Origin of the sequence: Shewanella submarina (assembly GCF_042646185.1) — a bacterium.
Classification (GTDB): Bacteria; Pseudomonadota; Gammaproteobacteria; order Enterobacterales; family Shewanellaceae; genus Shewanella; species Shewanella corallii.
Genome location: NZ_JBHRTD010000017.1, coordinates 114,081 through 171,751, shown reverse-complemented (window position 1 = coordinate 171,751; position 57,671 = coordinate 114,081). Strand labels below are relative to the sequence as shown.

The window sequence follows — 57,671 nt, the reverse complement described above, 5'->3', positions numbered from 1 at the left end:
CATATTGGTAACCCTGCTCCACGAACTGAAACGCCGTGGCGGTCAGTACGGGGTGGCATCTTTGTGTATCGGCGGCGGTATGGGGACGGCAGTCCTGATCCGTAATTGCTGATAGCCAATACTATCAACCCACTTAGTTTCATCACCGGAGGAAAAACCATGTACACAGATATGTTCAAGATGTTCTCAGAGCAAGCCGAAAAGTCACTGGCACCTTACCAGAAGTTCAACGCCCTGATGGCCAAACATGTAGAGCAGATCACCGAGCTGCAGGTTAACGCTATGAAAGCCTACAGCGAACTGGGACTGGCTCAGTTTAAAGCCGCCAGCGAAGTGAAAGATGTGACCTCTCTGGCGGCTTTCAATGGCCAACAGATGGCGACACTGACCAAACTGTCCCAGCAACTGATGGATGACAGCAATAAGATCCAGAATATTGCCAAGACCTTTAAGGACGATGTGGATCAACTGACCACAGAAAACATCAAAGCCGCCACACCGGCTTAATAACATTGCCGCTCCTCACGGGGAGCGGCCTTTACCAAGGGAGGCTCAGCATGTTTTCGCACCTGTTTACGGATTACTTTAAAACCATGCAGCATTGCCAACAGGAGTGGTGGCAACAGTGGGATAACAATAACGGCCCGGTTGACTCCCCGGTTAGCCGCGCCATGCATGAAGTTAATCTGGAAGACACTCTGAATTTTTTTGAATCAGCAGCCAAACAGCCCGGAGCCCTGCTTGGGGTGCAAACCCAGTGGTGGGAGAAGCAACTGCAAATATGGCAAAGTCTGGTGCTTGCCGGCGATAACACAGACATAGTGGCACCGGAAAAAGGTGACAAACGCTTTGCCGACCCCGCCTGGCAGCAAGAAGCCTGGTTCAGCTTTATCAAACAATCATATCTGCTTTACTGCAGCACCTTCCTGCAATCTATAGACAGTATGGAAGGGCTTGATATCAAGACCAAAGAGCGCCTGAGCTTTTTCTCACGGCAAATGCTCAATGCCCTCTCCCCCAGCAATTTTGTGATGAGCAATCCTGAACTGCTGAAAATGACGTTGGAGCAGAACGGTGAAAACCTGCTTAAAGGCCTGCAACAACTTCAGGAAGATGTAGATGCCAGCGCCGATATCTTGAAAATCCGCATGACCAACAACAATGCCTTCCGGCTGGGGACAGATATAGCCAAAACCCCAGGGAAAGTAGTGTATCGCAATGAATTATATGAGCTGATCCAATACACACCCAGGACCAAAAAGGTTAATCCAACGCCTTTGCTGGTGATCCCGCCCTTTATCAACAAGTACTATATTCTCGACCTGCGCCCGGAAAACTCCATGGTTAACTGGCTGCTGGAACAGGGCCACAATGTGTTCCTTATCTCCTGGCGTAACCCGGGTGCCGCCCAGCGCAATGTGGAGCTTGGTGACTATGTCACTGAGGGTGTGGTTGATGCTGTTAAAGTGCTGGAAGAGATAACGGGTCAGTCTCAGGTGAACGCGGCCGGTTATTGCATTGGCGGCACCGTGCTGGCGATGACACTGGCTTACTATGCCGCCAAGCGGATGAAGCCCAGGATTAAAACCGCCACCTTTTTCACCACGCTGCTGGATTTCTCTCAGCCCGGCGAAGTCGGCGCCTATATCAATGACTCTGTAATCAAAGCGATAGAAACCCAGAATAATGCCAAAGGATATCTGGACGGGCGCAGCCTGAGCGTGACCTTCAGTCTGCTGAGGGAAAACAGCCTCTACTGGAACTACTACATAGACAACTATCTTAAGGGCCAAAGTCCGGTGGATTTTGACCTGCTCTACTGGAACAGCGACAGTACCAATGTGGCAGCCAATACCCACAACTTCCTGCTCAGAGAGCTTTACCTCAACAACAAGTTGATTGATAAGCGCGGCGTGAAGGTTGGCGGTGTTTACGTTGATTTGAGCAAGATAAGCGTGCCCAGTTACTTTGTCTCCACCCGTGAGGACCATATTGCCTTGTGGCAAGGCACCTATCGAGGCGCCCTCAACCTTGGCGGTAACAAAACCTTTGTTCTTGGTGAATCAGGCCATATTGCAGGCATAGTTAATCCTCCTGCGAAAAACAAATATGGTTACTGGCTCAATCCCAATCTGCCCGACAGTGCCGAGGAATGGCAATCTGACGCCGAGCGCCAGGACGGTTCCTGGTGGACTCACTGGCAGTCATGGCTGGAGCAAAACAGTCCTGAAAAGAGCATCCCTGCCCCCACAGTCGGCTCAGAGGAGTATCCGGTTTTGGCAGACGCGCCGGGAGATTATGTCAAACAGACACTGCCGATTCAGGATTAGTTTTCTGACACTAAAAACCGGGCAAATCAGCCCGGTTTTTCCATTTCCGCCAGGGTCTGGTTGACCTTTCCTGGTTGAATTTTGCTCGAGATAGACGCGTTTTAATCGCGACGCAAGGTGTGCCGCCTAGTGGGTCTAAGCAAATACCTTGCAACAAAGAGTAAAGCGCGTATAGCCGAGCCCTTCGGGCAGCGTTTGTCGTCGGTTTCTCCTGAATAAACGCTCATCTATGCAGAGCAACTACACCTCACTCGCGTTACTTTGTATAAAACAACGACAAAGTGCTGCAAAAACCATCTCCAAAGGTTAACAGACCCTAAAGATTGCGGTAGGTAAAGCTCAACTCATCCGCACGATAGGATTGCCCCTGAGTCAGCTCATACATACAGGCATCGTCGGTATAATCCATAAAGTTGGTAATAGGATCCAGCCCTGCTGCGTTTCTGCCCTTGGTGCAGGTGTCACGATTTACCGGGCAACCATAAGCAGGACTCTTTTCTGCCGGAGTATCTGCCACATAGTCACCGCTGCCACCACAGCCGCCCTGGAAGGTATGATAAAGACCCAACCAGTGGCCAACTTCGTGGGTACCTGTATCTCCTTCGTTATAAGGCACCGCTGAACCGCCCGGCAAAGATGAATAGAGTACGACAACACCATCATCAACAGGATTTGACGCATAGCTGCTGGGGAAAGTTGCCCAACCAAGCAAACCGCCACCGTCCGTTGTGTAAAAATTCAGGTCACTCGCATCCCCCTGACGCAGAGCAGATTTCATTGCGCTTTCTGCACTTGAGTTGGGAGTGGCCGAAAACCACGTATTATTGGTGGTGTAATCAGTGGAGACCAACTGAAAAGTAAAAGGAGTATTGGCATAAGCATCGTTCAGCACATTAATCTGGGCGTTAATGTCACCTGAAGACAGATTGCCATTGCCAGCCGTATCAGTAATCACATGCATATATACATCAACAACGACAGAGCCATTGGGACGGGGCTCAAATCCACCACCACCTGGCTTGCCCTTACCGGCTTTAAGGGTTTTAAAGTGCTTTTCAATCAGGTCAGCTTCCAACTTGTTTGGATGCTTGGTACCACAACGCAAAAAGCTGGCATTGGGATTGGCGTTCTCAGCACCTCGTCCATTATTGGCTTGAGTCTCCGCCGGGATAGATACCAGGCCCAGGGATAACACCATGCCTGATACGGCCAGTACATTTTTCATCATCTTACGCTCCTGTGTAATTTTAATATTTACTGTTCGGAACCTGCATTCGCTGCCGTGACAAAGACCGACTCTCCCACTCACAGTTGATGCACTGCGTATTCCACTCAGTAATGGAGACATCGACAGCGCAGCAACTCTGCGACGAATGCTGCATGATGTGGCAATCAAGCTAAACAAACCATTAAGAATTAGCAAACCCTTAAGTATGATTTAATCATTGCCCTGTACACCTAAGGTTTATTGTGAGATCCCCACTGCACTGCTAGCCTCTGGCAAAGCTGATAATGAACAGGAAGCTGTAATGAACGGATCTCTGGACCAACTCCTATCCCTGGTATCCCATGGCAATGCCTTCCTCAACGGTCAGGCATTGGATAACTATTTTCCCGACGATATGAACTTTCGCTTCTGTGAGTCAGTGCGCTTTATGGAACTGGAGCGCTGCAACAAGGACTGGAAAGAGTGGGAGCACTCTCCGGATCCCCTGCTCTGGTTCAAGAAGATGAACGAGGAAGGTGCCAGGTGTTTTCGCGCCAGATATCTGCAGGGTCAGGACGAAAACATGCCTGACCATATGAGTGTTATCTACACGGGCGGTGGCGGCCGCTGGTTGATCGAGGTGGTAAAACCCGAAGGCTCAGACTTCTGGGAAGCCAACTGGGAGACAGGCAACAGAGACGATCCCCAACAAAAAATCTGGCGGGTTAAATATGGGCGTATTCTCAAACAGGTGCACAGGCTGGAGCAGCCATTGCCGGATGAAGACCAACTGACAATCTCATTCAGGCAGGTCCTGACAGACATTAAAGCATTGGCGGACAAACATAATGAGAAGGGATTCAGCAACTGCTTTAACCAGGCGCTGAAGTGTCTGGATGGCGACCTTCCACGCCAATACAAGACCACCAAGTTGGATAAAAGCAACATGAGTAAGGTCAGCCAAAACCTGATGGCGGCAGCAAGATCTGCCTGGGTCTTTGGGGGAATGGGATCCTGGAATGATATGTATTTTGCCCATGAAGCTGAGTATGAAGCGCTCACAGGAACGCTCTACCAACATATCGTCACCGCCTTTCTTATCGGCGTTAACCCAAAATAACAGGAGGTTGCCATGGCAAATGAAAGCATCAGGCTACTGTTAATCGACGCCTTTATCCCATCACTGTTTTTCCCTTTACTGGCCGGAATATATCTGTTGATTGAACGTAAGCCATTTGCCAGGGTGGTGGTCACCCTCCTAAAAGGCTATCTGGCTTATGTGATTATCCTGCTGGCCTGTATATTTATCACCCAACTCGCTCTGGGGCCCGGAGAAGCATCAAATATGTTGATACTCACCCTGAGAGTTCTGATTATCTGGTGTGTCGGTATTTGGGTTTTCACCCGGGATCTCGCGATTAAAGAGAGGCCATCGTCATCTGAATGATCTTGGTTGGCAGGCTTATCGCGGCAGTATGCGCACTTGGCTGATTAAGTAACAGATCCCGGTCACTGCATAGTGTGCAGATAACAACATATTGAAAAATTGCTTGTATTATTCAGCGCTTACCAGTACATATAAGGCAATCCTCAACTGAGACACTAACTTGAAAAACCATTTCGGAAAACTGTCCTTTTTTGTCACCCTGCTGACAGTATTGCTGATAAGCCATGCTGCGGGTGTGCTTGGACTTCAACCGACTCAGGTTTATCAGGCAACCAGTATCAGTCAGGAAACGGCTCCCGATCTGACCCTTGAGTCTATCGTGTCCAGAGTCGCACTGCCGAGGCTTCATGCGCCAGAACCTCAGGCCCCAAAACCGGATCCTGTCCCCTGGCCGCTGCTTATCATCAGCCTGGCTCTGCTTAGCCTGGCGGCTCTGTTTCCCCTTCACCATCCCCGTCATTATTTGACTCAGTCCAGCCACCGTATTGCCGGTTGGCGAGACACCAATCTACAGTTCCGCTTTATCCATACCCGCTGATCCTCCAACTCAAATAACACCTTTTATTTGGATTTTAATTTGTTGGAGAAATATCTATGCGTTCCTTCCAGAAATCACTGGCGGCGGTTTGCCACCAGCAGTTTACTGTCCCTGATTATTCAGGTCTGACAGTCAGCCTCTCATTTACACAATGCCCCCTTTGTAAGTCTTCCGCCTCCTCACCTGACTCAGGAGGTGGTGCATGAGTCACACTCAAACAACAGGTATCAATCGCCCCAGTATCAATCGTCTCAGCAAGTGGAAATATGGCCTGTTTATCGTCATGTTCCTGGCGCTATTAATGCAGGCAATCCCCTCCTTTTACGGCGATATCCCGGCACTGGGTATTCAGGTTAAACAGGATAAATATCTGTCCCCGGAGGCGGTGACCAGATTGCTTGATACTGCCGCTGTACCTGCCAAAGAGTTGCAGTTCGAAGCTGGTGAGATGCTCGTGACCTTCGACACGATTGCCCATCAACAGCAGGCTAAAGCCTTGCTCGACACTCAACTGGCCAAAGACGCCGATATCACAGTCCAGTATTACTCTGCTGCGCCTGAGTGGTTTAAAACCCTGGGGGCCGATCCGGTCAAACTTGGGCTGGATTTGCGCGGCGGTGTGCAGATGCTGCTCTATGTAGATCTTGATGCCGTTTATCAAAGGCATACAGAGGCGACGGCGCAGGAGCTCAAAGCGTTACTCCGCGCCGAGCGTATCCGCAATGTACAGGTAAGACAGGTATCACAGGTTGAGCTTGCCATCACAGGTATGCTGGCCCCGGCTGAAGACCACTTATCTGCCACTCTGGATACCAAGGGTATGCAGTGGCAGGTCCGTAAAAGCGACAATGACTGGCGTCTGACCCTTACAGAGTCTGAGCAGCAAACTATCGCCGCTGCTGCCATGGAGCAGAATATCCAGACTCTGAGAAACCGTATCGGCGAGCTGGGCATAGTGGAAGCCAGCGTGATACGTCAGGGACGGGATCATATTCGCATTGAACTGCCCGGCGTGCACGACCCAAAACAGGCGAAAACCGTTATTGGCGCAACCGCTTCACTGGCCTTCCACAAGGCGGATATTAACGGACGCTTATTGATGACTGACACCCGGGGGAATCAAGTCTCCCTGCTCAAGAAACCGGTTATCACAGGGGAACATATCGTAGACGCACGCAGCGGCACAGATGAAATGGGCAGACCTCTGGTGTCTATTCAGCTTGATGGTCCAGGTGGCAGCAAGATGACAGACTTCAGCCGTGACAATGTGGGTCAGGCGATGGCCAGCGTATACACAGAATATCTGTTGAATGAACAGGGCAAGCTGACTCCCAGCGACAAAATCATCAACCTGGCAACCATACAATCCGTACTCCCCAACAAGTTTCAAATCACAGGCCTGGACAGCCACCAGGAAGCCAATGAGCTGGCCTTGCTGCTGCGCTCCGGGGCACTGACCGCTCCGGTACAGATAGTTGAAGAACGCGCCATTGGTCCAACTTTGGGTGAACAGAATATTCAAGCCGGAATAAGCGCACTGGCTTTGGGCATGGCAGGTATGGCGCTGTTTCTGATGGTTTGGTATCGCCGTTTTGGCTGGGTTGCCATTGCCGGTCTGGGCGCCAACCTGATTATGCAGCTGGGCCTGCTGGTATTGCTGCCCGGCGCGGTATTAACCCTGCCCGGCATTGCTGGTCTGGTACTCACTGTTGGCATGGCAGTAGATACCAATGTGCTTATCTTTGAGCGTATCCGTGACAGATTAAGAGAAGGGGCCTCATTGGCGGTCGCCATCGACTTTGGCTATCGTTCCGCCTTTACCACCATCTTTGACGCCAATATCACTACCCTGCTGTCCGCGCTGTGTCTTTATGGCATTGGCTCGGGTCCTCTGCAGGGCTTTGCAACCACTCTTATCCTCGGCCTGATCTCCAGCATGGTGTGCGGCATTTGGGGTACCCGCCTGCTTATCAACCCTATTTGGGGTCGTGATAACCGACGCGCAATCAAGATTTAAGGAGCAATTGTGATGACAGATTTTACCTTAACCCGTGTCCGTTATCTGGGCATGGCAGCATCTATAGTTATGGTGCTGCTGTCACTGGGTTTTATTGCCGCATACGGCCTGCAACTCAGCATCGATTTCACCGGGGGCCTGCTGCTGGATATCAGTATCCCCACCCTGGCTGGTGCCAGCGAACTTAACGTGCTGCTCGCGCCAGTGTTGCCCTCCATGTCACAGCTGACAGAGACAAGTAGCACAGGTCAGTGGCAACTTCTGCTGCCCGCTGGTCAGGAGATGATAAATCCTCAATTACTGATAAGTCAGATAAACGAGCAACTGATAAGCCATGGAAGTATTCACTTAAGTGATGGCGCGACTTTGCTGCAATCTACCGCCATAGGACCTCAGGTCGGCGCAGCCCTTTATGAGCAAGGTGGGCTGGCGTTATTGGCGGCCTCATTATCCATCATGTGTTATCTGGCGGTGCGGTTTGAGTGGCGTTTGTCTGTCGCAGCTATGGCCTCATTGGTACACGATGCAGTGATCACTCTGGGACTGCTGGCATTGCTGCAGGTTCGCATCGACCTGAATGTACTGGCCGGTCTGCTCGCGGTGATTGGTTATTCGTTGAATGACTCGATAGTGATTGCCGATCGCCTGCGGGACGTACTTAAGGCCAAACCTAACCTTGGGATCCACGAATGCACGGATATGGCAGTAAAGGCGACCTTCTCGCGCACACTGATCACCGCGGGCACCACTCTGTTTACCATTGGTTGCTTACTGCTGCTGGGCGGCGAAGCCTTATATGGCTTTGCTTTCACCATGTTCGTTGGCGTGCTTGCAGGAACCTGGTCATCCATCACCATAGCTTCGACCACTCAGGAATTGCTTGGGTTAACACCGGCGGACTACCAGCCCAATCAACAACTGATGGATGAGCGTCCATAACCTGTTGTCTCTGGCGGCAACAGTCCAGGCTGGAGCCGCCTTGATTAAGCGATTGTCGCAACAAGCCCGCTTACCTTGTTGACCAATAAAAAAACCAGTCAGTTTACACCGACTGGTTTTATGGTCAGATCATTGAGTTGACCGCAGAGTAATGTTTTTACAAATTATTTTGGTTCAAGGCCCAGCTGCTCAAGCACTAACTTGAAGTTTGCACGACGCTCTTTGACGTTGTGCACTTCACCTGTTGAACAGGTTAAGTCGGGACAACCGCGATTCACAATGCCTGACACATCATCAATGAAACTGGAGCCTTGCAAACCGCCATCAACGTACTTTTTCAGTTCCCTGTAGTAGTTCCAGTCAGCATATTGACCGCCTGCATTATCGTATGCCTGTACTGAGGTGACCCAGTAGAACAGACCTGCAATCCACTTGATCTCTTTGTTCTCTTCAGAGCTACAAATAAGGCCCGGGTTTGAACAGAAGTCCAGTTCAGCATACAGCGGGTTAGCCGGTGGCGCTTCAACCGTAACACCATCAATGGTTTGGCCGATCGTGTCCGGGTCAACGTGAGAACGACCTAAATAGTGGTTCAGCGTACCGAAGTTTTGACGACCTGTGGTTTGAATAACACCACGGCCCCACCAGCCACAACCTTCAACTGTGTCCTGGCTGCTGCCATCCCAAATGAACTTACCTGCTTTTTGGCCAACGTAAGTCTTACAATCGTCACGCTCCCAGACCTGCTTAGAGGTATCAACTGCGGTTGGTACGTCGTTACAGTGACCGTTGTTTGTCCAACGACCAACAGCACCATTCACTAACAGTCCACGTTCCTGCAGTACTGCATCTGGCGCAGCGAATACAGGCGCTGGCGCACCGTACCATTTCGCGTGAGTCTGGGCGCTGAGTTCCATCTTGTTGTCACGTGGACAGGAATAGGCGTGATCCAAGCCGGATTCAGGGTTAACACCGTAATCAGCGTATTTCTGTTCTAACTGGCCACAGCTGGCCGTCATTGGGTAGTCAGTCGGCGCACCATACTTAATTTCGGCCCAGTTGTTTTCATCACAGGCATTATAACGAATGGTTTCCTGCATGCTTTGTGCTAAGAAAGCGGCAATAGCGACTTTGGCATATTTGATGTTGGTGGCATCGTCAGCATTTTCATCAAGCAACCAGAACTTATTACCTGCTACACCCACGTTATGCATTGCATTCAAACCTGTCATAAAGTCTGCCCACTTATAAACCGTGGACGGAACCCATTGTGACTGTGGCGTTTCATACAAGAATGCTGTGTTGTTCATCACCTCTTCTGCATTGGCTAACTCATCATTCAATGCATCAATGCTAGTGAGTTTGCCGTTTTCTGTAGTTTCACCAACATAGTACAGAGGCATTTTGGCAGATTGGTAGCGCTCAATTTTTTGTGTCAGCGCTTCAGAATCTTGATCAAACATCAGCGCAAATACGTTGCTGTATGCCGCCTTACGGATTTGTGCTTGGCTTGACTCTGTCCCCATGAAGTAATCAGCAGCCTGCGCAGTTGGCATGTTGGCCAGCATGGCAGGTGTCTTAACATAGTCTGTGACCTGCTTTACGTACTCAAGGGCGTTGTGCCATTGGTCATCTGACAGAGCCGGCGTGCTGCCAGACTTGGTGAAGACAAGGAAATCGGCTTTGTTTGTGGCATCAAGCTTATAGAGCGCCAGCGTATCGATTAGATCTGCGCTGAATACGGAGGCTTTGTCCCACACCGACTGACGACCAGAATGTGTATCGTAAGCAAAATCACCAATACTCAATGACCAACCAAAGGTTGCCTGAGGTGCCAGGGTCGCAATGATCAGCTGGTGTGCTTGTGCCCAGCCTTTCAGATCGTCGCTTAGCTCATTGATTGCATCTATATCGATACGGTTACCGGTTGCATCTATTGCATTTAGCAAGGCTTGCTTAACCGCGATAGTGCCCAATGATGCGCCTTTATCTGAAGTCGCCTTATCCAACACATCACTGTTGATGATGATAGACACCTTACCCGCTTGTTCCGCCTGCCTCATCACTGCGACAAACGAATCCGTCAGTGCATTGATATCGGCCAAAGCATCTGTGTTGCTTGTAGTGATATCCAGGGTGGCTGGTGCATTGGTTGATGGGCTCGCCACAACAAAGGTGTTTGGCCAACCGGTCACTTCCAGACGGATGGGATCCATCGGGTTTTGCAATGACAAGAGTGGCGCAGTGCCCGGCTCTGTACCGTCACAGTTTAAGTGCAGTGCCCATGAAGCATCACTGCCCGGGACAGATTGTGTCCAGTAGATTGCCGAGTAAGCGATGTTGTTATGTACCATCACGTCACCACCGGTTGCGTGATCGCCACGGGTCCAGTCAGGGTAGACATTGAAGTCAGCACACAATCCGCCCGGTGGGATGACAGGTGGCTCGTCTTCCTTAATGGTAATGTTACGACTAACACTTGCGGTCAAGCCTTCAGCATCAGTCGCGATTGCTTTCAGGCTAATATTCCCCACCTGAGTCGGCTGCCAGTTACAGGCGAACGCCTGGTTTTGTGTGGCGTCAAATGAACAGATTTGCTGGTTGTTTGCGTTAATTACAACCGTCGTTAAGTCTTCATCAACATCGGTTGCGTTAACCGCAACGGCTACCATTTCGGTTTCGTTAAAACTTGCACCCGCGCCTGGCGACAGGAAGGCCACCACAGGAGCAGTAAACTCTTCTTCCGCCTCTACCTTGATGCCCACACTCTGACTTGCAAAGAGGCCTTGTGCATCTGTGGCAACGGCCTGAAGCGTGACTGCCCCTTCCTGAGTCGGTTGCCAATCACATACATAGGTTGCAGAGCCTGTGGCATCGAATGAGCAAATTTGACTGTTGTTTGCTTTAACAACCAGTGTGGTCAGGTCATCATCGGCATCTGTGGCATTAACGACGATAGCAAGTGTCTCTTTAACACCAACACTTTCACCATTGCCGGGGGCAATGAAGCGCACAACCGGCGCTACGAAATCCTCTTCAGTATCCGCTTCTACCGTTACCGAAACCGACTTTTGCTCAATTTTCTGATTTTTCGTATCGAACACCAATACTTCAACGCTTGCACTGCCTTCAACAGCAGGCGTCCAGCTTTGGGAATAGTGGGTTTGGCTTTGGCTAATCACTTGCTGGGACAGTTTTTGGTTATTAACCCAAAACTCGATTCTGGCAGCAAGCTCACCATCGACCTTTGCCTGGATACTGGTGGCGATATTTGCTTTCAGCACCTGACCTGCGATTGGAGTGAGAATGGATAGCTCTGTTGGTTCCGGCTCACCTGGCTCGCCTGGACACTCAGTGACATCCCAAAACCATGAGTCAGCGGCTGGTGTTTCCCAAACGCCAGGGTTGTTTTTAGCGATAAAACACTGACCATCAAATAATACGACATCTCCATTTTTAACCTGGGTCTGACCCGGAATAAATGGAATGACATCACCCGGCTCTGGCTCAGTCACTTCAGGTTTGACGGAAACCATGATGCCGGCAGACGCAGTGGCACCATCATCATCTGTAGCGACTACATGAATTTGCTGTTGGCCCTCAACAGCGGTCCAGTTAGCCGTAAAAGGCGCCTGGGTCAGCTCAGCGATTGGCTGACCGGCAACACTGATCACCACTTTAGCGACTACACCATCTTCATCGGCGGCATTGACACGAATCGCCACTTTTTCGCCCACAGCGTACTCACTGCCATTGGCCGGTGCGGTAAAACTCACACTTGGAGCCTTGTTTGGTACCTCAGGGTCGGTTGGGCCGTCGCTGCACATATCGATGCGGGACCACTCCATATAGTCACCGCTGTGAGTGGCAGGATTATTACCCTTGGTCCACCAATTCGCCTTAAAGACAACGCTGTCATTTTTAACTAAAGCACCGCCATCATAGGCAACATTTTTATCCCACGCCGGAATATCTGAGCAGTCCATCGCTGCTTGCGCTTGAAGCGCCATGGCGCAGGAAGCCGCCAGTACAGAGTATTTAAATAGTTGTCTCATTGAATTTTCAATCTCCCATGGAGCTTATAAGAGTCTTCTGAGCCCGGCTGAAATATCAGCCAAACACGCGCTTATTTGTTAGGGGCGACTGTCTTGAACAAAAAATTTAACAAAAAACGCATAAAAATGAGCTTTATGACTTTTTCCGTCAGCAGCAAAGTTCAACGCCTGCTTCCCGTTACCGCGCCGCAGTCTGTCACAGCAAAATTCGAAATCTCTAATTAAATTTCAATGAATTAGTATTGTTTGATGGACGAACACTCACTTAGTAATGAGGCATTTACATGGGTAAACACGCCGCTAAATATATCTCTATTTGTATCGCTCGCTAACCCAGCAACCCGAATAAAGATGCAAATTGAATCCATCAAATCATTCGTAGAAACAAGGCGGTAGTCGTCAGGCAGGCGTAATACCAAAGCTAAAACAGGCGGCAGTTATCAACTGATGGCAGGAATATATTGGTGGGCACGGATTGAACGGCGCAATCCACATCGAAGATCAAGTAATGAAAAGGCTTATGGGCAAGGTGTATCCTTGCTTATGCTGGATACCACTTCATCCCCAATACGGCGAGCGTTGGATAGAAGAGCGATAAGAGGGAAGTCTTCTGAAGCCACTATGCCCTCACCCATATCGTTTATTTTTGAACAAGGGCATAGCGCTTATAAGATCAGTCTTATTGGATAAGTATTATTTGCCCCACGGATTGGAAGGATCCTGGGATGGCGCACGCTTCTTCATACGGCGGGCATAACCTTCTTCACTGCTGCGCTTATGGCTTTGCTCACCGTCACCGCGAGGCTTACCGGCAAATTTGGCTGCTGGCTTTTTCATATGACTGCGTTTAGCCTCATAATCCGCCGCCGCTTTAGCCTGCATCTGCTCAATCAGTTCCAGTGTCAGTACCTGGGGCTCACGCGGTTTAACGCCGTGAGCAAAACCACGCTCTCTTGGCTTAAGGGCAAATTCATGGGCCGTGGCTTTCGGCATACGTTTATAGCGGTAGAGATAGAAGTTCTCAACCTTCTCCCTTGCCCACTCAGTTTTTTTCAAAAACTTAACGCAGCTTTCAATAGACGGTTTTTGGTTGAAGCACTGAAGCTTCAATGCCGCAAACAGGATTTTCCAATCATAAAAGCCAGCCAACTCAGTGACCATAGTCTCGAGTTTTAAGCCATGTAATGGGTTGTTTTGTTGAAGTTCAATCATGGAATTTTGGCCTGTTGTGGCGAAAAAGGGCGGGCATTCTAGCCTATTGCCTGAATTCAGGCTACAAGAGAATTAAACCCGGCCAGATAAAGTAAACCGGAGACTCGCTCCGGTTTTAAAGACTACGTACCCTGTAGCTATCAGCTATTGATAAGCTGCATCACACGTTTCTCAGACACGGGCACACTGGTACCCAGTACCTGGGCAAAGAAAGACACCCTGAGCTCTTCAATCAGCCAGCGAGCCTGCAGCAGGTGTTCTGGCACTGGTTGCATTCTTGGTACCTTGGCACGCTGAGCTTCCAGCGCTTCCTGAACCTTCTGGATAATCTGCATATGCAGACGATCGCGCACTGGGTCCACCGGCAATTTATCCAGGCGATTTTCAATCGCTTTTAAGTAACGCACCAGATCGCCCATACGCTGCCAGCCTGTCGCGGCCACAAAGCCTTTGAACACCAGCGCATCAAGCTGGGCCTGAATGTCGCTCATAGCAAAAGCGATATCAAAACTGATCTTGCCCTTGAGGCGCTTTTTAATGGCGTTATACAGGGTTAATACCTGTTCTACCTTAAGTGCAATACCTTCAGCCGTTGCATTAAGACTGGCACGAACATAATCCTTACCCTGCTCAAAGTCGGCCTCATTGCGGATATCCAGCTGTTTTTCATCAAGCAACTGCTGCACAGCGGCATCAATAATATCGTCAATCAGCCACTGCACCTGACCAAAGGGGTTAAAGTACATAGCCAGTTTGGCTTTGTTGGGCAGTGCCTGTTGCAGATGTTTTACCGGCGACGGCATATTCAAAAGCAGCAGACGGCGCAGCCCCTGACGATGAACCTTTTCCGCTTCAAATTCGTCATCAAATAATTTGATCGCAACTGAGTCTTTATTGTCCACCAGCGCAGGGAAGGCTTTAACTTCATAACTGCCTTTGCGCTGCTGATACTGCTTGGGCAGGTTGCCAAAGTTCCACTCAGTAATCGCTTCTTTCTCAATGCCTTTGTCGGCTACGTTGCGAATGGCCTTAGCCACCACACCCTGAAGCTTGTCTCTCAGTTCATTGATATCACGGCCTTCATCGACCACTTTACCCTTATCATCTTCCACCTTGAAATTCATCACCAGGTGATTATCCAACTGACTCAGGTCAAAGTCTGCGCTGCTGACTCGGGTACCTGTCATCCGCAGCAGATGCTTGCACAGAGCGTCCATCAAACTGGTATCAAAAGGCTTCATCGCCTGAACTGCCGCGCGGGCATAATCCGGCGCAGGGACAAAATTACGTCTCAAGGTTTTTGGCAGCGATTTTATCAGTGCGACACACTTCTCTTCCCGCAGGCCAGGCACCAGCCAGTCGAAACCTTCATCATCCACCTGATTCAGCAGTGCAACCGGCACATGCACTGACACGCCATCGTCTTTGGCCGAGGGCTCAAAGTGATAGCTCAGGCGCAGCTTCAAGTTGCCCTTGTGCCAATCATCCGGAAAATCCAACGCCGAGATATGATCGCCGCTACGCTTCATCAGCAGCTCTGGGTCAAAGTTCAGCAGCTCAGGATTTTTGCGCTTCTGCTCTTTCCACCAGCGCATAAACTTGGGTGCGTTGTAGATCCCCTGCGGCAGACGCTCATCATAGAAGTCCACCAGCACATCTTCATCCACCAGGATGTCGCGACGTCGGGACTTATGCTCAAGCTCCTCCACATCTTCCACCAACATGCGGTTATGACGGAAGAAAGCCTCATTGGTCTTAAGCTGACCTTCGGCAAGAGCCGCGCGAATAAAGATGGCGCGGGCTTCTACGGGATCTATGGGACCAAACTGAACCCGGCGACGGTTAACGATTGTCAGCCCATAAAGCACCTGATTTTCAAATGCCACCACACTCCCCTGCTTGGCTTCAAAGTGCGGCTCGCTGTGGTTTTTCTTCACCAGATGGGCCGCCAGTGATTCCAACCACTCAGGGTTGATTTTGGCGCAGCAACGGGCAAACAGGCGCGAGGTTTCCGTCAGCTCTGCCGCCATAATCCACTTGGGCCCCTTCTTCGCCAAAGGCGATCCGGGAAACACAAAGAACTTGCGGTTACGGGCACCCAGGTACTCATTGTTTTCCTGTTTAAAGCCGACATGGCTGAGCAGACCGGACAGCAAAGCCTGATGCAGATTGTCATACTCCGCAGGGGTATCGTTCAGCTTCCACTTTAGGTCGTGCACCGCCTGACGCAGCTGGGTATATAAATCCTGCCACTCACGCACGCGCAGATAAGCCAGGTACTCCTGCTTACAGTTCTTGCGGAACTGGCTGGCAGACAGCTCATGACGTTTGCTCTTCAGGTGATCCCAGAGCTTCACCCATGAAACGAAGTCTGAGTCTTTGTCGGCAAAGCGACTGTGAGCCTCATCCGCCGCCTGCTTTTTATCCAGCGGACGCTCCCGTGGGTCCTGAATAGACAAGCCTGAGGTGATCACCAAAGCTTCATGCAGACAGCCTTTGCCATTAGCTTCCACCACCATACGGGCCAGTCGCGGATCCACAGGGATGTGTGACAGCTGGCGGCCAAGCTGAGTCAACTGCAACTTGCCCTTGCGGTTTTCTACTGCCTGCAGTTCTTCCAGCAACAGGAATCCATCTTTGATATGACGGGAGTCCGGCGGCTGAATAAAGGGGAAGCCAGAGATATCACCCAGACCAATGGAGAGCATCTGCAGAATCACAGACGCCAGGTTGGTACGCAGAATCTCAGGATCGGTAAACTCAGGGCGATTGATAAAGTCCTGCTCGTCATACAGACGAATACAGATACCTGGTCCAACACGTCCGCATCGACCCTGACGCTGGTTGGCGCTGGCCTGAGATACAGGTTCAATAGGCAGGCGCTGCACCTTGGTGCGATAGCTGTAACGACTGATACGGGCGGTCCCCGGGTCAATCACATAGCGAATACCCGGCACTGTCAGCGAGGTTTCAGCTACGTTGGTGGACAGTACAATACGGCGGCCCGAATGACTCTGGAACACCTTGGACTGCTCACCGTAAGACAAGCGGGCGTAAAGCGGCAACACTTCGGTATTGCGGTAGTTGCGGCGATTCAGTTGCTCGGCGGTATCGCGGATTTCCCGCTCGCCATTCATAAAGATCAGGATATCGCCCGGCCCCTCGGCCATCAGCTCTTCCACCGCGCTGAAAATGCCATCAATCAGATCCAGATCGGCATCGTTTTCCTGAAGCAAAGGCCTGTAACGGGTTTCCACCGGGTAGGTACGGCCGGAGACCTCAATCACAGGCGCATCATTAAAGTGCTTGGAGAACCTGTCCACATCTATGGTGGCCGAGGTGATGATGACTTTGAGATCCGGTCGCTTGGCCAATACCTGCTTCAGATAACCCAGAATAAAGTCAATATTGAGGCTGCGTTCGTGGGCCTCATCGATAATGATGGTGTCGTATTGATCCAGGAATTTGTCAGAGGTCAGTTCTGCCAGCAAAATACCGTCTGTCATCAGCTTGATGTAAGACTCACTCTTGATGGCATCAGCAAAGCGAACTTTAAAGCCCACAGCTTCGCCCAATGGGCTTTTCAGCTCTTCGGCTACCCGACTGGCTACTGAGCGCGCAGCAAGACGTCTTGGCTGAGTATGACCAATCAGGCCCCTGGAACCCAGCCCGAGATCCAGACAGATCTTCGGCAACTGTGTGGTTTTACCCGAACCGGTTTCACCCGCAACAATCACCACCTGATTGTTGATAATGGCGCTGGCGATCTCATCCCGCTTTTGGGAAACCGGCAGATTATCCGGATATTCTATCTCAGGGCGGTTTTCGAGACGTTCCCTCACCTTTTCCAGTGCCAATTGGGCACGCTCTTCCAGCTGGGCCATGGCAGCCGTCTTCTTATCGCTGGCCGGCTCTTTATTCAGGCGGAACAGTCGACGCCGAATATAGGCAGCATCGGTTTGAAAACACTGGGCAAGAAATTCCCTGGACAGGGGATGAAGGTCCGAACTCAAAGCCAAATTCCAATACAAACTTAAAGTGTCGGGATCCTAACAACTTGCGCCCCTAATTGGTATCACTAACACCCTATTCATCCCGTAGCGCGCCTAAGTCGGTGAAATATCAATCAGTGACAAATAGCCAAACAACAAAAAGCCCGCCAATTCCTTTGGAATGGCGGGCTCTCACTATTCTTGTCTTGGACGGATCAGGTTTGGTTTTGATAACACTGCTGCATATAGAGGTTCATCGCCTTCAGCACATTACTGCGACTGATGGTGCCGATCACTTTCCCATCTTCCACCACGGGATAGATTTTGGGTTTAAGTCCCAGCATCTGCTCGGCCAGCTGCAGCATACTATCGTCCGGCGTTACCGACAGCACATCGGTACGCATAATATCTTCCACTGTCGAGGTCAAATCACAGTGATAGCTGCTTTTGAGCATCACAGATAAGCAGTCCTGCTCCGACAAAAAGCCAACCAACTTGCCTTTGCCGTCGACCACTGCCGCTCCCATATTGTGGTGGGACAATAACTTTTCCACCGCCGTTGCCATCGACATTTCGGGCTTCAGCAGTACCGCCTGTCTATCCATATAATCGCTGATTTTAATCGAATCCATTGCTACCCCCTTGGTTAACGCGAAGAGAGGCCGTTCACCTCTCCTTTCTGAGTGTAGTCAAGATCCGGAGCCTCAGGGCCAATACCTGCGAGAGTTATATGTCCTTCCAGATCATCACATTTGCGGGCTCATCATTTCGCTGAGTCGCCCGGTACATACCTTCTGTATTAAAAGGTGTCGCGATATTGCCTCTGCCATCGATAGCAATAACACCACCAGTACCACCAGCAGTAATCAGACGCTGGTTAATCACCTCATCGGCGGCCTGGATAATTGATTTATCCTGATACTTCACCCGGGCACAGATATCACCGGCCACATGGTAACGGATAAAGTATTCGCCATGACCTGTAGCCGATACCGCGCACACATTATTCTCAGCGTAGGTGCCTGCGCCTATCACAGGTGAATCACCAATACGGCCAAAGCGTTTGGCCGTCATACCGCCGGTGGAAGTGCCCGCCGCCAGGTTACCCTGCTTATCCAAAGCTACAGCTCCCACAGTACCAAACTTATACTCAAGATCCAGCGCCATCAGGCTTGCCTGATAATCTTTGGTGGCCAGTTCTTTTTCCGTCAGCTTCTGTTTGGCTTTCAAAAGTTGATTGTACCTTTGCTCTGTATCGAAATAACTCTGTGGCACCAGCTGATACCCCTGAGTCAGGGCAAACTCCTCAGCGCCATCACCGGAAAGCATCACATGGGCTGACTTATCCATGACATCAATCGCCAGATCGATAGGGTTCTTGATATGGCGGACACCCGCGACAGCCCCCGCATTCATGGTGTTACCATCCATCACAGAGGCATCCAGCTCATGACCGCCATCAAAGGTATAGACAGCGCCCTTGCCGGCATTAAACAGTGGGCTGTCTTCCAATACGTTAATCGCCACCTTAACGGCTTCGAGACTATCCCCTCCTTTGGCCAGTACTGCGTGCCCCTTGTTAACAGCTTCCTTTAGCTTGTCCTGATACGCCTTTATCTGCTCATCGGTCAGGTTGGCTTTGGAAATGGTGCCGGCGCCGCCATGAATAGCAATGCCAAAGGGTTTATCCTGAGCGACTGCAGAGGCTGACAATGTCAGCAGTGCCGATACTAAGAGGGCTATCTTATTCATTATTGTTTTTCCTTGATGTTCCCGGAAAGTTAACAGTCGGGAGCCAATATGAACACAAAGCTTGCACAGCATGAATCCTGACGTGACAAAGACTTCTTTGTAGTCATTTATTCCTTTGATTGCAATCACCTGCTTGCCTCCACCCCACAATGCGGTGACAATTGGTGGCAACTTATCAATTAAGCTCAGTTGGACCCCGCCACCCAGATGTTGATGCTTCCTTTCCGGCCCATTGTTTTTTTGCTGCTCCTGGTCATGATTGCACCAATGACGGCCGAAGCGAAAACCAAGAAAAAGCCCTGGCTAACCGTTGAAGTTACCGGCGTAGACGAGGGTTTGTCCCGCAATATTTATGCGCATCTCGGCAGCCTGCCTGAAAATGATGCTCAGCGCCGTGCCTTTCTGTTTACCGTGCAGGACAACGTTAATGCCGCCCTTGAATCTATGGGCTACTACCACGGTACATTGGAGCAGGAGCTGCAGAGACATGATAAAGGTCCCTGGGTTCTTGATTTGAAAATCACCCCTGGACCGGCAGTGCATCTTCTGTGGGTGGATATTCAGGTAGACGGCAAGTTTCGTAACTCCCCCGCCTTCGAACAATGGCTGACCAAAGTCAAAATCAGGCCAGGTGACGTCCTCAATCAGGGCAGCTACGAAGAGGTGAAATCTCAGTTATTGGCCCTGGCTTTATCAAAGGGCTATTTCAACGCCAGATATGTGACCTCAAGGATCACTGTCAACCGGGATGTCAACACGGCAACCATTACCCTGCATCTGAATTCGGGTCCCCGCTATCGTTTTGGAGAGGTCAAATTCGAAGGCACAGATCTGCAGCCGGATATGCTGCAGCAATTGATCCCCTTTAAACCTTATTCCGCCTATTCAACCCAGAAAGTGGGCAACCTTAACCGGGAGTTGCTGGATACCGGCTACTTTTCCAATATTAAGGTGATCCCTCAGATTGAACAGGCCAGTCATACTCAGGTGCCCATCAGTGTGCAACTGACTCCAAAGCCAGCCAATACCATTGATCTGGGTATAGGTGTTGAGATTGGTAACACCTCAGAGAATAAGCCTGAACCCAAGGCCAGTGTCACCTGGCGCACGCCCAAAATTAACTCCTATGGTCATAGCCAGGAGACCACCATTGAATGGTCCCGGGACTCTCTGGCTCAGGACAGTTACCGTTTTCAAAGTACCTACACCATTCCCCTGACTCATCCCCTTGATGACAGGTTACAGATTAAACTTGGCCTGCTGAAAGACAGATACGGTGTGGTGCAGGTTTACGACCCGGACGCCCGGGAGTTCGATACCACAGGACAGCTTGAATCTACCAAAGGCTTTGTTGAAGTACTTCGTCAGCAAAGACTGAAAGGAAATTGGCTGCTGGGATATTCGGTTCAGGGACTGCAGGAGAGCTATAAGCAGTCGGGTCAGGAGTATGACCCAAGGTATGTACTGTTCGGTGCCGGTATTCAAAAGACCAAACGTGGTGACAACACACTGGACCCCAAGTCCGGCTATCGCTCCACTTACAGTATTCAGTACGCCGATCCCAGTCTGGGCTCTGAAATTCGCCTCACCAAAATGCAGGCCAGCTACCTTTGGGTTGATACCTTCTTCAGCAAGCACAGACTGGTAGCCAGATTGGATCTGGGCATCAACCTGGTACCGGATGAGGACCTGGCCAGAGTGCCTCCCTCTCTGCGCTATTTTGCCGGTGGTGATAACAGTATACGCGGCTATGGCTATCAGGAATTGGGACCCACAATAGACACAGAAACTCCTGAAGGCACACTCAGAGAAGTGATTGGTGGCCGTTATCTGGCGGTTGGCAGCCTTGAGTATCAATACTACCTGACCCCAAGCTGGCGACTGGCAGCCTTTGTCGACGCAGGTAACGCCTTCGATAAAAATGAGTTCAAACCTGTCGTGGCTGTAGGCCCGGGTATTCACTGGATCTCTCCGGTAGGTCCTATCAAATTGGATGTAGGTTTTGGCCTGAATAAAACCGCTACCCTGGATCGCAGTTGGCGCATTCACCTGACGATGGGGAGTGTGCTGTAATGACAGAGGATCAGATGTCCGTTCCACCAGCACCACAACAGCAGCCAACCCCCTCAGTTTCAACCAAAAGGCGGGGACTCCTTGGCCGTATCATCAAAAATGTGCTGAGATTTATCATCTATCTGCCACTGCTGTTGCTGGTCACCTTTGCCCTGCTGATTGGCACCTCTTTTGGCAGTCGAATGGCAGTGATGCTGGCAGACAGCCTGGTACCCAATCTTGATCTTGAGTATCAAAGCGGCAGGTTGAATAAAGATATCACCCTGAGTCATGCCCATTGGTCGATGGATGGTGTCAGTGTCGATGCCAATGACCTGCATCTGGCCTGGCGTCCAGCATGTCTGCTGAACAAGCAGATTTGCGTAAATAATCTGGAAACCTCCTCAGTTAAAGTCGTGGTCACTACCTCGGCCTTCAGCGCAGATCCTGCGCCTGATACCCAGCTCGATGGCGAACCTGAAGATATAGCCAGAAGTGATACCCCAGTGCAGCTGCCCTTCAGTATCAGCCTGACCGACAGTGACCTCAAAGGCATTCAGGTCTCAGTTGATCAAATGCAGTTCAATGCAGACCGACTTTCGGCATCTGCCGATTGGCCAACTTCCGGCATCAGGGTTCATAAGCTGGAAAGTGAAGGATTGCTGGTCGATATTCCCCTGGGCAAAGGTGACTATCAATCTGAAGCCACAGACAAGTCCAATGACCAATGGGCTCTGGCCAATCTGCCAAAGGTCTACAACCCTGTACCTGTCATAGTGGAAGAGCTGCAGCTGACAAACAGCCTGTTAAAACTGGGGGAGCGTAAAGACCATTTTGCCCAGCTGTCTTTGACCGGGGAGTATCTTGGTACCCGAATTCGACTGCAGCAGCTGGAAGCAGACCATGATATGGGTTCAGTCAGCGTCAGTGGTAATATCACGCTGGATAAGCATTATCCAATGGATATCAATGCCAAAGCTCAACTCAATCAAGACTCACTGCTGTCCGGGCTGGGCAATCAAAGCCTGGCTCTTGATGCCAAAGGCGACTTTACCCGGCTTGTGGTGACAGGCTCAGGTAAAGGAGATACTGACTTTACCCTCAATCTAACCACAGATCTGGCTGATGCCACCCTGCCCTATACCCTGGCACTGTCAGCGAAAGCATTGAGATGGCCACTGAATAACCCAGAGTATCGTGCCAACAGGCTTAATCTGCACACCAAAGGAACCATCAAGCATCAGTCAGCCGTACTCTCCGGTGATATCACCACTCCCTTTTACCCACAAACTCAGTTTGCTGCCGAGTTAAATCATGGTGAGGGAGAGCTGAAACTGCCTCACCTGCAACTGGTGTCCGGAGACACCACCCTCCACCTGGCCGGCGACCTTGGATACCGCTCTGGTGAAAATATTGAGCTTAACTGGCAAGTCAGCCTGGATGGAAACCAGCTTAATCCGGGCCTGGTCACTCTGCCCAATGGTACCGCGCTCCCTAAAGGCAGAATTAAGGCTGAGCTGACCAGCACCGGTCAGTTGAAAGGTGATAACTGGCAGGTCAGCTTGCCTGCGCTGTCTCTGTATGGGTTATTGGACGGCTACCCGCTGGATCTTACCGGCAGCCTTTCTCTGGATAATAAGCTGCATTTTGCAGCCGATAACCTTCAACTTAAGGCTCTGGGAGCCAGCCTGATTGCCAGGGGCAGCACCGGCGAGCAATGGGATCTCACAGGTCATCTGGATGTGCCCAGTCTCTCTCCCTGGATGAAAGATGCCAAAGGCAGTATTAAGGCAGACCTCAGAGTCACAGGTAAAGAGGACGCTCCGCGCCTTGCACTGGATGGCCAGCTCGCCAATATCCGGCTCCAACAACTTGAAATTGATCAACTGGGGATCAATGCCTGGGTCGATCTTATGGGTCAACATGCCTATAACCTGGCGGTTGGCGGTGAAGCGCTGAGCTTTGAAGAAAATGACCTGAAAACCCTCACGCTTTGGAGTCAGGGTGATTTAAATAAGCAAAAGCTGTCATTGACCACCCAGGGGGAAGTCAGATTGGATACCCGGGTAGACAGTGAATACAACCAGGATACAGGTGATATCAAAGGCGAGATAAGCCAGTTGGATATCGCCAGTGTCATTGGTCAATGGCGTCTTGATAAACCACTGCATATGGATTGGAACTTAAAGGACAATCAGGGCAGAGTCAGTGACTTCTGTTTGATGGGCGCTGACGGCCGCCTGTGTCTGGATAAAGAGGTTCCTCTCGCGGATAAGGGTGAAGCGGGCATATCTTTCGAGGGAGATCCCGGTGCCATTATCGCGCCATTGATGCCAGCTCAAATCAAATGGCACGGACCGGTTGCCCTCAACTCACAAATGAAATGGCAACCGGGTAAGCGACCATCAGCCAATCTGTTGTTGCAGCTGAAGCCGGGGTCAGTGACTGTCACCCGTAAAGAGCAGGCGCCAGCCACCATTAATTACAATGGCGGTGAAGTCGCGGGGCTGCTGAATGAGGATCAACTGACCCTGAACACAGATATAGATGCGGGTTCGCTGGCTTCCCTGTCGAGCCGACTTCAGGTGAGTGTCGCCAGTGACAGAAAGCTCAGCGGTAATATTGCTATTGAGCATCTGCAATTGGCCGGTCTGCAGGCTTTTGTACCACAAATCGAAACCCTGGCTGGCAAGCTGAGCAGCCAGATGCAGTTATCCGGCACTCTAGGCAAACCCCAGGTCGAGGGGCAACTGGCATTGGAGCAAGGTTCATTGTCTGCCGCAGCCAACCCTACCTTGCTCGAAAACATTGCGGTGACCATGACATTCGCCGGTCAGCAAGCCCAACTCGACGGCAGCTGGACCATGGGTAAAGGTAAAGGCGAACTGGGCGGCAAGTTGGATTGGCAACAGGGTAAAGCCAGTGGTGATATCAGTATCAAGGGTGATCGACTCGAAGTGATCGCACCGCCGGTGGCCATTGTGCAGATCAGTCCGGACCTGACCATCAGCCTCTCCCCAAAAGGCACTCATGTCGCCGGAACAATCAATGTTCCTGACGGTGATATCAAAATAGTGCAGATGGCGGCGGGTGGCGTGCCTCTGTCGCCTGACGTGGTGTTTCAGGACTCCATCTCAGCAGAGGCCGCCAAAGCCAAGCCCTACCCCGTGAGTGTTGAGCTGAATGTGAAAGTGGATGATAAGGTCAATATCAGTGGTATGGGTCTGAGTGGTAATCTTGCCGGTACCCTGACGCTGCAGCAACAACCTTCAAGACCACCTCTGCTGTTTGGCGAGATACAGGTGCTGAATGGCAGCTACCGCTTCCTGGGGCAACGCCTTCAGATAAGTACAGGTGAGCTGCAGTTTGTTGGCCCGGCCGGAGAGCCCAACCTGAATATCGAAGCGGTCAGAGTCGTCAAAGATGAATCCGGTGATGTTACCGCCGGTATTCGCATTACAGGAACACCGGCACGGCCCCAGGTAAACCTGTTTTCCAATCCGGCGATGGAGCAGGCAGAGATCCTGTCTTACATCATCAAAGGCAGTGGCTTCAATAACAAGGAACAGAACGACGCCTTGATGATGAGCGCGGCACTGACACTGAGCACCCAGCTGGCAGATGGTGCCATAGGTAATATCGGCAATGCCGCCACCAGCCTCGCAGAGAAGATAGGTATCTCTGATATTCAGTTGGATGCCAATGATGATGGCAAGGTCGCGATCAGTGGCTACATAGGCGACCGTTTGATGGTCAAATATGGTATTGGCGTATTCAACCCGGGTTATGAGTTAACCGTGCGCTACTACCTGCTTACCCGGCTATATCTGGAAGCAGTATCAGGCACCCTGGATCAATCCCTAGACCTCTATTACAGCTTTGACCTGAACTGATAGCCAAAAGCCCTGCTCTGTTGCAGGGCTTTTTATTTCGATGCCACAGTCATCCCGCCATCGAGACCTGTCAGTCAATTAAACTCACAGGATAGTTATTGCTATCAACAAAAACAAAAAAGGCGCCATAAAGGCGCCTTTTCCGTGAAATTCGTATTAAGCGTATACGAAATCAACGTGTTCGATCATAGGCTTGAACACGTGACGCTGCATAGCTTGAGCGCGAACTTTAACTTCTTTACCGTCCAGAACGATGGTCAGGTCAGAAGTGTAGAAATCATCGTTGGTCTGGATGTTGATGATATCTTTGTGCGCGAAAACGATAGATACAGCTTCTTTGCCAGCACCGTAGATGATAGCTGGAACTTTACCCTCACGACGCAGGCGGCGGCTCGAACCTTTCCCCAAGTCAGTACGGGTTTGTGCTTCGATAGTGTAAGACATTGTGTTTCTCACTTAATTCAATAGTAAATACGTGCCGGTATTTTCGACCAATACCGACCCAGTTAAAGCGCGCGGATATTAGCACAGGAATACAGGGCCCTACAAGCAAAACCTATTCTTACCAGTAACGTACCGGGCCACAATCTACATGGATAAAGTCACTTCCCGGATAAAAGCCAACGCCACCGGCTTTCAGGGATTTGGCTGCATCCCGCAAGTCTGCCAGCTTGACGCCCGGCATACGCAAATCCACAGCCATTCCCTTCATATGGTAACTCTTCTTGGCAACCCCACCGCTTTTCGATGCCAGCATGGCATTGGTGTGGGGAGAGCGATAACCGGAGATGATTTCGATTTCGCCGGTTTTACCCAGCTTTTGCTGCAAGTCGAACAAAATATCAAACACCCGCAGATCCATGGGTGCAACGATGTTTTGTCTGTGGTCTCTCAGGACATAGTTGAAACCGTCCAATGCGGCTTGCTGATAGCTGCCGTCATGCCAAAAGTCACCCTCAAACCTGTCACCTGTGTGCAGATTTACCATATCGAGAAACCGACTGCCTTTGGTTGAGCGGCTGGCGTAAGCTTGCCCCGGAATAACGGAACATAAGGCGGCACTTCCCAATAACTTAAGCGCCATTCTTCTGGAAGGACAAACTGACTGCAAACAACACCCCGAATAATTTTTAACCACATCTGGCGCACAAATTATCGATTACGGCGTCTTTTCGCAAGTTAATTGCACTAAATCATCTAAAACAGGCGGAATATATCTCTAAATGATGAGGTTTACCTGGATGCCGACAGGCCTCCACTGCGGGTTTGGTGTTTGCGGTAAATATCACTGCGAAACTGGGCATTATCAGGCCCCTGCATCCAGGCGGTCCAATAAACCAGGTGTATGGGCAAGACATCATTTAACGCAAACCACTGGGTTTCGTAATTGGGATCGTTGACCTTGCTCACCCAGGTCTGCTTATCCATCACCAGATTGGCTGCGACCCAATTGGCCAGAGCATCGACTCTTTCAACCCTTATGCAGCCGGAAGACAAAGCTCGGTCTGCCTGTTCAAACAGGTGCTTGTCCGGGGTGTCATGAAGGTAAACACTGTAGTCGTTGGCAAAATGGAATTTATAGCGTCCAAGAGCGTTGTCTTCCCCCGGCCGCTGCACCAGACGGTAAGGAAACCCTCCTTCAGCCTTCTGCTGCCACTCCTCTGCAGACAGCTGCTGAAGATTACCCTGGAAGTCGTAAACTTCAAATCCCTTGGTGTCGATATAGCTACCGTCTTGACGGATTTTAGGCCTGAGATCCCGATAGGCTAATCTGCGGGGAACCCTCCAGCTTGGGTTCAGCACCAGATTACTGATCTGACTGTTCATTACAGGTGTCTGCCGATAACGGCTGCCCACAATGACTCTGGAGTGCAGTCGCAGCAAGCCCTTATCCACCAACTTCATTTCATAGGCAGGAATATTCACCAGCAGGTATCTGTCGCCAATCGCCGCAAGATAGCGGGTGCGCTCAACAAAGTTCCTGGCCAGCAATGTTGCGCGCTCTGCTGGACTCATATTCAACCAATGCAGTGTACGAGGTCCAACGACCCCGTCCATCTCCAGCCCATGCCTTTGCTGAAACTTCTTAACAGCCAATTCAAGGGCAAGATCGTACTGGCTTCCCCCCTGCCAACTTTGGCCAAGATCCCCAAGCTGCTTAAGTCGTTCGGCCAAAGCAACCACGCCACGGTGGTTATCTCCGGGACGCAACCAAAAATCTCCGGAAAGCCGTACCCAGTTCTGATTCTCTTCAAGCCAGCCAAGATATTGAATTCTATTGGTGATCCAGAGGTAATCTCTGGCTTTGGGTTCAATGGCCAACACCCGCTCTAACCGGCTGTTAAGACCACTGTGAAGCTGATGAGCCAATCCCTGATTTTGCCAAAACAGAGCGACGTCCATCAGCATGTCATCCAGATGCGCCAGTTGTTTAGATTCTTCAGACTTAATAAAGAGCTGGTAATAGGCAGCAAACCTCTGGCTGTCATCAGCCAATGCCACCAGATGCAGGTGGCGCTCAAAGTACTCCAATGCCTGCGAGTCAACGGCTTTGGCGGGAGAGACTGTCAGAAATGTCATCAGAGTGAGGATCATAAGTCTCATACTTGTACCCCATTGAAGTTGGTCATCCGGACACTGCCCTGGTCGGCATACAAACATTCAAGATGGCTTAATTATGGCAGAAGGCCAGAGTGGTCACCAAATCGCCAGGTAAAACTTCCTGAATTTTGTGTTTTGGATGAAAACCTGACCACAGCGGGGGATTATTGCGCACTCAAGCTGACACCAGTGTGAATGTTCAGCTTGAGCTGATATAACCTTGCCTTTTCTCAAATATGAAGCGGCAATGAACAAGAAACAGCTGACTCAGGCTATGGCCAAAAAGCTAGCGCTTTCAGAAGCAACAACCAAACCTGTGCTGGATGAGATTTTGCAGCAACTGCATCGTGCCCTGGCTGAAGGCGAGAAGGTATATCTGCCCCAGTTTGGAACATTTGAACTCAGATACTATCTGCCCAAGACTGGCCGCAATCCGCGTACCGGCGAAACCATAGAGATCGAGGGTTATAATCAACCCAGTTTTAAGCCTTCTCCGGCATTGAAAGACGCAGTAAACCCATAAAAAATGCGGCCGTTGGCCGCATATCCTGTCACTGCTCAAGTCTATGTCACAGCTGAACTGCACAATGTCTCTTCAGCCACACTGGGACCAGAGATAGTAGAACCAAATACATTGAGTCAACAAAAAAGCGCCCGAGGGCGCTTTTGATTAAGCATCTGCAGCTTACAGAGACTGAAGCATCTCAAGCACGATAGCGACTGAGTTATGAGCCGTAGCTTGCTTGGCCTCTTCGTACGACAGGTGAGCGCTGCCATCGGCTTTATCTGAGATAGTCCGGATCACCACTAGAGGCACCTTGTACATATCAGCAACCTGAGCAACGGCGGCCCCTTCCATCTCCACCGCCATGGCATCAAACTCCTGCTGCATTTCGGCAACTTTGGCCTTGTCGGCAATAAATTGATCTCCAGTGACCACAGTCCCGATATGTGCTTTATCAGCACCGACAACCTTACGGGCAGCGTCGATAGCCAACGCTTGCAGTGCTTTGTCTGTTTTAAATGCTCTGTCGTCATAACCATCCAACAAACCTTTTGGTGCGCCAAATACCGTCAGGTCGACATCGTGTTGGATCAGATCGCTGGACACCACCACATCAGCCACATTCAGTTCAGAACTGGCTGCACCGGCAATACCGGTGAATATGATTTTCTCGACGTTAAATTGGGTGATCAGAGTATGAGTGGTAACAGCAGCATTAACCTTTCCCACACCGGAACGGGCAACAACGACCTCTTTGCCATTAATTGTCCCTGTGTAATAGGTGTTTGCGGCCAATTGATGAGTCTTACGATTTTCAATCTTCGGCAACAAACCTTCAATCTCAACATCCATCGCACCCAGCAAGGCAATTGGCTTGGCGTTGGCAGTAAAGCCCAGCAGGCTAACAAGGCTGGTCAGCAGGATCAGTAATTTTTGCATGTTATTTCTCGGTAGGGATAAGTACAGTCCGGATAAGACGCGCAAATCATACTGATTATTGAATTAAGCTCCAGAGAAATTCAACGGCGCTAACGCCTTTCGGCCGTTTGCTCACCAAATATGACTAACAGCTCATGTCCTGAATTCAATGACGTGATCTACTTCTGGGTTAAGGCGAGAAGATAAATTGAAAGGCGAAACCGCAGGCAAAATAAACTTTATGGACAATACAAGCTGCTTGGTCAGTCCTGTCCAGTCGATGTTGTAATTCGAATATTTTACAGGAGAGAAGTGGAGGCGCGACCCGGAGTCGAACCGAGATCGACGGATTTGCAATCCGCAGCATAGCCATTCTGCCATCGCGCCACTTTGATCGGTGAGGAACACCTGAAGATTGGAGCGACATATCGGGTTCGAACCGATGACCTATACCTTGGCAAGGTATCGCTCTACCAACTGAGCTAATGTCGCTTTACATTTTTTAAGACTTCACTTGTGCTGCCTGAACTAAAGGGTATCGTCCTCTCATTCTTGCAACTGAGCTAATGTCGCATATATCAAGTTTGCTTCACTTTCTCATTAGGGAGGAAGTGGAGGCGCGACCCGGAGTCGAACCGAGATCGACGGATTTGCAATCCGCAGCATAGCCATTCTGCCATCGCGCCTTGGAGCGACATATCGGGTTCGAACCGATGACCTATACCTTGGCAAGGTATCGCTCTACCAACTGAGCTAATGTCGCATATTTGTTTTTAATGACTTCACCGAAATTGCCTGAAATCAAGGTATCGTCCTTTCATTCATCCAACTAAGCTAATGTCCAATTTTTAACACATCACTCTTAGAGAGTGGAGGCGCGACCCGGAGTCGAACCGAGATCGACGGATTTGCAATCCGCAGCATAGCCATTCTGCCATCGCGCCTTGGAGCGACATATCGGGTTCGAACCGATGACCTATACCTTGGCAAGGTATCGCTCTACCAACTGAGCTAATGTCGCATTTTTGTTTTTAATGACTTCACCGAAATTGCCTGAAATCAAGGTATCGTCCTTTCATTCATCCAACTGAGCTAATGTCGCATCTCAATTTTTAAGGACTTCACCGTAATTGCCTGAACTTCAGGGTATCGTCCTTTCATTCTTGCAACTGAGCTAATGTCGCATCTTACTTCTTAAAGCCTTTTGCCAAACGATTAAAGCTTGAACAAAGACCAGCTCACCGCCTTATCGCCGGGAACGGGGCATACTTTAGCGGATTTGAGCCAAGGGTCAACAGAAAACTTTAACCCTTTTATTCATATGATTAAATAAAGATCGCTACGGTCATTTCGCTGTCAGGATTTAACACTGAAAACCGATAAATTAAACACTGGCATTACAGATTTAAGCCTTGTTATCTCGCCACTTGCTGTTGCAGGGGCTGAAAGCTATCGTCAAGCCTGCAACCTCGTTAGGTTGCCGGAGCCGCTCTTTTCCCAAAAACAAAAATCCCTGAAGTCATACTTCAGGGATCTGTTGGCTTGCTTTAAATATTTCGGGTTCTGACACTCTGGATATCAGTGCTCTTCAGCAGTCAAATCCTTCCAGGCACTCATGATATAACTGAGCATGGACCAGAACGTGAGAATGGCAGCGATATAAAGCAGTACAAATGCCAACCCAACCATCCATTCATTGGGTTTCCACAACAAACCGATAATCGCCAACATCTGGGCCGCAGTCTTGTATTTACCTATCCAGGAAACTGCTACTACGCCACGTTTCCCCATCTCGGCCATCCATTCACGCAGCGCAGAGATAACTATCTCGCGGCCAATCATAAACAGCGCAGGTAAAGTCAACCAAACAGTGTCGTAGTCCTGAACCAAAAGAACCAGAGCAGCAGCAACCATCACCTTATCAGCTACCGGGTCAAGAAAGGCCCCGAATCGAGTGGATTGCTCCAACTTTCTCGCCAGGTAACCATCCAACGCATCTGTAATTGCTGCCAGCCAGAAAACGAATGCAGTAGCGAACGGTGCCCACTCATAGGGCAAAAAGAAAAAGGCAACAAAAACCGGAAGTAAAACAACCCTGAACAGCGTAAGGGCGATGGGTACATTAAAAGGCATGCTGGAACCAATTTATCAAAAGCAGCGCCAATCTTGCCTTAATTTTGTTACCCCCGCAACGCATCGTGAATCGTTTGTGCCATTTCTATGCTAATTCCGGGTACTTTCGCCAATTCCGCCACGCTGGCTCCCTTAACCTCTTGCATTCCCCCCAAAAATTGCAAAAGTGCCTTGCGTCTTTTGGGCCCGACTCCCGGAATAGATTCCAGCGTCGACGTGTTACGAGTTTTCTGTCGTTTGTTTCTGTGTCCTGTAATGGCAAATCTATGTGATTCATCGCGAATATGCTGGATTAAATGCAGCGCCAGGGAATCATCTTCCAAAGCAAACTCATCTTCGCTGTCGCCCCAGATCAGGGTTTCCAGACCAGGTTTACGACTTTCACCTTTAGCCACACCGATAAGCTGGGGAGCTTTTTCAATATCAGCAAACTTCTCGTCAACAATCTCCTGAGCCATACGCAGCTGGCCCAAGCCACCATCGATAAACAACAGATCGGGAATTTTTGAGTCGGCCGTCACTTTGTCAAAACGGCGCGCAATCGCCTGTTTCATCGCGGCGTAATCGTCACCCGGGGTAATCCCCTTGATATTGTATCTGCGGTATTCAGCCTTATCCGGCCCTTCTCTATTGAAGACGACGCAAGATGCGACTGTGCTCTCTCCCATGGTATGACTGATGTCGAAACATTCCATCCGTGATACCGGGCCACTCAACTCCAGCGATTCTTCAAGTGCAACAAATCTTTGCTCAACAGTATTCTTGTGAGACAAGTGGCTGGCAACAGCATTGGTGGCATTGGTCACGGCCAGCTTTAAATACTTCGCCCGCTCTCCCCTGACGCTGGTTTTAATCTCGACTTTGCGTCCAAGCGCCTGGTTAATCGCCGACTCGAGTTCGGTAACCCCTACAAAGCCATGGCTGATAATCACCTCTTTGGGAATAGTGCGTTGCACCTGAACATTGAGATAGAACTGCAACATAAAGGAGTGCAGGATCTCTTCCAATTCAGTTTGAGCCGGAATTTTTGGGTAGTAGCTTCGAGAGCCAAAGATTTTACCGTCACGAATAAACAGCAAATGGAAGCAAGCCATGCCCGAGGCATAGTGCACACCGATAACATCTAGATCATCAGTATTGCCTGACACCTCACTCTGCTCAGCAACACGTCTAAGCGCCATGATTTGATCCCTGAACCCAGCTGCTTTCTCATACTCCATATCCTGAGCAGCCTGCTCCATCTGCCCGACCAGAGATGACATCACCTGCTTGTCTTTTCCCCGCAGGAACAAAGACGCCAGCTTAACCTGCTGCTGATACTCTTCATCTGAGATTTTGCCGACGCAGGGCCCGCTGCATCGACCAATCTGATACTGCAAACAGGGACGGGAACGGGATTTATAGTACACATCCGTACATTGACGGATAGGAAACAACTTCTGCATCAGGTGCAGACTTTCCCTGACCGCGCCACCATTGGGGTATGGACCGAAGTACTGGCCTTTGTCCCGCTTGGCCCCTCTGTGATAGGCAAGCCGGGGATGACGGTGATCACTCAATAAGATAAAGGGGTATGACTTGTCGTCCCGCAGCAACACATTGTATTTAGGCATGTATTGCTTGATGTAGTCATTTTCCAGAATGAGCGCATCAGTCTCACTGTGTGTCAGGGTGACATCAATATGAGCGATATGAGACACCAATGCCTGGGTTTTGACATTGGGCAGATTCTTGCGGAAATAGGATGAAAGCCGCTTCTTAAGATCTTTGGCCTTGCCTACATAGATAACCACAGAGGATGCATCGTACATTCGATACACCCCTGGCTTACCGGGAACCGTTTTAAGGAAATCGGAAGGATTGAATTGTGTCGGCATAACTCCCCGACTAATCGATTAAAATTGACCTGTGTCCAACATCTTATATCGAATAGCCAAGCGGGTCAGCTCCACATCACCGCTAATTCCCAACTTGCTGAAGAGACGGTAGCGATAACTGTTAACGGTTTTGGGACTCAGATTAAGCTGCTCAGAGATATCATTGACCTTCTCGCCACTGGTGATCATCATCATGATCTGCAGCTCACGCTCAGATAACGCCTTAAAAGGGTTTTCATCTGTCTGGTTAAACTGGCTCAGCGCCATTTGCTGAGCAATTTCAGGAGACAAATAACGCTGACCGTGTGCAACCTGACGAATCGCCTGCAGCACTTCCGGCGGTTTTGCACCTTTGGTCAAATATCCGGAAGCACCGGCCTGCATCACCTTGGTCGGGAATGGGTCTTCGGTATGAATGGTCAGCACAATAATTCTTGCATGTGGCTGATAGCGAAGGATCTTGCGGGTAGCCTCAAGGCCGCCGATTCCGGGCATATTCATGTCCATCAGAATCACGTCTGCCTCGTTCTGACGACACCACTGAACTGCGGTCTCACCGTCACCGGCTTCGCCGACAACCTTAATACCACGCTCATCTTCAAGGATCCTGCGGATCCCCGTTCTGACCAACTCGTGGTCATCGACCAGGTATACAGAAATCAACTTCTACCCTTCCCATTCATTATTATTGAGTTTTTACTTCAAACGTCATCTTAGAGGCTAATCTAGCCCATAAAAGCGCTTTATAAAAGCTGAATTTGGCTATATCTAAGTCTGTGAATTAAAAAGAGAACCATTGACTAAATTGACACCTGCGGGGCAGCTGACAATTCAGTTAAGTGTTTACAATGTGAACCTTTACGTCACAGATGTAAAGCGCAGAATAATCTGCCTTTAGACGCACAATCTTCAATACAAGCTTTGCCTTAATTGCCTGCACCTACCAATTTTAACAGTAGTATGACAGTAACACTAGGGTTAGTTACGTGCTACAAAACAAACACGACTAAAGTCTAATACAGCGCCATGTAATATTCAGAATACAGCATGGTGGATTAGCCTCTTCTTTTGTCACGTATTTACCGCCAGTCAATTGATAGTACCGAGTCCACACACCCCAAATAAGCCATTGATAAATTACGAGTTAACCTTAAGGCAAAAAGTAAGAGCAAGGCCAACCTAAAAGACGAATAGAGGGTAGATAACATGGACCCAAGTCATCTGTAATAAGTTGGATGAGCGCCCCATCCATAAACAAAAGCGCCAGTAACTTTCGTTACTGGCGTTCTCTAAAATATGACTTAGGAGCAGGGATTAAAGCCCATGATATGAGTCTGGATGGGTATCCCATCCATCAAACTTCGAATAGCAAAAAGCCCGCTTAAAACTAAGCGGACTTTTCTAAATATGGCGGAGGAGCTGGGATTAAAGCCCTTGATATGAGTCTGGATGGGCGTCCCATCCTGCAAAACCCTAAATAGCAAAAAGCCCACTTAAAACTAAGCGGGCTTTTCTAAATATGGCGGAGGAGCAGGGATTTGAACCCTGGATGGGCTATTAACCCATGCCGGTTTTCAAGACCGGTGCATTCAACCACTCTGCCACCCCTCCGGACGACGCGAATATTACCCAGACAGAGATCCCCTGTAAACCCCTTTTTACCGTCGACCCTGTCAGTCGCTCATTATTGCGTCAAAACCCCAATAACTACCCCATCGTCCATCCGGCCGATTAATTTCAGCACGGGTGAACTTAAGAATATCAAGTGTTCACATATTTGGAGACGCAAGATGGAGTTTGCTTTTACCCAGGAGCAACGGATGATCATGGATATGGCGCAGGACTTCCTTACAGAGATCAGCCCGTCCGATAAAATCCGTGAAGCAATGACTACTGACCGCGGCTACATAACCGAGTTATGGCAGCGAGTGTGTGAGGAGATGTGCTGGCAGGCGATAACCATTCCCGAGCAGTATGGCGGATTGGGCCTTGGATACGTTGAGCAGGCCATTGTCATGGAACAGATGGGTAAGCAGCTTTTCTGCTCTCCATTTCTGGCGACTCAGGCATTGGCGACAAATGCCTTGCTACTCTGTGCAAATGAGCAACAAAAGCAACGTTGGCTGACTGAGTTGGCGCAGGGGAAAATCACCGCCTCTCTGGGCTGGTTATCGGGCAGCTCACTGCAAAACCGACATTGGGGCAGTCAAAGCGTACAGGCGAGCTTCACTTTATGTGAAGGTGGCGCAATCCTTAACGGAGAGTGGCAACAGGTTATCGATGGTCATAGTTGCGACCTGCTTATTGTCACTGCCCGCAGCCCTGCCAATGGTCATATAAAACTGTTTGCTGTGGAGCCAAAGGCTTGCCAAATTCAACGACTGCCGCTACCGACTCTTGACCAAACCCGCAAACTCAGTCGTATCAGCGCTACACAGCTTTTTGTTCCTGAGTCGGACATATTGGGCACTCAAGCAGATCAGCACAAAGAGCTAGAGTTAATCCTTTCTCTTGCAACAATTGCACTGGCAGCAGAGCAAGCCGGCGGCTCTGCCAGCACCCTGACAAGCTCTGTGGATTACCTTAAAGAAAGGGTGCAGTTCAACCGCCCTCTTGCCTCATTTCAGGCACTGAAACATAGAGCGGCAGATATGAAACTCGAATTGGAGTCCGCCATTTCTGCAGTCTACTACGCCGCCTGTATCGCCGACGCCTGGAGTCAGGGAGCCAAATCAGATAGTGCACTGCATAGAGCCGCGTCCATGGCCAAATCCGTCTGCTCTGACACCTTTACTTTTTGTGCTCAGGAAGCGCTGCAGTTACATGGTGGAGTTGGTTTTACCTGGGAGTACGATGTTCACCTGTATCTGAAAAGGGCTCAATCGAGTGCCACCCTGTTTGGTGCAGCAAACATACATAGAGCGAGAGTTGCGGACAGCCTTTTAGGGCCAGTCGAACGTCAGGAGACCGGTTATGAAACTGACCTTCAGCCATGAAGACGAGTTATTTCGTCAGGAAATCGCCCAATGGCTCAGTGGCAATCTGATCGGGAAGTATGAGCAGCTGAAGTTCAGAGGCGGTCCCGGCGATGAACATATGTTCCCCAACGAACGGAAACGATGGGAGCAACATCTGGCTGCTGCCGGATGGCTCTGTATTGGTTGGCCAAGGGAGTTCGGTGGCAGAGGCTTAACGATTAACCAACAGGTGATTTTTCACGAAGAGTATGCCAGAGCAGGCGGTCCGGGTCTTGTGGGTCATATAGGCATAGGCCTGCTGGGTCCAACTCTGTTGCAATTTGGCTCAAAGGAGCAACAACAACGCTTCCTGCCGGGCATACTCAGGGGCACAGAATATTGGTGTCAGGGTTACTCAGAGCCCGGCGCAGGCTCAGATCTGGCCAATGTCGCCACCAAAGCCAGACTGGATGCAACAGATAACTGTTGGCATATCCAGGGGCAGAAGGTCTGGACTTCCCTCGCCCACGAAGCGGATTGGTGTTTTGTCCTTGCACGCACTGAACAAGGGTCTACAGGACATCATGGTCTCTCCTTTTTGCTTGTTCCCCTGGATCAACCTGGCGTTGATATCAGACCTATCACCCAATTAACCGGTACCAGCGAATTCAATGAAGTGTTTTTTGATGATGCCATCACTGATGTTGCCAATATAGTAGGCAAGCCGGGTGAAGGCTGGCGTATTGCCATGGCATTGCTCGGCCATGAGCGTGGCGTTTCCACCCTGGGTCAACAGATGCAGTTCAGCAACGAACTCAATGAGATTATCAGGATCGCCCAAAGTAATGGTGCTGCATCAGATCCCCACATCCGCGACAGAATTGCCAGAACCTGGGAAGGTCTGGTTGTCATGCGCCATCATGCTCTCAGAATGCTGAGTAATCCCAATCAGTCACAGCTGCCCCCGGAAGCACTGGTGTATAAACTGCACTGGTCAAGCTGGCATGCAGAGCTGGGCAAACTGGCCATGGATGTACTGGGACCTGAGGGGCTTGAACTCGATGCTGCGCCCTATCAGCTCTCCAGGTTGCAGTCTCTCTATCTCTTTTCCCGGGCTGATACTATTTATGGCGGCAGTAATGAAATTCAGCGCAACATTATCGCCGAACGGGCACTGGGCATGCCTAAAGAGCCAAGGACAAAGTCAGCTTAGGGAAGCAGCAAGCCTTGTTATTGAAGATGACTCAAAAACACCAATCAACGCTCTTGGTATGAGTTGGATGGGCTTCCCATCTATAAACAAGAACGCCAGTAACTTTCATTACTGGCGTTCTCTACCACATTGAGTTTGGGGCGGGATTCTGGCCCTTTATATGAGTCTGGATGGGCGTCCTGTCCTACAAAACCCTAAATAGCAAAAAGGCCCGCTATTTCTAGCGAGCCTTTTCATCGAATATGGCGGAGGAGCAGGGATTTGAACCCTGGATAGGCTATTAACCTATGCCGGTTTTCAAGACCGGTGCATTCAACCACTCTGCCACCCCTCCGGACGACGCAGACATTAAAGACTCAGGCACCAAGTGTAAAGAACTTTTCGTCATAACGAGACTCAACAAGCTGTTTTTACACCAATTAATACAATCCTTCATCATTTTGGTCAGGGATCAGCCGGGTTCCCGGAAAAATCAAAAAGTGTGTCAGATAGAACAACAGCAGCAATGCTTAAATCAGCTCGGTCGGAAATTCCTTCGTTAATATCAGAGCCAGGCTGAACAATCCAGTTAAAGCCCTGTCTGCCAAGTCAAGGCAGTAGCCATATAGCCAGCGCCCTCTTTATCAAGGATTAGTCTCTGGATACTGGTGTTTTACGGCTCTTTGCGCACATAAATCTCCCTTCAAAACAACTCGCAATCACCATTCCCGCCACTGACTCCCACAAATAGCGTCATAACTTATGCCACGACAAGATTGCCATCATTTATATTATTTGTAATATATATAGGAGTTCAGGATTGCAGTGAATATATAGTCTTGTGATTTTTTGGCCTGCTCTATGCGTTGTAGCCATAACAAACTGGGGCATCAAAGCTCTACCGGTTATGCCTCTACAAAAATAAGATATGGAGGGAAAACACAATGAGAAGTTTACTGACCTTACTGTTACTCTGCGCAGTATCAACTACGTCAGTGGTCGAAGCTAAACCGAGACTGGAAGGCTTTGTACTGAGAGGCGATCACAGCGGTGCTGTGGGCGAAAGAAACCACTTTGACAATCCAAATGGTTCAACATGGGCAACCCATGTTGATGGCATTGTCGTACAGGCCGAGTGGGCCCACCTGCAACCAACCAAAAATGGTCCTATCAGCAGCAACAATGTTATCGATCAGGCTATTGCCGCGGTCGAGCAGTGGAACTCAGCTAACCCAAACCATACCCTAGGCATCAAATTAAGAGTTTTTTCAGGTATCTATTCTCCTGCCTGGGTCAGCGAGGAAACCGGTTCCTTTTATGCACAATATAAGAATGGCAAAGAAGGAGAACTCCCTTTTTACTGGAAGAACAAAGTGTTTCGACCACTCTGGAGGGACTTCCAGAGCAAGTTGGCTGCCAAATACGATGCTGAATCTGTCGTCCGTGAAGTCGCTGTTTCAGGATGTATGACACATAATGCTGAAACCATGTGGCGTAACCCAAGAGACAACAGTCGGGATGATGGCAGAAAGAACATCGACATCATGATAGAAAATGGCCTTACCCTGGCTAAAGATGAAAATTGTCTGCAGTGGCAAATCAGAGTGGCGGCAAATAAGTGGCCTAACACACATATCGGCATGGCCTATAACATGTGGAAAGACTACGAGAATGGCTGGGCCAAAAAGCCGGCTTTTGTTGACAGCCTGATGGACTATTGTCTGGAGCGGGCTCCTGGACGTTGTATTTTGGGTAACAACTCTCTCGGGTTAAACGATATCGGCGATGAAAATAAGACAGATGATGTCACTTACTATCTGAAGCGAAAAGGTGGTGCAGGAAACCTTATCTATATCCAGACTGAAACCGTGGCCACAGACATTCACCAGGCAATCAATCATGGAGCCGATAAGTTACACGCTGCCATGGCAGAGCTACCTAAATTAAAAGCTATGAATAAGGTGAGCCCTGATTATCTTGGCGGCACTGATATGCAGGATGCGAGACTGAACTTAAAAAACAACTGATATCCCGGCTATGGAGAGCTTAATCTCCCCCTGCGGGACTGTCTCGTCGAAGATGCAGTAAAAAGGCTCGCTACTTCTGGCGAGCCTTTCATCGAATATATCGGGGAACCAGGGATTCAAGCTCTTGATATAAGTTGTAAACCCTAAATAGCAAAAAGCCCGCTTAAGGCTAAGCGGGCTTTCTTAAATATGGCGGAGGATCAGGGATTAAAGCCCTTTATATAAGTCTGGATGGGCGTCCCATCCTGCAAAACCCTAAATAGCAAAAAGGCCCGCTATTTCTAGCGAGCCTTTTCATCGAATATGGCGGAGGAGCAGGGATTTGAACCCTGGATAGGCTATTAACCTATGCCGGTTTTCAAGACCGGTGCATTCAACCACTCTGCCACCCCTCCGAACGAGATGCATAGTATCTTCACCGATTTATACTGTAAAGCGATTTACACCAAAATATAGTTCAACAAGCTGTTTTTAAAGCAGTTTGCGTTAATTTTCAGCATCGACCTCTGAAAACTTACACTTTCACGGTTCAAAAACAAAAAAGCAGCGTCAACACGCTGCTTTATTCGCTCAGAGCCTGAGCATCTCTTTCACAAAAGGAATGGTCAACTTACGTTGATGTATCATGGAAGCCTTGTCCAATCTGTCCAGCACATCAAACAAGGTTCGCATATCTCTTGCCATACGATTCAGCAAAAAGCGGCCAACATCTTCAGGTAACTGCAAACCACGCATTGCGGCACGACGCTGAAGTGCCGCCAGCTTCTCCTCATCTTCCATTGGGTGCAATTGATAAATCAGCCCCCACTGCATTCTTGATTCGAGATCCGGTAACAGAAAACCCGCTTCTGAAGGTGAACTGCTGGCACTGACCACCAAAGCCCCCTGCTTATGCTCTGCCATACGATTGTAGAGATCGAATATGGCTTCTTCCCAGACGGGGTGACCGGCAATCGCGTCAATATCGTCTATGCAAACCAAATCGACCTGTTCCAGCCCTTCCAGCAGTGCCGGGGAAATACTGGCGTGAATACCCAGCGGGATGTAAAAACTTCTGCGTTCAAGATCATTGGCACGGGCACAGGCAGCGTGTAACAGATGAGTACGGCCGGACTTTCCTGGTCCCCATAAATACAGAGGCTTGCTGGCCTCTCCGGCTGCAGAAGATTGAAGCTTTTGAATTAGCTGATCATTTCCTGCTGCTGGGTAATAACTTTTGAAGGTTTCATCATCCGGCAAATGGACAGGCAAGGACAATTGCAGAGGTGAGTTTTGGGTCACTCAGATATTTCTCAATAATATTAACAGAGAGTCATGGACGCCAGTGTATCACGGGCATCTCGACCAGGTAAAAGCCTGAGCGCTTCCTCAGGCCTCTTTGGTGACTTTTTGACTTAGTGCCAGCGATATTCCATTGGTGTTGCGTTATTCCCGTTGCTATCTATTTCTGCAAAGGGATCTACGGCTAGCGTCACGGCTTCCAGTCTGGGCTCCAGGTTCAACTGACGCTCGAGATCTTGCTCTGAACCAAACAGAGTAAAGCGGTAAACCACTTTCGCACCTTGAATACTGGCTATCACCGCCGTCTTGGCCACTGTCAGCTGTCCAACATACTGCTCAAGGGCTTTAAGTTTTGTCATGGTGTCGATACCTTCAAACACCACAGACACCTCTTCGTTGAAGCCGGAATCCGCTACGGCATACTGACTGACAAAGTATTGGCTCAAACCAGAAACCATAGCGTTAGCCGCTTCTGCATCCGAAACCACAGTCATGGCAGACTCAGTCAATGGCCGCCAAATCCCACTATCCTCTTTCATGGGATAGAGGTCGAATCGATAGGTTGTCATGCCGTCTGCCTGTTGCTGAATATTTGCCAGCGCAAAATAATCAGCCTGGTATCTGCCGGAAGCGTTGGAAACGGCTTCAGGGAAGTTGCCCCGAACATCCGCTTCGCTAACCTGCATCATGTCGTCCAAATCCATAACAGGGAACAGCAAAGGTACCCCCTGATCTGTGGCGTCCTGCTCAAACAACTTACGCAGCACCTCTCCCGATGCATCGGACAAAAGGTTTCGCTGCATATTTTCATCCTGGAACGACAGCCACACCAGAACCAAAGGACGTTGCTTGCCCCACACGGGCACCTGCGCCTGACGCAGCAGTTGAATAATCCGGCGTTCATCGAACTGGCCTTTCAGATACAACTGCCCTTCTTTGTCCTCGTAACCAAACTGCACCAGATATCCGTTTGGATTTTTTACCTGAGCTGCAATAACAGGATTTTGCAGCACACTGGCATCACCTGTGTTTTTAACGATCACTTTTGCCAGAGCGGCTTTGAGGGCTGCGTTCTTATCGGCATTAGAGCGTGACTCGACCGGCACACTGGCCTGATCAAGACCTTTCACCTCTACGGCAAAGGCAGGGTTTATAAATGCAGGTATAAACACCAGCACCAACAGGAAAATATGTTTAAGCATTGACAGGAAAATAGGTTAACCGGCTTAAGGAGCACTGAGTGTACCACAAATGCTATAGATGGCGAGACACTGCCGGACAGGGGGAGTGATGACTTTAGAATTGAAAACAAATTTCGTGAGCACACGCTCGGACGGAGCAAAAATCAGCTGGTACTATAGAAAGGTTTTGGCCCAATAAAAAGAGAAAAACATGTCCCGACTGACACTGCCCTTGCAGGGCGCGCAAATGCTGTTCGTCGCATTCGGAGCTTTGGTTTTGATGCCATTGATCACCGGACTCGACACCAGTGTTGCCCTGTTTACCGCTGGTATTGGTACTTTACTGTTCCAGTTTATCACCAAACGCCAGGTTCCAATCTTCCTCGCTTCATCATTCGCCTTTATCGCCCCCATACTGTACGGCGTACAAACCTGGGGCATTCCTGCCACCATGGGTGGCCTGATGGCTGCCGGTGTTATGTATCTGCTGCTGGGCACCATGGTGAAAATCAAAGGTACCGGCTTTATTCACCGTCTGCTGCCACCTGTGGTTGTAGGGCCTGTGATTATTATTATCGGTCTGGGCCTGGCACCAATGGCCGTGAATATGGCCTTGGGTAAAACCGGAGATGGCTCTGCAGTCCTGGTAGACCCCGATACTGCCTTGATTGTGTCACTGGCGTCTTTGCTGACCACTATCGCCATTGCCGTTTGGGCCAAAGGCCTGCTGAAACTGATGCCCATTCTTGGCGGTATTCTGGTTGGCTATGGACTGAGCCTGATGTTTGGCATTGTCGACTTTACTAAAGTTGAACAGGCGCCATGGTTCGCAATCCCCAACTTTGTTGCGCCTGAATTTCACTGGCAAGCCATTCTGTTCATGATCCCTGTTGCCATCGCCCCGGCGGTTGAGCATATAGGTGATATCCTGGCGATCTCCAACGTGACCGGTAAGGATTACTTCAAAAAACCTGGCCTGCACCGAACTCTGGCCGGTGATGGTGTAGCAACCATAGCTGCAGCGACCTTTGGTGGACCACCAAACACCACTTACTCAGAAGTTACCGGTGCGGTAAGTCTGACCCGTAATTTCAACACCAGCATTATGACCTGGACTGCCATCACCGCCATTTTGATGGCCTTTGTCGGCAAACTGGGCGCACTGATGCAAACCATACCTGTGCCGGTTATGGGCGGTATTATGTGCCTGTTGTTCGGTTCGATCGCTGCTGTAGGTCTGAACTCCCTGATCCGCAACAAGGTAGACCTGGGTGAACCACGCAACCTATGCATTGTGGGTGTAACCCTGGTATTCGGCATTGGCGGTATGGCCTTCGGTATCGGCTCCTTCAGCCTGCAGGGCATCAGCCTGTGCGGTATCGTTGCTATCCTGCTGAACCTGGTGCTGCCTGCCACCCCGGCACATATTAAAGCTGAGCTGGCCCAGTCCCGGGAGAACCTGACGGAGTAAGCTCCCCCGGACAATAAAAAACCCCGCAATGCGGGGTTTTTTAATTTTTGGCCGGAGAAGAATTAAGCTTCTTCTTCACCTTTATATTTGGCAGCAACTTCTTTAACCAAAGTCTGCAGTTCGCCCTGCTGGTACATTTCGACCATGATGTCGCAACCCCCAACCAACTCACCTTCAACCCACAACTGAGGGAAAGTTGGCCAGTTGGCAAACTTAGGTAACTCGGCGCGGATATCTGGATTTTGCAGAATATCGACATAAGCAAACTGCTCACCGATGTTAATCATGATTTGGCCAGCCTGAGAGGAGAAGCCGCAGCTTGGCAGCTTGGGAGAACCTTTCATGTACAGAATAATTGGGTTTTCAGCGATCTGCTGCTTAATTTTATCTACAGTTTCCATTATGAATCCTAACGCTCACACAATAGTTTTGTGATCCTCATTGTACTTCAGACGTAACCAGAACAAAAACACTATGTTTGTAGGGGTATGTTATATACGGATTTTTAGATGGCGGCGATCTATCCAATCAAACAAACAATGATTCACTTCACATATTTTTTGAGTAGAATAGCTCGCAGTGAGTAAGTCTGTTTAAAGACAATGACATCCATGGAGAGAAGCAAAATGGCTTTCGAATTACCAGCATTACCTTATGCAATGAACGCTCTGGAACCACACATTTCACAGGAAACTCTGGAATATCACTACGGTAAGCACCACAACACCTATGTGGTAAAGCTGAACGGTCTGATTGAAGGTACTGAGCTGGCTGGCAAGTCTCTGGAGGAGATCGTTAAGACCTCTACCGGTGGTGTATTCAACAACGCCGCTCAGGTATGGAACCACACCTTCTACTGGAACTGCCTTGCGCCAAATGCCGGTGGTGAACCTACAGGTGCCATCGCTGACGCCATCAATGCTGCTTTCGGCTCTTTCGACGCATTCAAAGAAAAATTCAATGACAGCGCCGTAAACAACTTCGGTAGCTCATGGACCTGGTTGGTGAAGAAAGCTGACGGTTCTCTGGATATCGTTAACACCAGCAACGCTGCAACACCTCTGACCGAAGAGGGTGTTACCCCAGTAATGACCGTTGACCTGTGGGAACACGCTTATTACATCGATTACCGCAACCTGCGTCCTGATTACCTGGCCAACTTCTGGCAGCTGGTAAACTGGGACTTCGTTAACCAGAACTTTGCTGGCTAAACGACTCTCGGTGTAAATAAAAGGAGCCCAAGCGGCTCCTTTTTTGTTTTTTATCCCTCTTCCACCCACAAGTGCAACTGTTGCTTTTGCAACTATTTCTTATTGTTTTTTCTAAACTTTTTTTTGCCAACTCTGGTTTCTTAACGCTATGCTTAATCCTAGGTGAGCAGAATTTGACCTGCCTGCCTCTACAATTTGACAGGCGTTTCAGGGGGGCGATATGAGCATATTTGAGCATTACCAACAACGCTATGAAAAGAAGCTTGATGAGGAGTACACCCTGCAGGAGTTTCTTGACATCTGTAAGCAGGATCGCAGCGCTTATGTGTCTGCGGCAGAACGTTTGCTGATGGCCATCGGTGAGCCTGAAGTAATCGACACCTCAAAAGATCCGGTGCTCAGCCGCATCTTTTCCAACCGACTAATCTCCAGATATCCCGCATTCGCTGACTTCTATGGTATGGAAGAGGCGATCGAACAAATTGTTTCTTATCTCAAACATTCCGCACAGGGTCTGGAAGAATCCAAACAGATTCTTTACCTCTTGGGTCCTGTGGGCGGTGGTAAATCCTCGCTGGCGGAAAAACTCAAAGCGCTGATGCAAAAAGTGCCCGTTTATATTCTCAGTGCAGACGGTGTCCGTAGCCCGGTCAATGATCATCCATTCTGTCTGTTTGATGCAGAAGAAGATGGCAAGGTGCTGGAAAAAGAGTACAAGATCCCCAACCGCTACCTGAAAACCATCATGTCGCCATGGGCAGTTAAACGTCTGCACGAGTTTGGTGGTGACATCAGCCGCTTTAAAGTCGTTAAAGTGTATCCATCAGTACTGGATCAACTGGCAGTGGCCAAGACTGAGCCAGGCGATGACAATAACCAGGATATTTCATCTCTGGTGGGTAAAGTGGATATTCGTCAATTGGAGCATTTTGCTCAGGATGACGCAGATGCCTACGCATACTCAGGTGCTCTATGTCGTGCCAACCAGGGCTTGATGGAATTTGTGGAGATGTTCAAAGCCCCCATCAAGGTGCTGCACCCGCTGCTGACTGCAACCCAGGAAGGTAACTACAACGGCACCGAGGGTCTGTCTGCCCTGCCCTATAACGGCATTATTCTGGCTCACTCCAACGAATCCGAGTGGTCCAGTTTCCGCAATAACAAGAACAATGAAGCATTCCTCGACCGTGTGTATATCGTCAAGGTGCCTTATTGTCTGCGGGTGTCCGAAGAGATGCAGATTTACCAAAAGCTGCTTCAGAATTCCGAACTGTCGCAGGCGCCATGTGCCCCAGGCACACTGGAAACTCTGGCGCAGTTCTCTGTACTGTCACGTATCAAGGCACCGGAGAACTCCTCCATCTACTCCAAGATGCGGGTTTATGATGGTGAAAGCCTTAAAGATACCGACCCCAAAGCCAAGTCTTACCAGGAGTATCGTGATTACGCAGGTGTAGATGAGGGGATGCAGGGGCTATCAACCCGTTTCGCCTTTAAGATCCTCTCAAGGGTGTTTAACTTCGACCACTCCGAAATTGCCGCCAACCCGGTGCATCTCTTTTATGTGCTGGAGCGCCAAATCGAGCAGGAACAGTTCCCCAATGAAATGGCCGAGCGTTATCTTGAGTTCCTGAAAGGTTATCTGATCCCCAAATATGTCGAGTTTATCGGCAAGGAGATCCAGACAGCTTATCTGGAGTCCTACTCAGAGTACGGCCAGAACATCTTCGACCGTTATGTCACCTATGCTGACTTCTGGATCCAGGATCAGGAATACCGTGACCCTGAAACCGGTCAGTTGTTTGACCGCGCCGCCCTGAACGGCGAGCTGGAGAAGATCGAAAAGCCAGCAGGCATCAGCAATCCAAAGGATTTCCGTAACGAGATCGTGAACTTTGTACTGCGTGCCCGGGCCAACAATGAAGGCAATAACCCTCAATGGACCAGCTATGAAAAGCTGCGCACAGTGATCGAGAAAAAGATGTTCTCCAACACTGAGGACCTGCTGCCGGTTATCTCCTTCAATGCCAAAACCTCAACCGAAGATCAGCGTAAGCATGACGACTTCGTCAACCGCATGATGGAGAAAGGCTATACCAAGAAACAGGTGCGCCTGCTCTCCGAATGGTATCTGAGAGTACGTAAGTCCTCTTAACCATCCGAACACTGTGGGGGCTACCCGCCCCCAACTTTCCTGTGGGAGGTGCGTATGGCTAACTTTATTGACAGGCGATTGAATGCCAAAGGAAAGAGCACGGTTAATCGCCAGCGTTTTCTCAATCGCTATAAACAGCAGATCAAAAAAGCGGTAAGCGATGCCGTAACCCGTCGCAGTGTCACTGATGTGGATAAAGGTGAGCAGATCTCCATTCCAACCAGGGATATCAGCGAACCTATGTTCCATCAGGGGCGTGGTGGTGTGCGCGACCGTATTCACCCGGGTAATGACCAGTTCACCCGTGGCGATAAAATTGAACGTCCACCTCAGGGTGGCGGTCAGGGCTCTGGTCAGGGGGAAGCCTCTGATTCTGGAGAGGGTCAGGACGACTTTGTTTTTCAGATCTCCAAGGATGAGTATCTGGAGCTGCTGTTTGAAGATCTTGAACTGCCCAACCTGCAAAAAAACCGGTTAAATAAACTGGTTGAATATCAAACCTACCGTGCCGGCTACACAACGGACGGTGTCCCCACCAACATGAATATAGTGCGCTCTTTGCGCTCCTCTCAGGCACGGCGTATTGCCATGACCGCCGGTAAAAAGAAGGAGCTGAAGGAGCTGGAAGCCAGGCTGGAGTCTTTGGAAAATACGCCCGGCGCCAATGCCGAAGAGATACTGTCTCTAAGAGATCAGATTGAGGAGCTGAAACGCAGAATTGACCGTGTGCCTTTCATCGACACTTTTGATCTCAGGTACAACAACTTCGCCAAACGGGAAATACCCACCAGTCAGGCGGTCATGTTCTGTCTGATGGATGTATCAGGCTCAATGGATCAGGCAACCAAGGATATGGCCAAGCGCTTCTATATTCTGCTTTACCTGTTCCTGACCCGCACCTACAAAAACCTGGAGGTGGTCTATATCCGACATCACACCCAGGCCAAAGAGGTGGATGAGCATGAGTTTTTCTACTCTCAGGAAACCGGTGGCACCATAGTATCCAGTGCACTTAAGCTGATGAACGAAATTCAGCGCGAGCGCTACCCTGCTGACGAGTGGAATATCTACGCCGCCCAGGCATCCGATGGCGACAACTGGGCTGATGATTCACCCAACTGCAGCAAACTGTTGTCACAACAGATCTTGCCCACAGTGAGATACTTCAGCTATATCGAGATCACCAACCGCGCTCACCAGACGTTGTGGCGCGAATATGAATCCCTCCAACAACAATTCGACAATATTGCCGTACAGCACATACGCCAGGCAGAAGACATCTACCCTGTATTCAGGGAACTATTCAAAAAACAGGCGGTGTAAGGAGGTACTTAATGGGGAAACGCAAACATGAGCCGTTAAGTGACGGCCCGGACTGGAGCTTTGAGCTGCTTGAGCAATACCAGGCAGAGATCAAACGGGTCGCGGAGCATTACCGGCTTGACTCCTATCCAAACCAGATAGAAGTGATCACCGCAGAGCAGATGATGGATGCCTATGCGGGAATCGGTATGCCCATAGGCTATACCCACTGGTCATTCGGTAAGAAGTTTATCGAAACTGAGCAGAGTTATAAGCGCGGGCAGATGGGACTGGCCTATGAGATTGTAATTAACTCAGATCCTTGTATCGCCTATCTGATGGAAGAGAATACAGTCACCATGCAGGCATTGGTGATGGCCCATGCCTGCTATGGTCACAATAGCTTCTTCAAAGGTAACTACCTGTTCAAGACCTGGACGGACGCCAGCTCGATTATCGATTACCTGGTGTTTGCCAAAAACTATATCGCCGAATGTGAAGAGCTCCATGGTTCACGTCAGGTGGAAGATATTATCGACTCCTGTCATGCACTGATGAATTATGGTGTCGACCGATACAAGCGGCCGGTGGAGATCTCCTTCCGGGAAGAGCAGGTGCGACAGAAAGAGCGTGAAGCCTATCTGCAAAGCCAGGTCAATGACCTGTGGCGTACTATCCCCAAGGGCCAACAGGAGGAAGGTCAGGCCCAAAAGAAACGTTTTCCCGAAGAACCTCAGGAAAATATTCTCTACTTTATTGAGAAACATGCACCTTTGCTTGAGCCCTGGCAGCGGGAGATTATCCGTATCGTCCGTAAAATGGCCCAGTACTTCTATCCTCAGAAGCAAACTCAGGTGATGAACGAAGGCTGGGCGACCTTCTGGCACTACACCATACTCAACCACCTGTATGACGAAGGTAAAGTAACAGATCGCTTTATGCTGGAGTTCCTGCAAAGTCACACCAGTGTAGTGGCCCAGCCGCCATACAATAGTCCTTATTACAGCGGAATTAACCCCTATGCACTTGGCTTTAATATGATGGTGGATATTCGCCGTATCTGCGAAAACCCCACCGAAGAAGATAAAGCCTGGTTCCCTGAAATGGCGGGCAGTGATTGGTTGGAAACCCTGCATTTTGCGATGCAGAACTTTAAGGATGAGAGCTTTATCAGCCAGTATCTGTCGCCCAATATCATGCGCCAGTTCAAGTTTTTTGGCATCAATGATGATGACAGTAAAAACTATCTGGAGGTCAGCGCCATTCATGACGACCAGGGCTACCGTGATATTCGTCAGATGCTATCCCAGCAATACAACCTGTCCAATCTGGAGCCCAATATTCAGGTGTATAACGTGGATGTATCCGGGGATCGCTCACTGACGCTCAGATATGTGCCGGTTAACCATATTCCACTGGCAGACAGTCATGCAGAAGTCCTTAAGCATCTGCATCGACTCTGGGGCTTTGATGTTACGCTGGAGCAGGAGTGCGACGATGGCACTATCGTCGAGTTGGCAGCATGCCCGGTGAAAACCGAGGAGTCATCCTAGTGCTGCTACCTCAAACAAAAACACCGCCATCAGGCGGTGTTTTTTATGCGCAACACAACATCAAGAATTGTCCTGGGCGATATCCGCAGGCATGGCATCACGCAGTTGCATCCACATCTTACCCGAATCAATACCATAGCTACGCATCAGCACAGGTACCTGTTCGTAATCACCGGCCTGAGCAAGCAACTCCAACTTCTGGTAAAACGCCAGCGCCAGCTGTCTCGCTTCAGGGCTGGTGAAGTAGTAACGCCCTACTCGGCTGTAAAGCCCTTTAAACCCGTTCAGGATAAGCACGTAAAGTGGGTTTCCTGAGTGGAAGGCAAACGAGTGATGCAGGTTGTAGTCAAACTCTGCATAGGCATCGGGAGTGTCTTCCATATCATGGATTGCACTGAGAGTTTCCAACGCTATCTGAGGGCTGTGACGCAGGGCCCCACGGAAATAGATAGCACTGATATTGGTGCGGGCAGACAGGAGTTGGTCTACCAGCTCAGGGAAACCTTCCGGGTTCAGATCCGCAATGGTTTCCAGAATATTCAGCCCTGAGGTCTCCCAAAAATTGTTCACCCGGGTTGGCTTACCATGTTGAATGGTCAACCAGCCATCACGGGCAAGACGCTGCAGCACTTCTCTCAGGGTTGTCCGTGTGACCCCAATCAACTCGGACAGCTCGCGCTCAGCAGGTAAAATGGACCCGGGAGGGAATTTGTTTTCCCAGATAGATTGCACTATGTACTTCTCAGCAAAGCTGGCAGGCCCTTTGGCATTGATTATCATCAGCCGTTAATCCAATGGTTATGCATATTTATTATGGAGGGCACTCATCATACCAGATGGACAAAAAATGAAAACCACTGGAGCAAAATCGGGATTAAGATCAAAAGTTAATCGCATTTTCTTGGTCAAATTTGAAACAAACAAATATAGTCTGCTGCTGAATTTGCAGTGCAGCTCTGCTTTTTAATATTTAGCAATCGCTAAGCCACTACATTCAGAGTATCGTTTGCGGTACACTTTTGCCCCGCCGTCAGGCGCGCAACATTTTCACAAACAACACTTAACATTCTTTTGTTTTAGAGAGGGTGCCATGCCTTTGACAATGAGTCAGGCGTTTATTGGTAACTTCTTGGGTAACTCACCCAAGTGGTACAAAATCGCAATTCTGTCGTTCTTAGTAATTAACCCGATACTCTTCTATATCAATCCATTCGTCGCCGGATGGGTATTGGTTATCGAGTTTATCTTCACTTTGGCGATGGCGCTTAAATGTTATCCATTGCAGCCCGGTGGCCTGTTGGCCATTGAAGCCGTCTTGATTGGCATGACCAGTCCAAGCATGGTGCTGCATGAGATTGAAGCCAACCTGGAAGTATTGCTGTTGCTGGTCTTTATGGTCGCCGGTATTTACTTTATGAAGCAGCTGCTGCTGTTTGGCTTCACCAAGATGATCACCAAGGTTCGCTCCAAGCTGGCCGTATCTTTGCTGTTCTGTGGCGCATCTGCTTTCCTGTCTGCCTTCCTGGATGCGCTGACCGTAATCGCAGTAATCATCGCTGTGGCTGTGGGCTTCTACGCCATTTACCACAAAGTGGCATCTGGTAAAGATTTCGGTGCTGATCATGACCACACCAATGATGGTCAACAGGCCCTGAACACTGAAGAGCTTGAAGCTTTCCGTGGCTTCCTGCGTAACCTGCTGATGCACTCTGGTGTAGGTACCGCTCTGGGTGGTGTATGTACCATGGTGGGTGAGCCTCAAAACCTGATCATTGCAGCACAGGCCAACTGGTTGTTTGCAGAGTTCTTTATCCGTATGTCTCCGGTTACCATTCCGGTATTGTTTGCCGGTCTGACAACCTGTTTCCTGGTTGAGAAGTTCAAAATCTTCGGTTACGGCGCTGAGCTGCCTGAGTCTGTTCGTCAGATCCTGTGTGACTATGATGCACACGAAGATGCAAGCCGTACCAACAGAGATAAAGTTAAGCTGATTGTTCAGGCACTGGTTGGTATCTGGCTGATTGTGGGTCTGGCTCTGCACCTGGCTTCTGTGGGTCTGATCGGTCTGACCGTTATCATTCTGTGTACTGCGTTTAACGGCATCACCGACGAGCACGCTCTGGGTAAAGCTTTTGAAGAAGCACTGCCATTTACCGCACTGCTGGCGGTATTCTTCGCCGTTGTAGCCGTTATTATCGACCAGAAGCTGTTTGCACCTGTGATTCAATGGGCACTGGAGTTTGAAGGCAACATGCAGCTGGTGATCTTCTTTATCGCCAACGGCCTGCTGTCTATGGTGTCTGATAACGTATTCGTGGGTACCGTATATATCAACGAAGTGAAAGCCGCCCTGTTGAGTGGCCAGATCACCCGTGACCAGTTCGATATGCTGGCCGTGGCCATTAACACAGGTACCAACCTGCCGTCAGTTGCCACACCAAATGGTCAGGCTGCGTTCCTGTTCCTGCTGACTTCAGCACTGGCTCCGCTCATCCGACTGTCCTACGGTCGCATGGTATGGATGGCCTTGCCATACACCATAGTACTGTCTGTAGTTGGTCTGCTGACCATCGAAACCGGTTTCCTGACCGAGATGACTCACTATTTCTATGAAATTGGAGCACTTGGCCACCACACTGCCGCTGAAGCCGTTTCTTCTGCAGTGGGTCATTGATCACAGTTGACCTGAAAAGGTGACTTGAGTAAAGTCCTGAAACGCCCGCAAATGCGGGCGTTTTTTCATTGGTTCAGGAGTTTACCGTGACAGGACTAACCAGATTCGCCCAATCCCGCCTCGCCTGGTATCTGCTTGGGGGCAGCGCCCTTCTGCTTGAAGCTACCGCCCTATTCTTTCAATATGTCATGCACCTGAACCCCTGTGTAATGTGCGTCTATCAAAGGGTCGCTGTACTGGGTATTTTGCTGGCCGGCCTGCTGGGCAGCATTGCACCAAAGAGCATGCTGAGATTTCCGGCCTATCTGCTTTGGATAGTCAGCGCAGGTTGGGGGCTTATGCTGGCAACCGAGCTTTACAATATCCAGTCAGATCCCTCTCCTTTTGCCACCTGTGACTTTATGCCCAACTTCCCCGAAAGCCTGCCGTTACATGACTGGCTGCCACAGGTATTTATGCCCACGGGAATGTGTACAGATGATGTTTGGGGCATGCTGGGACTGTCCATGACTCAGTGGATGCAGATAGCCTTCAGCATCTATCTGATTATGGCTGTGGTTTTTCTGCTGCCATTATTCAGAAAAGCAAAATAGACGTCAGGTTTCCCCGCTTCTGTTGTTGGGTAAGCGCGATAGTCGCGCAGAGTCAATATTGAACACAGGGTAACGCAATGGAAGGTCGCACTCAGATGCGGCCTTTTTTACGGCGAAAAATCCAGAGCAGCGGGATGACAGACTAAGCCGGATTGGCAAACGGGAAAAAATGAGAGTGTGAGCCCTTGGTGTGATTAGAATTGACGTCCCATCATACGAACCCTAATTAGCAGAAGGCCTGCTCTTGCGAGCTGGCCTTTTCATCGAATATGGCGAAGGAGCCGGGATTAAAGCCCTTTATACGAGTCTGGATGGGCCAGCCCATCCTTAAAACAAAAACGCCAGTAACTTGCATTACTGGCGTTCTGTAGAATATAGCGGATGACCCGGGATTCTAGCTCTTGGTATGAGTTGGATGGGCCTCCCATCCTGCAAAAACCTAAATAGCAAAAAGGCCCGCTATTTCTAGCGAGCCTTTTCACATCATATGGCGGAGGAGCAGGGATTAAAGCCCTTGATATGAGTCTGGATGGGTATCCCATCCATCAGTAAAAAGCCCGCTTAAAACTAAGCGGGCTTTTCTAAATATGGCGGAGGAGCAGGGATTTGAACCCTGGATGGGCTATTAACCCATGCCGGTTTTCAAGACCGGTGCATTCGACCACTCTGCCACCCCTCCGGATGACGGGCATAATAGCCAGCGACCTTTTGCTTGTAAACAGTAATTTTGTATACCCCTGACTGTTCGTCGAAATTTAGCCCAAACCGACAGTTTTTCATTCGAATCTAACCTTTTCATTGCCCCGTGATACCGGATAAACGCAAAACCGAACTGAGGATGAATGGAATGTGCTAATATCGCCGTAATTTTTCGAAAAAAAGATAAACATGACATCTACCAAGATACCGGTGACCGCGCTGGCGCCGCAATACGCTTTTGGCCAGAGCTCAGTGCCATCTGCAGAAGCTTTACTTGTTGGTCAGGAACGCCTGCAAAACACCATAAAACTCGCCTTGGCTTCCGGTCAGAACCTGTATATCGCCGACTTCAGCGGGATCGCCCGTGACTTGCTGCTGCATTCCCTGCTACAGCAATATAAGCAAAGCAGCTGGCAATATCTGAGAGGCAATATTCGACGCCAGGATCTTATCGGCCAACGTCTTGCAGATGGTTCGTGGGCACCAGGGGCTCTGGCTAAATCACAACACCTGGTCATCGATGCTGAGTCATTGATCAAAAGAGAAAACCTTTGGGAACTGTTATGCCATTGTCTGGAACACAATCAAATCCAGCAGGCCAATGGTGACACCGTAGCTCTGAAAGCCAAAGTCACTCTTATCGGCAATGGTGAGCTGTACGCAGGCTTGAGATATCAGGAAAGCCGCTTCATTGAACTGTTTCCCCTGCTGGCCGAAATGTCCCATGAACTGGATCTCGGCAGACACAGCGTGGATGAATATGCCGCCTTTTTACATGCCCTCGCCAGTTCCCGTGAGCTGACACTCCATGAGTCAGCACTGCAACCCCTGTGTCAATTCAGTGCCCGTCTGACAGAACATCAGCAGAGATTGAGCCTGAGCTCGGGAGAAATGGTACGACTGTTAGCTCAAGCAGCAGCTTTAAGTGAAAACCCTCATCTTGATGCCGGAGCCATCCAGGCAGCGATGGAGGCCAGACAGTTCAGACACAATGCCTCAGAGCTGTTTGCAGCACAGAGTTTTGATGATGCCTTTATCAACCTGCCCACAGAGGGTGAAGTTATCGGCCAAATTAACGGCCTGACCGTTATAGACTCTATCGATTTTTGCTACGGCGAGCCCGCGCGCATTACCACCTCAGTACACTATGGAGATGGTGAGGTTGCTGATATTGAAAGAAAATCCGAACTTGGCGGAAATATTCATGCCAAGGGCATGATGATTCTGTCCGCCTGCCTGTACCGGATATTCGGTCGTGACGCCCCGCTGCACCTTAACGCCAATATTGTATTTGAGCAGTCCTATCAGGAGATTGATGGAGACAGTGCATCTCTCGCCGAATACTGCTGTTTGATTTCAGCCATTGCTGAACAACCCATCAACCAGTCGTTAGCCGTCACAGGCGCACTGGATCAGCTGGGTAACGTCCAGGCTATTGGTGGCGTAAACGAAAAAATTGAAGGTTTTTTCAACCTGTGTTTCCGCAGAGGATTGACGGGTAATCAAGGGGTTATCATTCCCCGGGCTAATCTCCAGCAGTTGAACCTGCCCAGCCGTGTCATTGAGGCTGTTAATGAAGGTCAGTTCCACCTTTATCAGGTCGCGCATATGGATGAAGCCGTTGAGCTGCTGATGAACAAACCTGCTGGCGAAGCAGATGAAAATAACAATTTCCCTGATGAGACACTGTACGGATTAGTGCAACAAAGACTCGATAAACTGGCAGGCCATGGGGAAGAAGAGCTAGGCTTTTGGGAAAGGTTGAGATCCAGATTAGGATTTTCCAGCTGATCGGAGTTGTTAGGCGTACACCTGTTCGCTAATCTTGGCGTCAACAAAATCAGGAGTACCTATAACAATGACTAAAGCTAACAGTTACAGCAAAGAAGAATTGATGGCCTGCGGGTATGGAGATCTGTTCGGACAAAACTCCCCTCGCCTGCCCGTAGACAATATGTTGATGCTGGATCGCATTGTGACCATCAATGAAGATGGTGGCGAATTTGGCAAAGGCGAAATCATTGCTGAACTGGATATCAACCCTGATCTTTGGTTCTTCGACTGCCACTTCCCGGGTGACCCTGTCATGCCTGGCTGTTTGGGCCTTGATGCCATGTGGCAGCTGGTTGGCTTCTATCTGGCCTGGGAAGGTGCACAGGGTAAAGGCCGTGCATTGGGCGTAGGTGAAGTTAAATTTACCGGCCAGGTGCTTCCAGGCGCTAAAAAAGTGACCTACAAGCTGAATATCAAACGTACCATCCACAGAAAACTGATCATGGGCATCGCCGATGCGACACTGGAAGTGGATGGCCGCGAAATCTACAGCGCGACAGATTTGAAAGTAGGCGTGTTCTCAGACACCTCTACCTTCTGATTCGCCTTCACGAAGCCACCTGTTATCGGGTGGCTTTGACTTTTATCTGTTCCAAGGCTTCCTTTCCCTTCCAACTCTTTTTGCTTCTTGTGGCAGTTCGTTGCTTGCTTCCTGCATTTGCCCCACTGTAAAGACTCACCAGAACACTCCTGCAGCACTTAGTGCCTATCCTGGACCATGAGACCGGCATAACGCCTGAATACGGTCTGCGGGCGACTCCAAGCCCCCTGCGCCGCTTTCTCCCGGCAGTTCGACCTCAGATAGCATAATGGCGTTATCTCATGACTCAGGGGCTTAAGGTATCAGCGCATTTCCAGACTGTGATCACTCTTCTATTCCAACAGCGAGCGGGAGTGACTGACTTTGATCAGGCAATAAAAAAGCGCCCAGTGGGCGCTCTTTTATCAAGTTTGCTTAGCGTACCTTACGGTCTTCGCTCATCAGCTCTTTAAAGGCGTTGTAAACACCCTCAATAACCTCATTGTCCAGTGGCTCATCTGAGATGCTGCGCAGCAGGATGCGGGTTTGGTCAGGGTTATCTGTGTTTTCCAACAGCAGACGGTAACCACCTTTCTCCAGTGGCAACTCTTCGTCACCCCACAGGGAACTCCAGAAGCCAGAGTCATCATCATAGTTGATAAAGATCAGTTTCTTGTTGCGGTCCATATCGGCCACTTCGAAGCCCATCTCAGGCAACACAATGCGCAAACGGTTCCACACCTTATCGAAATCAGCTTCGGCCAGATAATAGGCCTGCTCAGTGTTTTCCAGTTCAACCTGAATACCCAGGCTTTCCTGAACTCGCTTGGCACGCAGTGCTTTGTCACGCTGCAGACTCATATAAGCAATCGCAGAGTTCAGCATATCAATGGTATAGCGACGCTTGTCCTCACCAGTCAGCAGCGAGTCCTGAGCGTCACCATCATAGCTTTCCTGGTGATCCAGCAGCTCAATCACAATGGCACCGGTACGGCCGTGTGGGCGAACCTGAACGTCAAAGCGGTACTTCTGTTTAAGGCTGTACACCTTGTCAGAGCCAAACATGCTGGAGTCGACCACTTCCTGGTACTCAATCCAGTCTGTATCGATTACACCTGACTCATAGTTCTGGCTGGCAACAGCAATCTCTCGCTTGGCCAGAAAAGCCAGCAGGTAATCAAACATTTCACGCTTAAGATCGATTTGATTGTCGACAGACTCAACCACAATCTTGATGCTGTCACTGCCCTCTTCAACATGAGTACCTTCTGCCATTGGCAGAACCTGCAGAGGAGGTCGAATATCCAGTTGGGTGCCGACTAAAGTGGCATCGGCCTTGGGGCCCAGCTCTGGAATCGCAAATTCGCGACTGTATGTCGGCGCTTTTAATCCTTCAGGGATCGCCAGCTCAGCGCGGCCGGCACCTGCATTCAGGTATTCTTCGTTGCCATTGGCCTGACGGCGTTCCATTGGTGTACTGCAGGCTGCCAGGGTAGACACCAGCAGCACAGGGGTAAGATGCTTGAGCATGTATCAGATAACCTCTATTTGGGC

Annotated in this window: 42 protein-coding genes and 10 tRNA genes (2 of these 52 cut by a window edge); 23 read left to right on the top strand and 29 right to left on the bottom strand. The window is 49.8% G+C overall.

All coding sequences use genetic code 11. The annotated features are described in order from the left end of the window. The 3 genes in view from ACFOE0_RS14625 to phaC are tightly spaced (at most 50 nt apart) and all read left to right on the top strand, a layout consistent with a single transcriptional unit that may run on beyond the window. Nucleotides 1-112 carry the 3' portion of an acetyl-CoA C-acetyltransferase gene (locus tag ACFOE0_RS14625; protein ID WP_248937164.1) on the top strand. The gene continues 1,094 nt to the left of window position 1, outside the view, so 112 of the gene's 1,206 nt are visible here — the last part of the coding sequence; the start codon falls outside the window, past its left edge; its stop codon occupies nucleotides 110-112. A 47-nt stretch (nucleotides 113-159) separates the two neighbouring features. Continuing rightward, nucleotides 160-507: a phasin family protein gene (locus ACFOE0_RS14620; RefSeq protein ID WP_248937163.1), complete on the top strand. Its 348-nt coding sequence runs from the start codon at nucleotides 160-162 to the stop codon at nucleotides 505-507. A gap of 50 nt (nucleotides 508-557) precedes the next feature. Beyond that, nucleotides 558-2,330 carry a class I poly(R)-hydroxyalkanoic acid synthase gene (phaC, locus tag ACFOE0_RS14615; protein ID WP_248937162.1) on the top strand — a complete coding sequence of 591 codons (1,773 nt, stop codon included), beginning with the start codon at nucleotides 558-560 and terminating at the stop codon, nucleotides 2,328-2,330. 316 nt (nucleotides 2,331-2,646) lie between these two features. Here phaC and ACFOE0_RS14610 read toward each other — a convergent pair whose 3' ends face one another. After that, nucleotides 2,647-3,558, bottom strand: coding sequence for a zinc metalloprotease (locus tag ACFOE0_RS14610; RefSeq protein ID WP_248937161.1), 912 nt, complete (start codon nucleotides 3,556-3,558; stop codon nucleotides 2,647-2,649). Between the two features lie 301 nt (nucleotides 3,559-3,859). On the opposite strand from ACFOE0_RS14610, the gene ACFOE0_RS14605 reads away from it, so the two are divergent. The 5 genes from ACFOE0_RS14605 (at nucleotide 3,860) to secF (ending at nucleotide 8,478) form a co-directional block, all read left to right on the top strand. After that, nucleotides 3,860-4,657, top strand: a complete 798-nt coding sequence (locus ACFOE0_RS14605) for a hypothetical protein (protein WP_248937160.1) — start codon at nucleotides 3,860-3,862, stop codon at nucleotides 4,655-4,657. A gap of 12 nt (nucleotides 4,658-4,669) precedes the next feature. After that, nucleotides 4,670-4,984, top strand: coding sequence for a hypothetical protein (locus ACFOE0_RS14600; protein WP_248937159.1), 315 nt, complete (start codon nucleotides 4,670-4,672; stop codon nucleotides 4,982-4,984). 160 nt (nucleotides 4,985-5,144) lie between these two features. Beyond that, on the top strand, nucleotides 5,145-5,522 hold the full coding sequence (locus ACFOE0_RS14595; RefSeq protein ID WP_248937158.1) for a hypothetical protein: 378 nt from the start codon (nucleotides 5,145-5,147) through the stop codon (nucleotides 5,520-5,522). 202 nt (nucleotides 5,523-5,724) lie between these two features. Next, nucleotides 5,725-7,539: a protein translocase subunit SecD gene (gene secD / locus ACFOE0_RS14590; RefSeq protein ID WP_248937157.1), complete on the top strand. Its 1,815-nt coding sequence runs from the start codon at nucleotides 5,725-5,727 to the stop codon at nucleotides 7,537-7,539. A gap of 12 nt (nucleotides 7,540-7,551) precedes the next feature. Further along, nucleotides 7,552-8,478 carry a protein translocase subunit SecF gene (secF, locus tag ACFOE0_RS14585; protein ID WP_248937156.1) on the top strand — a complete coding sequence of 309 codons (927 nt, stop codon included), beginning with the start codon at nucleotides 7,552-7,554 and terminating at the stop codon, nucleotides 8,476-8,478. A gap of 164 nt (nucleotides 8,479-8,642) precedes the next feature. On the opposite strand, the gene ACFOE0_RS14580 is transcribed toward secF, so the two are convergent. The 5 genes from ACFOE0_RS14580 to ACFOE0_RS14560 all read right to left on the bottom strand — a co-directional run bounded on the left by ACFOE0_RS14580 (nucleotide 8,643) and on the right by ACFOE0_RS14560 (nucleotide 19,489). Continuing rightward, complete coding sequence (locus ACFOE0_RS14580; protein WP_248937155.1) at nucleotides 8,643-12,533, bottom strand: Ig-like domain-containing protein; 3,891 nt, start codon at nucleotides 12,531-12,533, stop codon at nucleotides 8,643-8,645. A gap of 693 nt (nucleotides 12,534-13,226) precedes the next feature. Then, nucleotides 13,227-13,745 (bottom strand): VF530 family protein, encoded by a 519-nt coding sequence (locus tag ACFOE0_RS14575; protein ID WP_248937154.1) that lies wholly within the window; start codon nucleotides 13,743-13,745, stop codon nucleotides 13,227-13,229. A 140-nt stretch (nucleotides 13,746-13,885) separates the two neighbouring features. After that, on the bottom strand, nucleotides 13,886-17,764 hold the full coding sequence (hrpA, locus tag ACFOE0_RS14570; protein ID WP_248937153.1) for an ATP-dependent RNA helicase HrpA: 3,879 nt from the start codon (nucleotides 17,762-17,764) through the stop codon (nucleotides 13,886-13,888). 188 nt (nucleotides 17,765-17,952) lie between these two features. Next, the gene (locus tag ACFOE0_RS14565; protein ID WP_248937152.1) at nucleotides 17,953-18,369 is read right to left on the bottom strand and encodes a CBS domain-containing protein; all 417 of its coding nucleotides are present in this window, start codon (nucleotides 18,367-18,369) and stop codon (nucleotides 17,953-17,955) included. A gap of 94 nt (nucleotides 18,370-18,463) precedes the next feature. Next, entirely contained in the window at nucleotides 18,464-19,489 is a 1,026-nt protein-coding gene (locus ACFOE0_RS14560; protein ID WP_248937151.1) for an isoaspartyl peptidase/L-asparaginase family protein, read from the bottom strand. A gap of 213 nt (nucleotides 19,490-19,702) precedes the next feature. On the opposite strand from ACFOE0_RS14560, the gene ACFOE0_RS14555 reads away from it, so the two are divergent. Together ACFOE0_RS14555 and tamB are read left to right on the top strand one after the other, a co-directional pair. Further along, nucleotides 19,703-21,562, top strand: coding sequence for an autotransporter assembly complex protein TamA (locus ACFOE0_RS14555; RefSeq protein ID WP_380712409.1), 1,860 nt, complete (start codon nucleotides 19,703-19,705; stop codon nucleotides 21,560-21,562). Next, nucleotides 21,562-25,434 (top strand): autotransporter assembly complex protein TamB, encoded by a 3,873-nt coding sequence (gene tamB / locus ACFOE0_RS14550; RefSeq protein WP_248937149.1) that lies wholly within the window; start codon nucleotides 21,562-21,564, stop codon nucleotides 25,432-25,434. Before ACFOE0_RS14555 ends, tamB begins: the two co-directional genes overlap by 1 nt. Nucleotides 25,435-25,590: 156 nt before the next feature. On the opposite strand, the gene rplY is transcribed toward tamB, so the two are convergent. The 3 genes from rplY to ACFOE0_RS14535 form a co-directional block, all read right to left on the bottom strand. Beyond that, nucleotides 25,591-25,878 (bottom strand): 50S ribosomal protein L25, encoded by a 288-nt coding sequence (gene rplY, locus ACFOE0_RS14545; RefSeq protein ID WP_248937148.1) that lies wholly within the window; start codon nucleotides 25,876-25,878, stop codon nucleotides 25,591-25,593. A gap of 118 nt (nucleotides 25,879-25,996) precedes the next feature. After that, the gene (locus ACFOE0_RS14540; protein ID WP_248937147.1) at nucleotides 25,997-26,545 is read right to left on the bottom strand and encodes a DUF882 domain-containing protein; all 549 of its coding nucleotides are present in this window, start codon (nucleotides 26,543-26,545) and stop codon (nucleotides 25,997-25,999) included. Nucleotides 26,546-26,667: 122 nt separating this feature from the next. Beyond that, nucleotides 26,668-28,038, bottom strand: coding sequence for a L,D-transpeptidase family protein (locus ACFOE0_RS14535; RefSeq protein ID WP_248937146.1), 1,371 nt, complete (start codon nucleotides 28,036-28,038; stop codon nucleotides 26,668-26,670). A 217-nt stretch (nucleotides 28,039-28,255) separates the two neighbouring features. On the opposite strand from ACFOE0_RS14535, the gene ACFOE0_RS14530 reads away from it, so the two are divergent. Next, entirely contained in the window at nucleotides 28,256-28,558 is a 303-nt protein-coding gene (locus tag ACFOE0_RS14530; protein WP_346347868.1) for an HU family DNA-binding protein, read from the top strand. A 162-nt stretch (nucleotides 28,559-28,720) separates the two neighbouring features. Here ACFOE0_RS14530 and ACFOE0_RS14525 read toward each other — a convergent pair whose 3' ends face one another. From ACFOE0_RS14525 to ACFOE0_RS14475, 11 genes are all read right to left on the bottom strand, one after another. After that, entirely contained in the window at nucleotides 28,721-29,479 is a 759-nt protein-coding gene (locus ACFOE0_RS14525) for a 5'-methylthioadenosine/adenosylhomocysteine nucleosidase (RefSeq protein ID WP_248937144.1), read from the bottom strand. A gap of 292 nt (nucleotides 29,480-29,771) precedes the next feature. Beyond that, nucleotides 29,772-29,845: transfer RNA gene (locus tag ACFOE0_RS14520), tRNA-Cys, on the bottom strand. 29 nt (nucleotides 29,846-29,874) lie between these two features. After that, a tRNA-Gly gene (locus tag ACFOE0_RS14515) sits at nucleotides 29,875-29,950 on the bottom strand. Nucleotides 29,951-30,070: 120 nt separating this feature from the next. Next, a tRNA-Cys gene (locus ACFOE0_RS14510) sits at nucleotides 30,071-30,144 on the bottom strand. 1 nt (nucleotide 30,145) lies between these two features. Continuing rightward, nucleotides 30,146-30,221, bottom strand: a tRNA-Gly gene (locus tag ACFOE0_RS14505). A 107-nt stretch (nucleotides 30,222-30,328) separates the two neighbouring features. After that, nucleotides 30,329-30,402 (bottom strand) — tRNA-Cys (locus ACFOE0_RS14500). A 1-nt stretch (nucleotide 30,403) separates the two neighbouring features. After that, nucleotides 30,404-30,479, bottom strand: a tRNA-Gly gene (locus ACFOE0_RS14495). Between the two features lie 557 nt (nucleotides 30,480-31,036). Beyond that, nucleotides 31,037-31,591, bottom strand: a complete 555-nt coding sequence (gene pgsA / locus ACFOE0_RS14490) for a CDP-diacylglycerol--glycerol-3-phosphate 3-phosphatidyltransferase (RefSeq protein WP_115137765.1) — start codon at nucleotides 31,589-31,591, stop codon at nucleotides 31,037-31,039. Nucleotides 31,592-31,638: 47 nt separating this feature from the next. Continuing rightward, nucleotides 31,639-33,468: an excinuclease ABC subunit UvrC gene (gene uvrC, locus ACFOE0_RS14485; RefSeq protein ID WP_248937143.1), complete on the bottom strand. Its 1,830-nt coding sequence runs from the start codon at nucleotides 33,466-33,468 to the stop codon at nucleotides 31,639-31,641. Nucleotides 33,469-33,486: 18 nt separating this feature from the next. Further along, the gene (gene uvrY, locus ACFOE0_RS14480) at nucleotides 33,487-34,131 is read right to left on the bottom strand and encodes a UvrY/SirA/GacA family response regulator transcription factor (RefSeq protein ID WP_248937142.1); all 645 of its coding nucleotides are present in this window, start codon (nucleotides 34,129-34,131) and stop codon (nucleotides 33,487-33,489) included. 857 nt (nucleotides 34,132-34,988) lie between these two features. Next, nucleotides 34,989-35,079 (bottom strand) — tRNA-Ser (locus ACFOE0_RS14475). A gap of 179 nt (nucleotides 35,080-35,258) precedes the next feature. Between ACFOE0_RS14475 and ACFOE0_RS14470 the strand changes: the two genes are divergently transcribed. Next, complete coding sequence (locus ACFOE0_RS14470; RefSeq protein ID WP_248937141.1) at nucleotides 35,259-36,464, top strand: acyl-CoA dehydrogenase family protein; 1,206 nt, start codon at nucleotides 35,259-35,261, stop codon at nucleotides 36,462-36,464. Then, nucleotides 36,442-37,638: an acyl-CoA dehydrogenase family protein gene (locus ACFOE0_RS14465; RefSeq protein WP_248937140.1), complete on the top strand. Its 1,197-nt coding sequence runs from the start codon at nucleotides 36,442-36,444 to the stop codon at nucleotides 37,636-37,638. Before ACFOE0_RS14470 ends, ACFOE0_RS14465 begins: the two co-directional genes overlap by 23 nt. A gap of 243 nt (nucleotides 37,639-37,881) precedes the next feature. Here ACFOE0_RS14465 and ACFOE0_RS14460 read toward each other — a convergent pair. After that, a tRNA-Ser gene (locus ACFOE0_RS14460) sits at nucleotides 37,882-37,972 on the bottom strand. A gap of 589 nt (nucleotides 37,973-38,561) precedes the next feature. Here ACFOE0_RS14460 and ACFOE0_RS14455 point away from each other — a divergent pair. Next, nucleotides 38,562-39,644, top strand: a complete 1,083-nt coding sequence (locus ACFOE0_RS14455; RefSeq protein WP_248937139.1) for a hypothetical protein — start codon at nucleotides 38,562-38,564, stop codon at nucleotides 39,642-39,644. A 304-nt stretch (nucleotides 39,645-39,948) separates the two neighbouring features. Here ACFOE0_RS14455 and ACFOE0_RS14450 read toward each other — a convergent pair. From ACFOE0_RS14450 to ACFOE0_RS14440, 3 genes are all read right to left on the bottom strand, one after another. Beyond that, nucleotides 39,949-40,039: transfer RNA gene (locus tag ACFOE0_RS14450), tRNA-Ser, on the bottom strand. A 175-nt stretch (nucleotides 40,040-40,214) separates the two neighbouring features. After that, nucleotides 40,215-40,925: a DnaA inactivator Hda gene (hda, locus tag ACFOE0_RS14445; RefSeq protein ID WP_248937138.1), complete on the bottom strand. Its 711-nt coding sequence runs from the start codon at nucleotides 40,923-40,925 to the stop codon at nucleotides 40,215-40,217. 113 nt (nucleotides 40,926-41,038) lie between these two features. Beyond that, nucleotides 41,039-42,127, bottom strand: a complete 1,089-nt coding sequence (locus ACFOE0_RS14440; RefSeq protein WP_248937137.1) for a DUF2066 domain-containing protein — start codon at nucleotides 42,125-42,127, stop codon at nucleotides 41,039-41,041. Between the two features lie 190 nt (nucleotides 42,128-42,317). Here ACFOE0_RS14440 and ACFOE0_RS14435 point away from each other — a divergent pair, with 190 nt between their 5' ends. Then, nucleotides 42,318-43,577, top strand: a complete 1,260-nt coding sequence (locus tag ACFOE0_RS14435) for a uracil-xanthine permease family protein (protein ID WP_248937136.1) — start codon at nucleotides 42,318-42,320, stop codon at nucleotides 43,575-43,577. A gap of 62 nt (nucleotides 43,578-43,639) precedes the next feature. On the opposite strand, the gene ACFOE0_RS14430 is transcribed toward ACFOE0_RS14435, so the two are convergent. Beyond that, complete coding sequence (locus tag ACFOE0_RS14430; RefSeq protein WP_283106527.1) at nucleotides 43,640-43,978, bottom strand: Grx4 family monothiol glutaredoxin; 339 nt, start codon at nucleotides 43,976-43,978, stop codon at nucleotides 43,640-43,642. Between the two features lie 225 nt (nucleotides 43,979-44,203). Here ACFOE0_RS14430 and sodB point away from each other — a divergent pair, with 225 nt between their 5' ends. The 4 genes from sodB to ACFOE0_RS14410 all read left to right on the top strand — a co-directional run bounded on the left by sodB (nucleotide 44,204) and on the right by ACFOE0_RS14410 (nucleotide 49,798). Beyond that, nucleotides 44,204-44,788: a superoxide dismutase [Fe] gene (gene sodB / locus ACFOE0_RS14425; protein ID WP_248937135.1), complete on the top strand. Its 585-nt coding sequence runs from the start codon at nucleotides 44,204-44,206 to the stop codon at nucleotides 44,786-44,788. A 220-nt stretch (nucleotides 44,789-45,008) separates the two neighbouring features. Continuing rightward, nucleotides 45,009-46,943: a PrkA family serine protein kinase gene (locus tag ACFOE0_RS14420; protein WP_248937134.1), complete on the top strand. Its 1,935-nt coding sequence runs from the start codon at nucleotides 45,009-45,011 to the stop codon at nucleotides 46,941-46,943. A gap of 54 nt (nucleotides 46,944-46,997) precedes the next feature. Continuing rightward, entirely contained in the window at nucleotides 46,998-48,266 is a 1,269-nt protein-coding gene (locus ACFOE0_RS14415) for a YeaH/YhbH family protein (protein ID WP_248937133.1), read from the top strand. Nucleotides 48,267-48,277: 11 nt separating this feature from the next. Next, complete coding sequence (locus tag ACFOE0_RS14410) at nucleotides 48,278-49,798, top strand: SpoVR family protein (RefSeq protein ID WP_248937132.1); 1,521 nt, start codon at nucleotides 48,278-48,280, stop codon at nucleotides 49,796-49,798. Nucleotides 49,799-49,858: 60 nt separating this feature from the next. Here ACFOE0_RS14410 and fadR read toward each other — a convergent pair whose 3' ends face one another. Further along, a complete protein-coding gene (gene fadR, locus ACFOE0_RS14405) occupies nucleotides 49,859-50,578 on the bottom strand; it encodes a fatty acid metabolism transcriptional regulator FadR (protein WP_248937131.1) in 720 nt (239 codons plus the stop codon). 310 nt (nucleotides 50,579-50,888) lie between these two features. Here fadR and nhaB point away from each other — a divergent pair, with 310 nt between their 5' ends. Together nhaB and dsbB are read left to right on the top strand one after the other, a co-directional pair. Next, nucleotides 50,889-52,472, top strand: coding sequence for a sodium/proton antiporter NhaB (nhaB, locus tag ACFOE0_RS14400; RefSeq protein ID WP_248937130.1), 1,584 nt, complete (start codon nucleotides 50,889-50,891; stop codon nucleotides 52,470-52,472). A gap of 86 nt (nucleotides 52,473-52,558) precedes the next feature. Beyond that, entirely contained in the window at nucleotides 52,559-53,065 is a 507-nt protein-coding gene (gene dsbB, locus ACFOE0_RS14395; protein WP_248937129.1) for a disulfide bond formation protein DsbB, read from the top strand. 588 nt (nucleotides 53,066-53,653) lie between these two features. On the opposite strand, the gene ACFOE0_RS14390 is transcribed toward dsbB, so the two are convergent. Beyond that, nucleotides 53,654-53,744: transfer RNA gene (locus ACFOE0_RS14390), tRNA-Ser, on the bottom strand. A 209-nt stretch (nucleotides 53,745-53,953) separates the two neighbouring features. Between ACFOE0_RS14390 and ACFOE0_RS14385 the strand changes: the two genes are divergently transcribed. Both ACFOE0_RS14385 and fabA read left to right on the top strand, forming a co-directional pair. Next, nucleotides 53,954-55,555, top strand: coding sequence for a S16 family serine protease (locus ACFOE0_RS14385; RefSeq protein ID WP_248937128.1), 1,602 nt, complete (start codon nucleotides 53,954-53,956; stop codon nucleotides 55,553-55,555). Nucleotides 55,556-55,622: 67 nt separating this feature from the next. Further along, nucleotides 55,623-56,138 (top strand): bifunctional 3-hydroxydecanoyl-ACP dehydratase/trans-2-decenoyl-ACP isomerase, encoded by a 516-nt coding sequence (fabA, locus tag ACFOE0_RS14380; RefSeq protein ID WP_115137747.1) that lies wholly within the window; start codon nucleotides 55,623-55,625, stop codon nucleotides 56,136-56,138. Between the two features lie 414 nt (nucleotides 56,139-56,552). Here the strand turns inward: fabA and bamC are convergent, their stop codons facing one another. Both bamC and dapA read right to left on the bottom strand, forming a co-directional pair. After that, nucleotides 56,553-57,647 (bottom strand): outer membrane protein assembly factor BamC, encoded by a 1,095-nt coding sequence (bamC, locus tag ACFOE0_RS14375; RefSeq protein WP_248937127.1) that lies wholly within the window; start codon nucleotides 57,645-57,647, stop codon nucleotides 56,553-56,555. A 3-nt stretch (nucleotides 57,648-57,650) separates the two neighbouring features. Continuing rightward, on the bottom strand, nucleotides 57,651-57,671 hold the 3' portion of the coding sequence (gene dapA, locus ACFOE0_RS14370) for a 4-hydroxy-tetrahydrodipicolinate synthase (protein ID WP_248937126.1). 864 nt of this gene lie beyond the right edge of the window; 21 of the gene's 885 nt are visible here — the last part of the coding sequence; its start codon lies off the right edge, out of view; its stop codon occupies nucleotides 57,651-57,653.

Bases quoted from the DNA above. Each gene is read 5' to 3' on its own strand.
- ACFOE0_RS14420 (WP_248937134.1), top strand. From the start codon at position 45,009: ATGAGCATATTTGAGCATTACCAACAACGCTATGAAAAGAAGCTTGAT.
- secF (WP_248937156.1), top strand. From the start codon at position 7,552: ATGACAGATTTTACCTTAACCCGTGTCCGTTATCTGGGCATGGCAGCA.
- ACFOE0_RS14565 (WP_248937152.1), bottom strand. From the start codon at position 18,369: ATGGATTCGATTAAAATCAGCGATTATATGGATAGACAGGCGGTACTG.
- ACFOE0_RS14610 (WP_248937161.1), bottom strand. From the start codon at position 3,558: ATGATGAAAAATGTACTGGCCGTATCAGGCATGGTGTTATCCCTGGGC.
- ACFOE0_RS14535 (WP_248937146.1), bottom strand. From the start codon at position 28,038: ATGAGACTTATGATCCTCACTCTGATGACATTTCTGACAGTCTCTCCC.
- tamB (WP_248937149.1), top strand. From the start codon at position 21,562: ATGACAGAGGATCAGATGTCCGTTCCACCAGCACCACAACAGCAGCCA.
- pgsA (WP_115137765.1), bottom strand. From the start codon at position 31,591: ATGCCTTTTAATGTACCCATCGCCCTTACGCTGTTCAGGGTTGTTTTA.
- nhaB (WP_248937130.1), top strand. From the start codon at position 50,889: ATGCCTTTGACAATGAGTCAGGCGTTTATTGGTAACTTCTTGGGTAAC.
- phaC (WP_248937162.1), top strand. From the start codon at position 558: ATGTTTTCGCACCTGTTTACGGATTACTTTAAAACCATGCAGCATTGC.
- ACFOE0_RS14430 (WP_283106527.1), bottom strand. From the start codon at position 43,978: ATGGAAACTGTAGATAAAATTAAGCAGCAGATCGCTGAAAACCCAATT.
- ACFOE0_RS14415 (WP_248937133.1), top strand. From the start codon at position 46,998: ATGGCTAACTTTATTGACAGGCGATTGAATGCCAAAGGAAAGAGCACG.
- ACFOE0_RS14600 (WP_248937159.1), top strand. From the start codon at position 4,670: ATGGCAAATGAAAGCATCAGGCTACTGTTAATCGACGCCTTTATCCCA.
- ACFOE0_RS14575 (WP_248937154.1), bottom strand. From the start codon at position 13,745: ATGATTGAACTTCAACAAAACAACCCATTACATGGCTTAAAACTCGAG.
- ACFOE0_RS14525 (WP_248937144.1), bottom strand. From the start codon at position 29,479: ATGCAAAAATTACTGATCCTGCTGACCAGCCTTGTTAGCCTGCTGGGC.
- rplY (WP_248937148.1), bottom strand. From the start codon at position 25,878: ATGTCTTACACTATCGAAGCACAAACCCGTACTGACTTGGGGAAAGGT.
- ACFOE0_RS14455 (WP_248937139.1), top strand. From the start codon at position 38,562: ATGAGAAGTTTACTGACCTTACTGTTACTCTGCGCAGTATCAACTACG.
- fabA (WP_115137747.1), top strand. From the start codon at position 55,623: ATGACTAAAGCTAACAGTTACAGCAAAGAAGAATTGATGGCCTGCGGG.
- ACFOE0_RS14410 (WP_248937132.1), top strand. From the start codon at position 48,278: ATGGGGAAACGCAAACATGAGCCGTTAAGTGACGGCCCGGACTGGAGC.
- uvrC (WP_248937143.1), bottom strand. From the start codon at position 33,468: ATGCCGACACAATTCAATCCTTCCGATTTCCTTAAAACGGTTCCCGGT.
- sodB (WP_248937135.1), top strand. From the start codon at position 44,204: ATGGCTTTCGAATTACCAGCATTACCTTATGCAATGAACGCTCTGGAA.
- ACFOE0_RS14555 (WP_380712409.1), top strand. From the start codon at position 19,703: ATGCTTCCTTTCCGGCCCATTGTTTTTTTGCTGCTCCTGGTCATGATT.
- ACFOE0_RS14605 (WP_248937160.1), top strand. From the start codon at position 3,860: ATGAACGGATCTCTGGACCAACTCCTATCCCTGGTATCCCATGGCAAT.
- bamC (WP_248937127.1), bottom strand. From the start codon at position 57,647: ATGCTCAAGCATCTTACCCCTGTGCTGCTGGTGTCTACCCTGGCAGCC.
- ACFOE0_RS14620 (WP_248937163.1), top strand. From the start codon at position 160: ATGTACACAGATATGTTCAAGATGTTCTCAGAGCAAGCCGAAAAGTCA.
- fadR (WP_248937131.1), bottom strand. From the start codon at position 50,578: ATGATAATCAATGCCAAAGGGCCTGCCAGCTTTGCTGAGAAGTACATA.
- secD (WP_248937157.1), top strand. From the start codon at position 5,725: ATGAGTCACACTCAAACAACAGGTATCAATCGCCCCAGTATCAATCGT.
- ACFOE0_RS14385 (WP_248937128.1), top strand. From the start codon at position 53,954: ATGACATCTACCAAGATACCGGTGACCGCGCTGGCGCCGCAATACGCT.
- ACFOE0_RS14470 (WP_248937141.1), top strand. From the start codon at position 35,259: ATGGAGTTTGCTTTTACCCAGGAGCAACGGATGATCATGGATATGGCG.
- ACFOE0_RS14435 (WP_248937136.1), top strand. From the start codon at position 42,318: ATGTCCCGACTGACACTGCCCTTGCAGGGCGCGCAAATGCTGTTCGTC.
- ACFOE0_RS14580 (WP_248937155.1), bottom strand. From the start codon at position 12,533: ATGAGACAACTATTTAAATACTCTGTACTGGCGGCTTCCTGCGCCATG.
- ACFOE0_RS14440 (WP_248937137.1), bottom strand. From the start codon at position 42,127: ATGCTTAAACATATTTTCCTGTTGGTGCTGGTGTTTATACCTGCATTT.
- ACFOE0_RS14560 (WP_248937151.1), bottom strand. From the start codon at position 19,489: ATGAATAAGATAGCCCTCTTAGTATCGGCACTGCTGACATTGTCAGCC.
- ACFOE0_RS14465 (WP_248937140.1), top strand. From the start codon at position 36,442: ATGAAACTGACCTTCAGCCATGAAGACGAGTTATTTCGTCAGGAAATC.